Annotated in this window: 48 protein-coding genes, 3 tRNA genes and 1 pseudogene (1 of these 52 cut by a window edge); 27 read left to right on the top strand and 25 right to left on the bottom strand. The window is 67.8% G+C overall.

Features of this window, described 5'->3' with window-relative positions:
• The 7 genes in view from IEX93_RS01340 to IEX93_RS01310 are tightly spaced (at most 56 nt apart) and all read left to right on the top strand, a layout consistent with a single transcriptional unit that may run on beyond the window.
• On the top strand, nt 1-736 hold the 3' portion of the coding sequence (locus tag IEX93_RS01340) for a PstS family phosphate ABC transporter substrate-binding protein (protein WP_188845631.1). It extends 230 nt beyond the left edge of the window; 736 of the gene's 966 nt are visible here — the last part of the coding sequence; its start codon lies off the left edge, out of view; the stop codon is at nt 734-736.
• A 56-nt stretch (nt 737-792) separates the two neighbouring features.
• Nucleotides 793-1,695, top strand: coding sequence for a phosphate ABC transporter permease subunit PstC (gene pstC / locus IEX93_RS01335; RefSeq protein WP_188845629.1), 903 nt, complete (start codon nt 793-795; stop codon nt 1,693-1,695).
• Entirely contained in the window at nt 1,688-2,899 is a 1,212-nt protein-coding gene (gene pstA, locus IEX93_RS01330; RefSeq protein ID WP_188845627.1) for a phosphate ABC transporter permease PstA, read from the top strand. Before pstC ends, pstA begins: the two co-directional genes overlap by 8 nt.
• Nucleotides 2,893-3,708 (top strand): phosphate ABC transporter ATP-binding protein PstB, encoded by an 816-nt coding sequence (pstB, locus tag IEX93_RS01325; protein ID WP_188845625.1) that lies wholly within the window; start codon nt 2,893-2,895, stop codon nt 3,706-3,708. The genes pstA and pstB overlap by 7 nt, the downstream gene beginning before the upstream one ends.
• A 9-nt stretch (nt 3,709-3,717) precedes the next feature.
• The gene (locus IEX93_RS01320) at nt 3,718-4,890 is read left to right on the top strand and encodes an MFS transporter (RefSeq protein WP_188845623.1); all 1,173 of its coding nucleotides are present in this window, start codon (nt 3,718-3,720) and stop codon (nt 4,888-4,890) included.
• Nucleotides 4,890-5,921: a DNA replication/repair protein RecF gene (recF, locus tag IEX93_RS01315; RefSeq protein ID WP_188845622.1), complete on the top strand. Its 1,032-nt coding sequence runs from the start codon at nt 4,890-4,892 to the stop codon at nt 5,919-5,921. The genes IEX93_RS01320 and recF overlap by 1 nt, the downstream gene beginning before the upstream one ends.
• On the top strand, nt 5,879-6,664 hold the full coding sequence (locus IEX93_RS01310; protein WP_371863140.1) for a DciA family protein: 786 nt from the start codon (nt 5,879-5,881) through the stop codon (nt 6,662-6,664). The genes recF and IEX93_RS01310 overlap by 43 nt, the downstream gene beginning before the upstream one ends.
• 27 nt (nt 6,665-6,691) lie before the next feature.
• Here IEX93_RS01310 and IEX93_RS01305 read toward each other — a convergent pair.
• From IEX93_RS01305 to pgi, 10 genes and pseudogenes are all read right to left on the bottom strand, one after another.
• Nucleotides 6,692-6,768 (bottom strand) — tRNA-Val (locus tag IEX93_RS01305).
• A 1-nt stretch (nt 6,769) separates the two neighbouring features.
• A tRNA-Glu gene (locus IEX93_RS01300) sits at nt 6,770-6,844 on the bottom strand.
• A 104-nt stretch (nt 6,845-6,948) separates the two neighbouring features.
• Nucleotides 6,949-8,376, bottom strand: coding sequence for an NAD-dependent succinate-semialdehyde dehydrogenase (locus IEX93_RS01295; protein ID WP_188845620.1), 1,428 nt, complete (start codon nt 8,374-8,376; stop codon nt 6,949-6,951).
• Between the two features lie 70 nt (nt 8,377-8,446).
• Nucleotides 8,447-8,522, bottom strand: a tRNA-Lys gene (locus IEX93_RS01290).
• 46 nt (nt 8,523-8,568) lie between these two features.
• A pseudogene (locus tag IEX93_RS01285) lies at nt 8,569-9,272 on the bottom strand (hypothetical protein).
• Between the two features lie 144 nt (nt 9,273-9,416).
• The gene (ctaD, locus tag IEX93_RS01280; protein ID WP_188845619.1) at nt 9,417-11,792 is read right to left on the bottom strand and encodes a cytochrome c oxidase subunit I; all 2,376 of its coding nucleotides are present in this window, start codon (nt 11,790-11,792) and stop codon (nt 9,417-9,419) included.
• 12 nt (nt 11,793-11,804) lie between these two features.
• On the bottom strand, nt 11,805-12,815 hold the full coding sequence (gene coxB, locus IEX93_RS01275) for a cytochrome c oxidase subunit II (RefSeq protein WP_188845618.1): 1,011 nt from the start codon (nt 12,813-12,815) through the stop codon (nt 11,805-11,807).
• A gap of 11 nt (nt 12,816-12,826) precedes the next feature.
• Nucleotides 12,827-14,644 carry a heme o synthase gene (locus IEX93_RS01270; protein WP_188845617.1) on the bottom strand — a complete coding sequence of 606 codons (1,818 nt, stop codon included), beginning with the start codon at nt 14,642-14,644 and terminating at the stop codon, nt 12,827-12,829.
• Nucleotides 14,645-14,767: 123 nt separating this feature from the next.
• Nucleotides 14,768-16,357, bottom strand: a complete 1,590-nt coding sequence (gene pckA / locus IEX93_RS01265) for a phosphoenolpyruvate carboxykinase (ATP) (protein ID WP_188845616.1) — start codon at nt 16,355-16,357, stop codon at nt 14,768-14,770.
• A gap of 24 nt (nt 16,358-16,381) precedes the next feature.
• On the bottom strand, nt 16,382-17,674 hold the full coding sequence (gene pgi / locus IEX93_RS01260; RefSeq protein WP_188845615.1) for a glucose-6-phosphate isomerase: 1,293 nt from the start codon (nt 17,672-17,674) through the stop codon (nt 16,382-16,384).
• Between the two features lie 30 nt (nt 17,675-17,704).
• Between pgi and IEX93_RS01255 the strand changes: the two genes are divergently transcribed.
• From IEX93_RS01255 to groL, 4 genes are all read left to right on the top strand, one after another.
• Nucleotides 17,705-19,939, top strand: coding sequence for a GNAT family N-acetyltransferase (locus tag IEX93_RS01255; protein WP_188845614.1), 2,235 nt, complete (start codon nt 17,705-17,707; stop codon nt 19,937-19,939).
• On the top strand, nt 19,926-20,693 hold the full coding sequence (locus tag IEX93_RS01250; RefSeq protein WP_188845611.1) for a TrmH family RNA methyltransferase: 768 nt from the start codon (nt 19,926-19,928) through the stop codon (nt 20,691-20,693). The genes IEX93_RS01255 and IEX93_RS01250 overlap by 14 nt, the downstream gene beginning before the upstream one ends.
• A 111-nt stretch (nt 20,694-20,804) precedes the next feature.
• On the top strand, nt 20,805-21,110 hold the full coding sequence (gene groES / locus IEX93_RS01245) for a co-chaperone GroES (RefSeq protein WP_011174076.1): 306 nt from the start codon (nt 20,805-20,807) through the stop codon (nt 21,108-21,110).
• Nucleotides 21,111-21,122: 12 nt separating this feature from the next.
• Nucleotides 21,123-22,751 (top strand): chaperonin GroEL, encoded by a 1,629-nt coding sequence (groL, locus tag IEX93_RS01240; RefSeq protein WP_188845609.1) that lies wholly within the window; start codon nt 21,123-21,125, stop codon nt 22,749-22,751.
• Nucleotides 22,752-22,973: 222 nt separating this feature from the next.
• On the opposite strand, the gene dnaE is transcribed toward groL, so the two are convergent.
• Nucleotides 22,974-27,914 carry a DNA polymerase III subunit alpha gene (gene dnaE, locus IEX93_RS01235; protein ID WP_188845607.1) on the bottom strand — a complete coding sequence of 1,647 codons (4,941 nt, stop codon included), beginning with the start codon at nt 27,912-27,914 and terminating at the stop codon, nt 22,974-22,976.
• 49 nt (nt 27,915-27,963) lie between these two features.
• Here dnaE and IEX93_RS01230 point away from each other — a divergent pair, with 49 nt between their 5' ends.
• A complete protein-coding gene (locus tag IEX93_RS01230) occupies nt 27,964-28,119 on the top strand; it encodes a hypothetical protein (protein ID WP_188845605.1) in 156 nt (51 codons plus the stop codon).
• Nucleotides 28,116-28,676 carry a 5-formyltetrahydrofolate cyclo-ligase gene (locus IEX93_RS01225; RefSeq protein WP_188845603.1) on the top strand — a complete coding sequence of 187 codons (561 nt, stop codon included), beginning with the start codon at nt 28,116-28,118 and terminating at the stop codon, nt 28,674-28,676. Before IEX93_RS01230 ends, IEX93_RS01225 begins: the two co-directional genes overlap by 4 nt.
• Here IEX93_RS01225 and IEX93_RS01220 read toward each other — a convergent pair.
• Together IEX93_RS01220 and IEX93_RS01215 are read right to left on the bottom strand one after the other, a co-directional pair.
• Nucleotides 28,663-28,983 (bottom strand): FUN14 domain-containing protein, encoded by a 321-nt coding sequence (locus IEX93_RS01220; RefSeq protein WP_188845601.1) that lies wholly within the window; start codon nt 28,981-28,983, stop codon nt 28,663-28,665. The genes IEX93_RS01225 and IEX93_RS01220 overlap by 14 nt on opposite strands.
• Nucleotides 28,984-29,041: 58 nt before the next feature.
• On the bottom strand, nt 29,042-29,599 hold the full coding sequence (locus tag IEX93_RS01215) for an HD domain-containing protein (protein WP_188845599.1): 558 nt from the start codon (nt 29,597-29,599) through the stop codon (nt 29,042-29,044).
• A gap of 16 nt (nt 29,600-29,615) precedes the next feature.
• Here IEX93_RS01215 and ispF point away from each other — a divergent pair, with 16 nt between their 5' ends.
• Both ispF and IEX93_RS01205 read left to right on the top strand, forming a co-directional pair.
• Nucleotides 29,616-30,074, top strand: coding sequence for a 2-C-methyl-D-erythritol 2,4-cyclodiphosphate synthase (gene ispF, locus IEX93_RS01210; protein WP_188845597.1), 459 nt, complete (start codon nt 29,616-29,618; stop codon nt 30,072-30,074).
• Nucleotides 30,067-30,663: a trimeric intracellular cation channel family protein gene (locus tag IEX93_RS01205; protein WP_188845595.1), complete on the top strand. Its 597-nt coding sequence runs from the start codon at nt 30,067-30,069 to the stop codon at nt 30,661-30,663. Before ispF ends, IEX93_RS01205 begins: the two co-directional genes overlap by 8 nt.
• Nucleotides 30,664-30,668: 5 nt before the next feature.
• Here IEX93_RS01205 and IEX93_RS01200 read toward each other — a convergent pair whose 3' ends face one another.
• On the bottom strand, nt 30,669-31,367 hold the full coding sequence (locus IEX93_RS01200; RefSeq protein ID WP_188845700.1) for a tetratricopeptide repeat protein: 699 nt from the start codon (nt 31,365-31,367) through the stop codon (nt 30,669-30,671).
• A gap of 83 nt (nt 31,368-31,450) precedes the next feature.
• On the opposite strand from IEX93_RS01200, the gene IEX93_RS01195 reads away from it, so the two are divergent.
• Both IEX93_RS01195 and IEX93_RS01190 read left to right on the top strand, forming a co-directional pair.
• Nucleotides 31,451-32,878, top strand: coding sequence for a tetratricopeptide repeat protein (locus IEX93_RS01195; protein ID WP_229906067.1), 1,428 nt, complete (start codon nt 31,451-31,453; stop codon nt 32,876-32,878).
• Nucleotides 32,878-33,690 (top strand): (R)-S-adenosyl-L-methionine hydrolase, encoded by an 813-nt coding sequence (locus IEX93_RS01190; protein ID WP_188845591.1) that lies wholly within the window; start codon nt 32,878-32,880, stop codon nt 33,688-33,690. Before IEX93_RS01195 ends, IEX93_RS01190 begins: the two co-directional genes overlap by 1 nt.
• Here the strand turns inward: IEX93_RS01190 and surE are convergent.
• From surE to IEX93_RS01175, 3 genes are all read right to left on the bottom strand, one after another.
• Nucleotides 33,647-34,387 carry a 5'/3'-nucleotidase SurE gene (gene surE, locus IEX93_RS01185; protein ID WP_188845589.1) on the bottom strand — a complete coding sequence of 247 codons (741 nt, stop codon included), beginning with the start codon at nt 34,385-34,387 and terminating at the stop codon, nt 33,647-33,649. The genes IEX93_RS01190 and surE overlap by 44 nt on opposite strands.
• 55 nt (nt 34,388-34,442) lie before the next feature.
• Complete coding sequence (locus tag IEX93_RS01180; protein ID WP_188845587.1) at nt 34,443-34,649, bottom strand: cold-shock protein; 207 nt, start codon at nt 34,647-34,649, stop codon at nt 34,443-34,445.
• Between the two features lie 113 nt (nt 34,650-34,762).
• Entirely contained in the window at nt 34,763-35,230 is a 468-nt protein-coding gene (locus IEX93_RS01175; protein ID WP_188845585.1) for an FKBP-type peptidyl-prolyl cis-trans isomerase, read from the bottom strand.
• 90 nt (nt 35,231-35,320) lie between these two features.
• Here IEX93_RS01175 and cysK point away from each other — a divergent pair, with 90 nt between their 5' ends.
• Complete coding sequence (gene cysK / locus IEX93_RS01170; protein ID WP_188845583.1) at nt 35,321-36,235, top strand: cysteine synthase A; 915 nt, start codon at nt 35,321-35,323, stop codon at nt 36,233-36,235.
• Here cysK and IEX93_RS01165 read toward each other — a convergent pair.
• Both IEX93_RS01165 and IEX93_RS01160 read right to left on the bottom strand, forming a co-directional pair.
• Nucleotides 36,232-36,876: an outer membrane lipoprotein carrier protein LolA gene (locus IEX93_RS01165; RefSeq protein WP_188845581.1), complete on the bottom strand. Its 645-nt coding sequence runs from the start codon at nt 36,874-36,876 to the stop codon at nt 36,232-36,234. The genes cysK and IEX93_RS01165 overlap by 4 nt on opposite strands.
• On the bottom strand, nt 36,873-37,661 hold the full coding sequence (locus IEX93_RS01160; RefSeq protein WP_188845579.1) for a hypothetical protein: 789 nt from the start codon (nt 37,659-37,661) through the stop codon (nt 36,873-36,875). Before IEX93_RS01160 ends, IEX93_RS01165 begins: the two co-directional genes overlap by 4 nt.
• Before the next feature lie 62 nt (nt 37,662-37,723).
• Between IEX93_RS01160 and IEX93_RS01155 the strand changes: the two genes are divergently transcribed.
• From IEX93_RS01155 to IEX93_RS01135, 5 genes are read left to right on the top strand one after another with little or no spacing between them, the layout of a single operon-like run.
• Nucleotides 37,724-38,380, top strand: coding sequence for a PspA/IM30 family protein (locus IEX93_RS01155; RefSeq protein ID WP_188845577.1), 657 nt, complete (start codon nt 37,724-37,726; stop codon nt 38,378-38,380).
• Between the two features lie 43 nt (nt 38,381-38,423).
• Nucleotides 38,424-39,068 (top strand): hypothetical protein, encoded by a 645-nt coding sequence (locus IEX93_RS01150; RefSeq protein ID WP_188845575.1) that lies wholly within the window; start codon nt 38,424-38,426, stop codon nt 39,066-39,068.
• 7 nt (nt 39,069-39,075) lie between these two features.
• Nucleotides 39,076-40,923 carry a 1-deoxy-D-xylulose-5-phosphate synthase gene (gene dxs, locus IEX93_RS01145; protein ID WP_188845573.1) on the top strand — a complete coding sequence of 616 codons (1,848 nt, stop codon included), beginning with the start codon at nt 39,076-39,078 and terminating at the stop codon, nt 40,921-40,923.
• Nucleotides 40,910-41,524, top strand: a complete 615-nt coding sequence (locus IEX93_RS01140; protein WP_188845571.1) for an MBL fold metallo-hydrolase — start codon at nt 40,910-40,912, stop codon at nt 41,522-41,524. The genes dxs and IEX93_RS01140 overlap by 14 nt, the downstream gene beginning before the upstream one ends.
• The gene (locus tag IEX93_RS01135; RefSeq protein WP_188845569.1) at nt 41,521-42,501 is read left to right on the top strand and encodes a hypothetical protein; all 981 of its coding nucleotides are present in this window, start codon (nt 41,521-41,523) and stop codon (nt 42,499-42,501) included. Before IEX93_RS01140 ends, IEX93_RS01135 begins: the two co-directional genes overlap by 4 nt.
• Before the next feature lie 129 nt (nt 42,502-42,630).
• On the opposite strand, the gene pyk is transcribed toward IEX93_RS01135, so the two are convergent.
• The 4 genes from pyk to dnaA all read right to left on the bottom strand — a co-directional run bounded on the left by pyk (nt 42,631) and on the right by dnaA (nt 48,091).
• A complete protein-coding gene (gene pyk, locus IEX93_RS01130) occupies nt 42,631-44,055 on the bottom strand; it encodes a pyruvate kinase (RefSeq protein ID WP_188845567.1) in 1,425 nt (474 codons plus the stop codon).
• Nucleotides 44,042-45,310, bottom strand: coding sequence for a phosphopyruvate hydratase (eno, locus tag IEX93_RS01125; protein ID WP_188845565.1), 1,269 nt, complete (start codon nt 45,308-45,310; stop codon nt 44,042-44,044). Before eno ends, pyk begins: the two co-directional genes overlap by 14 nt.
• Nucleotides 45,311-45,354: 44 nt before the next feature.
• Nucleotides 45,355-46,473, bottom strand: coding sequence for a DNA polymerase III subunit beta (gene dnaN, locus IEX93_RS01120; protein ID WP_188845563.1), 1,119 nt, complete (start codon nt 46,471-46,473; stop codon nt 45,355-45,357).
• 304 nt (nt 46,474-46,777) lie between these two features.
• A complete protein-coding gene (gene dnaA, locus IEX93_RS01115; RefSeq protein WP_188845561.1) occupies nt 46,778-48,091 on the bottom strand; it encodes a chromosomal replication initiator protein DnaA in 1,314 nt (437 codons plus the stop codon).
• Here dnaA and mnmG point away from each other — a divergent pair.
• The 4 genes from mnmG to IEX93_RS01095 are packed head-to-tail and all read left to right on the top strand — an operon-like array spanning nt 48,020 to nt 52,223.
• Nucleotides 48,020-49,945, top strand: coding sequence for a tRNA uridine-5-carboxymethylaminomethyl(34) synthesis enzyme MnmG (mnmG, locus tag IEX93_RS01110; RefSeq protein WP_308789418.1), 1,926 nt, complete (start codon nt 48,020-48,022; stop codon nt 49,943-49,945). The genes dnaA and mnmG overlap by 72 nt on opposite strands.
• Nucleotides 49,945-50,691: a 16S rRNA (guanine(527)-N(7))-methyltransferase RsmG gene (rsmG, locus tag IEX93_RS01105; protein WP_188845558.1), complete on the top strand. Its 747-nt coding sequence runs from the start codon at nt 49,945-49,947 to the stop codon at nt 50,689-50,691. The genes mnmG and rsmG overlap by 1 nt, the downstream gene beginning before the upstream one ends.
• Entirely contained in the window at nt 50,678-51,433 is a 756-nt protein-coding gene (soj, locus tag IEX93_RS01100) for a chromosome-partitioning ATPase Soj (RefSeq protein ID WP_188845698.1), read from the top strand. Before rsmG ends, soj begins: the two co-directional genes overlap by 14 nt.
• Nucleotides 51,417-52,223, top strand: coding sequence for a ParB/RepB/Spo0J family partition protein (locus IEX93_RS01095; protein WP_188845556.1), 807 nt, complete (start codon nt 51,417-51,419; stop codon nt 52,221-52,223). Before soj ends, IEX93_RS01095 begins: the two co-directional genes overlap by 17 nt.
• Here the strand turns inward: IEX93_RS01095 and IEX93_RS01090 are convergent.
• Entirely contained in the window at nt 52,211-54,235 is a 2,025-nt protein-coding gene (locus IEX93_RS01090) for a DNA internalization-related competence protein ComEC/Rec2 (protein WP_188845554.1), read from the bottom strand. The genes IEX93_RS01095 and IEX93_RS01090 overlap by 13 nt on opposite strands.
• Nucleotides 54,232-54,540 (bottom strand): ComEA family DNA-binding protein, encoded by a 309-nt coding sequence (locus tag IEX93_RS01085; protein WP_188845552.1) that lies wholly within the window; start codon nt 54,538-54,540, stop codon nt 54,232-54,234. The genes IEX93_RS01090 and IEX93_RS01085 overlap by 4 nt, the downstream gene beginning before the upstream one ends.
• Between the last annotated feature and the right edge of the window lie 256 nt (nt 54,541-54,796).

Below are 54,796 nucleotides of genomic sequence, written 5' to 3'. Positions count from 1 at the left end.
GCCCGAGGAGCTCAAGGTCTGCCAGAAAAACGGGGTGGCCTTCGTTGAGATCCCCGTGGCCTACGACGCCCTCACGGTCATCGTGAACCCCAGGAACACCTGGGCCACCTGCCTGAAGACCCAGGAGCTCAAGGCCATCTGGGAGCCTAACTCCAAGATCCAGCGCTGGAGCCAGATCCGCCAGGGCTGGCCCAACCAGCCCCTGAGGCTCTACGGGGCGGGGGCGGACTCCGGCACCTTTGACTACTTCACCGAGGCCATCGTGGGCAAGGCCAAGGCCATCCGCACCGACTACCAGCCCACGGAGGACGACAACGTCACCATCCGGGGGGTGGCGGGGGACACCTACGCCATGGGCTTTTTGGGCTACGCCTACTACGAGGAGAACAAGGACAAGGTGAAGGCGGTGGCGGTGGACGACGGCAAGGGGTGCGTCCTTCCCACCCGGGAAAACGTCCTCAACGGCACCTACCAGCCCCTCGCCCGGCCCCTCTTCATCTACGTGAACGTCAAGAGCCTGGAGCGGCCGGAGGTGAAGGCCTTCGTGGACTTCTACCTCTCCCCCGCCGCCCGGAGGGCCATCCGCTCCACCGGGTACATTGAGCTCCCCGCCGAGGCCTACGCCATCGGCCAGGAGCTCGTGAAGCGGAAGAAGACCGGCACCTTCTTCATGGAGTTGCCGGCGGGCACGCCCCTTTCCAGGTTCGTGGAAGAGCTCAGGAAGGAACTCAGGTAAACCCGTCCCTGCCCGGGGGTGGGGGCAAGCCCCACCCCCTTTAGAATGGGAAAGGCATGGAGATCCTGAAGCAAAAGCCCTCGAGGCACCCCTTGGAGGTCCTCACCTTCCTCCTTCTCCTCCTCCTTTCCTGCGTCACCCTCCTCACCACCTTGGGGGTCATCCTGAGCCTCTTGGGGGACGTGGTGGAGTTCTTCCGCCGGGTGCCCTTAAGGGAATTCCTCTTCGCCCCCGAGTGGACCCCCCTCTTCGCCAACCCCCGCTACGGCATCGCCCCCTTGGTCCTGGGCACCTTCCTGGTCACCGCCATCGCCCTTTTGGTGGCTATTCCCCTGGGCCTAAGCCTGGCCGTCTACATCTCGGAGTACCTCACCCCGGGAAGGCGCGCCCGGATCCTGGGGGTCCTGGAGCTTTTCGGGGGTATCCCCACGGTGGTCTTCGGCTACTTCGCCCTCCTCTTCGTCACCCCGCTTTTGCAGAAGGTGATCCCCGGTCTAAGCCTCTTTAACCCCCTTTCCGCCGGCCTGGTGATGGGCTTCGCCATCCTCCCCTACGTCTCCAACGTGGCCGCCGACGCCATGCAGTCCGTGCCCCGCTCCATCCGGGAAGCGGCCTACGCCCTGGGGGCGAGGCCCTACGAGGTGGCCCTAAAGGTGGTCTTCCCCGCCGCCCTCTCCGGCATCATCGCCGCCATCATCCTGGCGGCAAGCCGGGCCATCGGGGAGACCATGATCGTGGCCATCGCCGCAGGCCAGCGCCCCGCCCTCACCCTGGACCCCCGGGAGACCATCGCCACCATGACCAGCTACATCGTCCAGGCGGCCACCGGGGACCAGCCCGTGGGCAGCACCGCCTACTACGCCCTCTTCGCCGTGGGCTTCACCCTCTTTCTCCTCACCCTCCTCCTCAACATCCTGGCCCAGTGGGTGGTGGAACGCTACCGGGAGCGGTATGAATAGGACCCTCACCCCTTCTCCAGAGTCCTTCGCCCAAGACCCCTGGAAGGCCCGCATTGACCGGGTCTTCGCCCGGGCCCTGGTCCTCCCCCTCCTTCTCGCCTTGGGCCTCCTCGCCCTCCTCCTGGGGGACACCCTCTACCGGAGCGTCTCCGTCCAGGTGGTGCGAGCCGACATGGGCCCCGGGCACACCTACCCCTTCGGCCTTTCGGCGGAGGCCATCCTAAGGCAGGAGCTCCTGGCCCAAGGCTACACCGAGGAGGAGGCGGACTTCATGCTCCAAGACCCCAAGGAGCGGAGCGCCCTCTTCCTGCAAAACCGGGTGGAGCTCATGTGGAACACCCACGAGGGCCCCTTCCGCTACGTGGTCACCAACGTCTACGACAAGCGGGTGGCGGACTTCTCCTTGGCGGAAGGGCTTCGGCGCTGGAACGAGCTTAAGGCCAACCTTCAGGAAGGGGAGCGCCTGGTCTTAAACCCCTGGCTGGACCAGACCTTCCTCACCCGCCCCCCTTCCCGCTCCCCCCTCACAGCGGGGATCGGGGTGGCCGTCTGGGGCACGGTCTGGGTCCTCTCCTTGGCCCTCCTCCTGGCCATCCCCGTGGGCGTGGGCACCGCCATCCTCCTGGAGGAGTACCTGCGGGAGGGGCGGCTTTCCCGCCTCCTGGAGGTCAACCTCCGCAACCTGGCCGGGGTGCCCTCCATCGTCTACGGGCTTTTGGGCCTGGCCCTCTTCGTGCGGGGGATGGGGCTTGGGCCCAGCGTCCTGGCCGCCGCCCTCACCCTGGGGCTTTTGGGCATCCCGGTCATCGTGGTCACCGCCCGGGAGGCCTTGAGGGCGGTCCCCGAGTCCATGCGTTTGGCAGCCTTCGCCCTGGGGGCCACCCGCAGGCAGGTGGTCTTCCGGGTGGTGGTCCCCGCCGCCCTGCCCGGGATGGTCACCGGGGTGATCCTCTCCGCCGCCCGGCTCATCGGGGAGGCGGCCCCCCTCCTCCTGGTAGGGGCGGCGGCCTACGTGCCCTTCGCCCCCACGGGCCCCCTTTCCCAGTACACGGTGATCCCGGTGCAAATCTACCTCTGGATCAGCCAGAACCAGCCCGAGTTCGCCCGGGTGGCGGCGGCGGGCATCCTGGTGATGCTCCTCCTCCTTTCCGTGCTTTACCTGCTGGCCCTTTACCTCAGGAACCGCTTCAGGAGGGAATGGTGAGCCTGGAACAGCTGAAAGAGCACCAGACCGTGCGCACCGAGCCGGTGCCGGAAAGCCAAGCCCTGGTGGACGTGCGCCACCTCAACCTCTGGTACGGGCCGAAGCAGGCCCTTTACGGCATCTCCGTGCGCTTTCCCAAAAACCAGGTCACGGCCATCATCGGCCCCTCGGGGTGCGGGAAGAGCACCCTCCTCCGCTCCCTCAACCGCATGAACGACCTGGTGCCCGGGGTGCGGGTGGAGGGCGAGGTCCTTTATGAAGGGGTGAACATCTACGATCCCCGGGTGGACCCGGTGGCGGTGCGCCGCCACATCGGCATGGTCTTCCAAAAGCCCAACCCCTTCCCCAAGACCATCTTTGAGAACGTGGCCTTCGGCCTAAGGCTCATGGGGGTGAAGGGAAGCGAGCTGGAGGACCGGGTGGTGGAGGCCTTGAAGCGGGCCGCCCTCTGGGAAGAGGTCAAGGACCGCTTCAAGAAGGAAAGCGGCCTAAGGCTTTCCGGCGGGCAGCAGCAAAGGCTTTGCATCGCCCGGGCCATCGCCGTGGAGCCGCCCCTCCTCCTCATGGACGAGCCCACCAGCGCCCTGGACCCCATCGCCACCCAGGCCATAGAGGACCTGATCCTGGAGCTCAAAAAACGCTACACCGTGGTCATCGTCACCCACAACATGCAGCAGGCGGCCCGGGTTTCCGACCGCACCCTTTTCATGCACCTGGGGGTTCTGGTGGAGGAGGGCCCCACGGAGGTCCTCTTCACCAAGCCCAAGCACCCCTACACCGAGGCCTACATCACCGGGCGCTTCGGCTAAAATCGGCCCATGTCCGCCCTCGGCCTCCTCTTCCTCACCCTCTTTAACAGCGTCCTGGGGCTTTCCATCCTGTTTCCCATCCTGGGCCCCTTGGGCCGGGAGCTGGGCCTAAGCGAGGTCCAGGTGGGGCTTTTCTCCACGGGCTACGCCCTGATGCAGTTCCTCCTTTCCCCCTACTGGGGTAGGCGGAGCGAACGGGGCCGGAAGCCCGTCCTCCTTTTGGGCATCCTGGGCTTCGCGGCGAGCTTTTTCCTCTTCGGCCTCTTCGCCCTCCTGGGGCAAAAGGGCGTTCTTTCGGGAGGCCTCCTTTTCCCCCTCCTCCTTCTGGCGAGGCTTCTGGGCGGGGCCTTTAGCTCCGCCACCCTGCCCACGGCCCAGGCCTACGTGGCCGACGTCACCGGGCGGGAAAACCGCACCACAGGCATGGCCCTTTTGGGAGCGGCCTTTGGCCTGGCGGTGATCCTGGGGCCCGCCCTGGGAGCGGGGCTTGCCGCCCTTTTTGGCCTCCTCGCCCCCGTCTTCTTCTCGGCGGGGATCGCCCTCCTAAACGCCCTTTTCGTCCACCTGGTCCTCCCCGAGTCCAAACCCCGAGGGACCGAAGCCGGGGCGCGGCTTTCCCCCTTTGACCCCAGGGTCTTCCCCCTCCTCCTCTTGGGCTTCGCCCTGAACCTCTCCAGCGTGGCCCTGGAGCAGACCATCGCCTTTTACTTCCAGGACCGGCTTCTCCTAAGCGGGGTGGAGACGGCCCAGAAGGTGGGCCTGGCCCTGGTCCTCTATGGGATCGTGGCCGTCTTCGTCCAGGGTGTCCTGGTGCGCAAGACCGGATGGCCCCCGAAGGTCCTCCTCTCCTTAGGCCTTCCCCTGGGGATCCTGGGCTTCGTCCTCCTGGTCTACGCCAAGACCTTCTGGGTTTTGGCCTTGGGCCTCGCCCTCCAGGGGGCGGGCCAAGGCTTAGCCCTCCCCGGGGTCACGGCGGCCCTTTCCCTGGCCGTGGGCGAGGGGGAGCAGGGCCTGGTGGCGGGGCTTAATAGCTCCGCCCAGGCTCTGGGGAGGATGCTCGGGCCCATGGTGGGCACGGGGCTCTACCGCCTGGCCCCCGAGGGGCCCTACGTCCTTGGAGCCTCCCTCCTCCTCCTCGCCCTCCTCTTCCTCCCCGTCCTCTTCCGCAGGGTGAAGCTCTGATGCGGTTGCTCCTCTTCCGGCAGCGGAACTTTCGCAACCTGGTCCTCGCCGAGTTCCGGCCCCCCTCGGGCCTTTTCGCCGTGGTGGGGGGGAACGGGCAGGGAAAGACGAGCCTCCTCCTCGCCTTCCACCTAGCCCTGGGGGGGGAGGTAAGGGGGGGGCTCGCCGACCTGGTCCGCTTCGGGGAGGCCGAGGCCTGGCTTTTCGCTGAGGTGGAAACCCTCCTCGGCACCTACCGGGTGGAGCAGCGCCTGGGGAACGGGGGGCGGGAGGTGCGCCTTAACGAGAAACCCGTTCCCCTAAGGGGCCTTTGGGAGCTACCGGGATCGGTCCTGGTGCTCCCCGAGGACGTGGAGGTGGTCTTGGGAAGCAAGGAGGAGCGGCGGGCCTTCCTGGACCGGCTCATCGCCCGCTTCTCCCGGCGTTACGCCGCCCTTCTTTCCGCCTACGAGAAGGCCCTGCGCCAGCGCAACGCCCTCCTCAAGGCCGGGGAAGGGGAGCTTGGGGTCTGGGACCGGGAGCTCGCCCGCTACGGGGAGGAGATCCGCACCCTCAGGCGGCGCTTCCTCAAGCGCTTCCTTCCCCTTTTCCAAGAAGCCCACCGGGCCCTGGCCCCGGGGGAGGCCGGGCTTCTTTTGGAGGAGACAGCCCCCGAGGGGCTCCTCGAGGCCCTAAAGGCCCGTCGGGAAGAGGAGCGCCTAAGGGGGCAGACCCTGGTGGGCCCTCACCGGGACGAGCTGGTCTTTCTCCTCGAGGGCAGGCCCGCCCACCGCTTCGCCAGCCGGGGCGAGGCCAAGGCTTTGGCCCTGGCCCTCCGCCTGGCGGAACACCGCCTCCTTTGGGAGCACCACGGGGAAGCCCCCCTCCTCCTGGTGGACGAGTGGGGGGAGGAGCTGGACGAGGCCCGCAGGCAAGCCCTCCTCGCCTACGCCAAGGCCCTGCCCCAGGCGGTCCTGGCCGGGCTTTCCGCCCCCGAAGGGGCCCTGGTATGCTCCATGCAAGGGGGGGTGGTCCTCTGCCCTGGCGGCTAAAGGAGGTGATCCCCGAGGCCCTAAAGCGGGCGGGGGGAAAGGAGCGGCTTAAGCGGGGCATGGTCCTCGCCTTCTGGAAGGAGGTGGCGGGCCCCGGACTTGCCCGCTTCACCGAGGCGGTGGCCCTGGAGGAGGGGACTTTGGTGGTGGTGGTGCCCGACCCCGTGGCGGCCCACCAGCTCACCTACGCCCGCCTGGCCCTCCTCAAGCGCTACGAGGAGCGCTTCCCCGGGATGGTGCGGGAGATCCGCTTCCAGGTGGGCAGGGTAGAACCGCCCCCACCCGAGCCCGTCCCGGAGGACAAGGAGAAGGCCTTGGAAGCGAGCCGCAAGGCGCTCCTTCTGGCGGAGGCGGCCCCCCCCGCCCTCAAGGAGCGGGTGGCCCGGGCGGCCCGGGCCCTTTTTCTCCACCAGCGGGGAAGCCCCTGCCCCATCTGCGAGGCCCCAAGCCCCACCCACCCCTGCCCCACCTGCCGCCGCCTCCTCCAAGACCCCGCCGTCCGGAAGGAGGCGGAGCGCCTCTACAGGGGTAGGCCCTCGAGGCTTTCCGGCGAGCCCCTGGCCGCCGCCCGGCACCTGGCCCGGGAAAAGCTCCTCACCGAGATGCGGGAGCTTTACCCCGAGGCCTTGCGGGAACCAAGCCTTATACCCCTCCTCAAGGACCTGGCCCAGCGCTTTCAAAAGCTCTTCCCCCAGGAAGCCCTACCTGAAGGGGTGCGAAGCCTCCTCTCCCGGGAAGGGTGAAGCCCCGGCCTTTAGGCCGGGGCCTTATGGTGGGCGGCAGAGGACTTGAACCTCTGGCCTCTCGCTTGTAAGGCGAGCGCTCTGACCAGCTGAGCTAGCCGCCCGTGGTGACCCCAGGGGGAGTCGAACCCCCGCTTCGGCCTTGAGAGGGCCGCGTCCTAACCGCTAGACGATGGGGCCCCGAAAGGCACGCACGGGCCGCCCATAGGGGATTCTACCCTCACCCCTCCCCACGAGGCAAGGCGCCCACCGCCTAAGGACCCTTTCCTCGCCCCCAAGGGGCCTCAAAGCCCCAAGGAGACGTACTTCACCTCTAGGTACTCCTCTAGGCCCCACTTCCCCCCTTCCCGGCCAAGCCCCGAGCGCTTCACCCCGCCGAAGGGAGCCTGGGGCGTGGAAGGGACCCCGTCGTTCACCCCCACGATCCCGTAGGCCAGGGCCTCGGAAACCCGGAAGGCCCGGGAGAGGTCCCGGGTAAAGACGTAGGCCGCAAGCCCCACCGGGAAGGCGTTGGCCCAGGAAACCGCCTCCTCTTCTTCACGGAACACGGTGATGGGCGCCACCGGCCCAAAGGTCTCCTCCCGGAAAAGGAGGCTTTCTCGCTTCACGTCCAAAAGCACCGTGGGCGCGAAGAAAAGCCCCTTGGCCTCACCCCCCACCACGAGCCTTGCCCCCAGGGCCAGGGCGTCCTCCACGTGGGCCTGGACCTTCCTGAGGGCCGCCTCGTTCACCAGGGGGCCGATGTCCGTCTCCTCGGAAAGGGGATCCCCCACCTTGAGGGCCCGGACCCTTTCGGCGTAGGCCTGGGCAAAGGCCTCGGCAATGGGGGCCTCCACGAAGATCCGGTTGGCCGCCACGCAAGACTCCCCGGCGTTGCGGAACTTGGCCCGAAGCGTCTCCTCCACCGCCCTTTCCAGATCGGCGTCGGCGAAAACCAGCACGGGCGCCCCGCCCCCTAGCTCCAGGGAAACCCGCTTCAAGGTTCTAGCCGCCCTCTCGTAAAGACGGACCCCCACCTCCGTGCTCCCCGTGAAGGTGAGCTTGCGGATCCTTTCGTCCTCCAAGAAGGGCCGGGAAACCCCCTCGGGGTCCGAGGTGGGCAGGACCTGGAAAACCCCGGGAGGCCCCCCCGCCTCCTGAAAAAGCCGGGCCAGGTAGAGGGCCGTGAGGGGGCTTTCCTCCGCCGGCTTGAGCACAAAGGTGCACCCCGCCGCCAGGGCCGGGGCCGCTTTCCGGGTCACCATGGCCGCAGGGAAGTTCCAGGGGGTGATCCCGTAAACCGGGCCCACGGGCTCGTAGCGCACCAGGATCCGCTTGTGGGGGAACTGGGAGGGCACGGTCTCCCCATAGATCCGCTTGGCCTCCTCGGCGTACCACTCCACGAACCCCGCGGCGTAGGCCACCTCGGCCCGGCCCTCCTTGAGGGGCTTGCCCATCTCCAGAGCCATGAGCTGGGCCAGGGGCTCCTGGTGCTTTAGGATGAGCTCGTACCAGCGCCGAAGCACCCCCGCCCGTTCGTAGGCCGTGGCCCTGCTCCAGGCGGGAAAGGCCCGCACCGCCGCCTCCAAGGCCTCCTTGGCCTCCTCCTCGCCGCAGTCCGCCACCTCGGCCACCACCTCCCCCGTGGCCGGGCTGACCACAGAAAAGCGGCGGGGAAGAGAACGCCAAGCCCCGTCCAGAAAAGCCTCCTTGGGAAACTCCAGGCGCTCCATGGACCCACGCTCCTTCCCCTCAAGCCTACCACTTAGGGGGCCGCGCCCCGGGGACCTTTTTATGGGAAAATGGTGGGCCGTGCAGGATTCGAACCTGCGACCTACCGATTAAAAGTCGGTTGCTCTGCCAGCTGAGCTAACGGCCCAATAGCCTATGTGATTATAGGCCAAGGGGAGAGGGTTGTCCACCGCTTATCTGACCCCGCCTTTAAGGCGCTCCATGAAGCGCAGGCCAAACCCCTCCTCCACCACCCGCCGTTTCAGGGCCTCCAGGAAGAAGGGCCGGGGGTGGACCGCCTCGAGGGCCACCTTAGGCAAGGGGGCTTCCCCCAGGAAGGCGAAGAAGTCCCCGTCCGCCCAGGGAGGCACCCAAGCCCCGCTCCGGCAGAGGAAAACCCGGTGGAAGACCCCTTCCACCCGCCCCCCCGGGTCCAGCGCCCGCGCCACCGGGACCCGGGGCTCGGGCTCCAAGGAGGGGTCCCGCCAGGGAGGGTAATAGACCCGAAGCCTTGCCCCCAGGCGGTGGTAGAAGACCATCCAGTCGTCGCAGGCGGGCTCCTCCCCCAAGGGGCGGTAGCCGGCGTCGTGGTGGGCGTCAAAGAGGACCACCTCCTCCACCCCTTGGCGCACCTTGGGGTGAAAGGCTAAAGCGTTGGTGTCGGCGTAGTAAAGCACCGCCCCGGGGGCGAAGGCGAAGCGCCCCCAAAAGCCCTCCCACCCCGGGCCCCGGGCAGGGGAAGCCCCCGGAGGAGGAAGGCCAAGGCCCGCTCCTCCCACACCTCCTCCCGGTAATAGGGCGTCTCAAAGTGGGCCCAGGCAAAGAGGGGGGCCAGGGGGTCCTTGGGGACTTGGGGCACGGGGAAGAAGTAGTCAAAGTCCACCACGAGAAGGCGCATCCATAACCCCTAGATAAGGGGCCGCGCGGTGGTTTCGCAACAGGCTTGGAAAGCCCCCTTTGGGGCCCCCACCGCGGCGAAAGCCGCCAGGGGCCACTTAGAAAGCCCCCGCCTAAAAGGCGGGGGCCCTTCGCGCCCAAGGGGCTACCAGATGTAGAAGATGGTGACGATGACCAGCCAGACGGCGTCCACCAGGTGCCAGTACATGCTGGCGGCCTCGAGGGTGCCGTGGTGGTGCAGGGTGATCTTGCCCCTCAGGGCCTGCAGGTAGGCCAGGACCAGGCCGAAGCCCCCGATCACCACGTGCAGGCCGTGGAGGCCCACAATGGTGAAGAAGGCCGCCGTCCAGAGGTTCTCCTGCCAGCTGGAGTGGCTGTGGAACTGGTAGAACTCCCAGGACTGCACCAGGAAGAAGAGGACGCCCAGGATGATGGTGATGAGAAGCCCGAAGCGGAAGGGGTTGAACCGGCCCCGCCTGAGGTCGTGGTGGGCGAAGTGCACGGTGAAGGAGGAGCTCACCAGGAAGAAGGTGTTGAGGAGGGCAAGCCAAAGGGCGGGCCTTTCCTCAGGGGGCACCGCCGCCCCGGAAAGCCGCAGGTAGAGGTAGCCGGCGATGAGGATGGCGAAGAGGCCCACCTCCGAGACGATGAACCAGGCCATCCCCATCCAGGCGTTGGACTTGCCGGAGAGGGTGTGGTGCTCCACCGGGTGGCTGTACTCGTCCTCGAGGGCCCAGCGCACGAGGCCGTAGGCGAAGAGGGCCAGGAAGACCCACATCCAGACGTTGGGCACGGGGAGGGCCGCCACCGCTACGAAGAAGGCGAAGAGGGTGGCCGCGGAGTAGAAGGGCCAGAAGGAGCTATTGGGCAGGTGGATGTGGCTGGGGTCCTCGGGCTCGAGCTTGACCCCCTTCTTGGCCCAGTCGTAAAGGGGCCTCTCGGAGGGGAACTCCGTGGGGAGCTTCACGTCAAAGTTATGGGCCTTGGGAGGCGAGGCGGTGAGCCACTCCAGGGTGTAGCCACCCCAGGGGTTCTCGGGGGCCTTGGGACCGGAGCGGAGGCTTTTCAGCATGTTGTAAACCCAGACCAGGCCGCCCAGGCCCAGGATGAAGGCCCCGACGGTGGAAATGAAGTTGAGCTCGGGCCAGCCGGCGATGTCGGCGTTGTAGGTGTAGTAGCGCCGGGGCATGCCCAGGTAGCCCAGGGCATACTGGGGCAGGAAGGTGACCAGGTAGCCCACCAAAAAGAGCCAGAAGTGGAGCTTGCCGAGCCTTTCGTCGTACATCCGGCCCGTCATCTTAGGCCACCAGTAGTAAAGCCCGGCAAAGGCCCCGAAGGCACTCCCCGCCATGAGCACGTTGTGGAAGTGGGCCACCACGAAGTAGGAGTCGTGGAACTGGTAGTCCAAGGGAGTCATGGAGAGCATGACCCCGGTGATCCCCCCAAGGAGGAAGTTGAAGATGAAGCCCAGGACCCAGTAGAGGGGGGTCTTCATCTGCAGCTTCCCGCCCCAAAGGGTGCCGATGAGGTTAAAGAGCTTCACCCCCGTGGGCACGGCGATGAGGGCGGTGAAGAAGGCGAAGGCAATCTGGAAGAGGGTGGACTCGCCCACGGTGAACATGTGGTGGGCCCAGACCATGGTCCCCAGGACCACGATCCCCATCTGGGCCCAGACCATCTGCTTGTAGCCGAAAAGGGGCTTGCGGGCGAAGGTGGAGGCCACCTCGGCCAGGATGCCCAGGTAGGGGAGGAGCATCACGTAGACCGTGGGGTGGGAGTAGAACCAGAAGAATTGCTGGAAGAGAACGGGATCACCCCCGATGGCCGGGTTGAACCAGGTGAGGCCGATCTTGCGGTCCAAGAGGACGAGGAGCGTGGCGGCGGTGAGGCCCGCCAGGGAGAAGAGGTTGAGGACGCTGGCGGCGAAGACGCTCCACACGTACATGGGCATCTTCCAGAGGCTCATCCCCTGAGCCCGGAGGTTATAGATGGTGGCCACGAAGTTGGCGTTACCGAGGAGGCTGGAGAAGCCCAGAAGGAGGATGGCCGCCAGGTAGAAGTCCACCCCGCTCCCCGACTGGGCGGAGAAGGGGTAGTAGAAGGTCCAGCCTACGCTAGGGGCCCCGCCCGGGAAGAAGTAGCTCATGAGGGCGAGGATAATGGCCCCCAGGAAGGCCCAGTAGCTGAAGGCGTTGATCCGGGGAAGGGCCACGTCCCTTGCCCCCAGCATCAGGGGCACCACGAAGTTGCCGAAGCCGGTGAGCCCGGCCTGGATGATGAAGAAGAAGAGCATGGTGGCCCCGTGCAGGGTGAGGATCTGGTTGTACTGCTCCCCGGTGAGGAAGGTGTTGTTGGGCACGGCCAGCTGGGCGCGGATGAGGAGGGAGAAGACCCCAGCCAGGGCGAAGGCGAAGAAGGCGGTGGCCGTGTACATGAGGCCGATCTTCTTGTGGTCCACGGTGGTGAGCAGGTCCCAAAGGACCGCCCACACTCCGGCTTTGGGTTTTGCGGTGATGGCCATCCCTAACCTCCCTTAGAACTTGGGCAAGGCCTTGAAGTCAAACCCTTCCACCTTTAGGCCCTCCAGGTAGCGGACCAAGGCCTCCAGGTCCTCCTCGGAAAGCTGGGGGAAGCCGGGCATCTTGGACCCAGGCTTCATGGCGAGGGGGTCCTTGATCCAGGCCTTGAGGTTTTCCGGGGTGTTCTCCACGATCCCCGCCGCCAGGCTGGTGCGGTTGCCCATAAGCCCAAGGTCGGGCCCGATGACCGCGGGGGGCATGCTCCGGGCCACGCCGTGGCAGGCGGCGCAGTTCTGCTGGAAGACCTGCTGGCCCCGCTCATCGGCCACGGGGGGGGCCGCCTTGGCCTGCTCCACGAAGCGGTCAAACTCCTCCTTGGGAAGGACCACCACGCGGAAGAGCATCCGGGCGTGGCTCGCCCCGCAGAGCTCGGCGCAGAAGCCGTAGTAGAGGCCAGGCTCCTTGGGTTCAAAGGAAAGCCGGGTCGTTTGTCCCGGAATGGCGTCCCGCTTGCCGGCAAGCCCCGGCACCCAGAAGGAGTGGATCACGTCCTTGGAGGTGATCTCCAGCTCCACGGGAACCCCGGCGGGGAGGATGAGCTCGTTGGAGTTCCTGAGGCCCAGGCTCGGGTAGTGGAAGTCCCACCAGAACTGGTAGCCCGTGACCTCCACCTTGAGGGCCCCGGGGATGGGGCGGTTCACCTGGATGAGGGCCTTGGCCGTGAGGCCGAAGAGGACGAAGACGATGGCCAAGGGGATGAGGGTCCAGACCACCTCGAGGCGGTCGTTCCCGTGGATCTGGGGAGGCTCCCCCTCGTCCCCGGGCCTGGCCCTGAACTTCCAGGTGACGTAGGCCAAGGCCCCCGCCACCACGGCGAAGATGACCACGGAGAAGAAGTAGACCCAGGGCCAGAGGAAGGCCACCTCCTGGTTGTAGGAGCCCCCAGGGTGGGTGATGGCCACCCGGTGGGCTTCCTGGGCTAAGCCTAGACCCAAAAGACTGAGCGCCGCGATACCTTTTCTCATCCACTCCCTCCCTAAAGCGCCCGATCCACCGCCATGGCCACGAACAAGAGGGCCAGGTAGAGCATGGAGTATTTATACAGCGAAACCGCCGTCCCCCGCTCGGGCTGGCGGTAGAGGGCCAGGCTCTTAAGGATCAGCAACCCGTTTAGGAGGAGGCTCGAGGCCAGGTAGAAGAGGCCGAGCTCCCCCATGGCCAAAGGCATCACCGAGATGAGGGCGGTGAGGAGGGCGTAGAGGGCGATCTGGATCACCGTGGCCCGCTCCCCCAGGACCACGGGGAGCATGGGCACCCCCACCGCCCGGTAATCGTCCTGGATCATGAGGGCCAGGGCCCAGAAGTGGACCGGGGTCCAGAAGAAGATGAGGGCGAAGAGGTACCAGGCGAAAAGGCTCAGCTCCCCGCTGACCGCGGCCCACCCCACCAGGGGCGGGAAGGCCCCGGCCGCTCCCCCGATGACGATGTTCTGCCAGGTGCGCCGCTTGAGGTAAAGGGTGTAGACCAAAACGTACCAGAGGAGGCCCATGAGGGCCAGGGTGGCGGCGAGGAGGTTCGCCCCCCACCAGAGGACGGCGAACCCCAAGACGGCGAGGGCGAAGGCGAAGAGGAGGGCGTCCCGGCTGGAAATCCTTTGGGTCACGGTGGGCCGCCTGGCGGTGCGCCGCATCCTGGCGTCAATGTCCCGGTCCACCACCATGTTGAGGGCGTTGGCCGCCCCGGCCATCATGTAGCCGCCCAGGGCCACGGCCAGGAAAACCTTAAGGCCGGGCCAGCCCTTGGCGGCGATGAAGGAGGCGAGGAGGGCGGTGAAAAGGAGAAGGCTGATCACCCGGGGCTTGGTGAGGGCCAGGTAGTCCTTCCAGGTGGCCCCGCCCGTCCCCCGGTGGACCTCATCCCCGCCCTCCCCCAGCTCCACCCGCCTCGCCCCTTGGGCCAGGGCCGCGGCCCCCAGGAGGACGAAGAGGAGCCAGACGGCGTAGGCCAGAAGCAGGTGGAGAAGCTGCATCCACACCGGAGCCTTGAGCCAAACGTTCACAAGGCCCGCCAGGAGCTGCACCCCGTAGAGGTAGGCGAGAAGGCGGGCGAGCCCCTGGGCCGTGGGGGAAGGCCTCAGGTGGGCCACCAGAAAGCCGGCGAAGACCACGTAAAGCCCCACGCTCACGGCGATGAGGGGGTGGAGGATGCGGAGGCGCACCAGGAAGTGCTCCCCTGGGGTCAAGGAGCGCTCCAGGGCCTCGAGGCTACTCCGCACGGGGAAAAGCAGGTCCCCCAAGGCGGTCACCGCCCCGCTCATCCCCAGGAAAAGGAGAGCGAGAAGCCCGAGGGCCAGGGCGAACCCCACCGCCCCCTGTCCCCGAAGGCGCAAGGGGCTTCCCCCGGAGGCCCACCAGGCGGTGAGGGCCAAGGCAGCGAGGAGGAAGTAGGTGTTGGCCAGGTGGACCATCTGGACCACGGCCCTTTCCGGGCTCACGTTATCGGCCACCCAGCCGAAGAGGACCAGGGAGGCCCCCACCAGGCTCTCCGCGACCATGAAGAAAAGGGATAGCCCCGCCCCAAACCGGGCCGGGTGCCCCTTGGGGAAGGCGCGCCAGACCCAAAGGAAGAGGAAAAGAACGGAGAGGAAGGCCAGGCCCGAGGTGGCCCGGTGGGTGAACTCAATGAGGGTTTCCACCTGGGGCGCGCGGGGGATCACCTCCCCGTTGCAGGTGGGCCAGTGGGCCCCGCACCCCGCCCCCGAGCCCGTGGCCCGCACGTAGGCGCCCCACAAGGCCACCAGGACGTTCCAGAGGAGAACTGCCCAGGCGTAGCGGCTCAAGCGTGCTCGGTTCATAAAAACCCCGTCCCCCTCCGGGGGCACCCCCATTTTGCCAGAAGGCCCGGGGAAGGGAGGAAGGTACATTTGTCCCTTCCCGCGCCTCGAGCCTAATACCCCACACCCCTATGGCGCAAGCCCCTATTCCACCCGGGGACCGGCGGCCCGCACCTCGGGGGGAACGCCCTCGGCGTACTTCTGGAAATTCTCCTGGAAAAGGCGGGCGAGCTTCCGGGCCTGCCGGTCGTAGGCCTCCTTATCCTCCCAGGTACCCCGGGGGTCCAGAAGCTCCTTGGGCACGCCCGGGACCTCCTCCGGCACCGCAAAGCCGAAGATGGGATCCTTCCGGTAGGGCACCTTCTCCAAGGCCCCGGAAAGGGCGGCGTGGAGGAGGGCCCGGGTGATGGGCAAGGGAAAGCGGCGCCCCACCCCGTAGGGCCCCCCCGTCCAGCCGGTGTTCAGCAGGTAGACCCGGGGGCCGTGCTTTTGGATCTTCTCCCCCAGCATCCGGGCGTAGACCCCGGGGTGCATGGGGAGGAAAGGCGCACCGAAACAGGCGGAGAAGGTGGCCCTAGGCTCGGTGATGCCCCTTTCCGTCCCCGCCACCCGGGCGGTGTAGCCGGAGAGGAAGTAGTACATGGCCTCTTCCGGGGTGAGGCGGGCGATGGGGGGAAGGACCCCGTAGGCGTCGGCGGAGAGGAAGAAGATGGCCTTAGGGTGGCCCGCCATCCCCGACTCCACCACGTTCTCCAGGTGGGCGATGGGGTAGGAGGAGCGGGTGTTTTCCGTCTTGGTGTCGTCGTCCCACTCCACCCGGCGGCTTTCCGGGTTCACCACCACGTTTTCCAGGATGGCCTCAAACTGGTTGGAGGCCTTGTAGATAAGGGGCTCGTTCTCCGGGGAGAGGCGGATGACCTTGGCGTAGCACCCCCCCTCAAAGTTGAAGACCCCCTCCTCGCTCCAGCCGTGCTCGTCGTCCCCGATCAAGGGGCGCTCGGGGTCGGTGGAGAGGGTGGTCTTGCCGGTGCCGGAAAGCCCGAAGAAGACCGCCACGTCCCCCTCCCGCCCCACGTTGGCCGAGGCGTGCATGGGGAAGACCCCCTGCTTGGGCATGAGGTAGTTCATGACGGTGAAGATGCTCTTCTTGATCTCCCCGGCGTACTTGGTGCCCACGATGAGGACGAGGCGCCTTTGGAAGCTAATGCCCACAAAGACCTCGCTCCTGGTCCCGTCCCGCTCGGGCACCGCCTGGAAGTAGGGGGCGTGGACCACGGTGAAGCCGGGCTGGAAGCGCTCCACCTCGTCGTCGTTGCCGAAGCGGCGGGGCAGGAGAAACATGTTGCGGGCGAAGAGGGCGTGCCAGGGGCTTTCCGTGATCACCCGCACCGCCAGGCGGTAGCGCCGGTCGGCCCCGGCGTAGAGGTCCTGCACGTAGAGGTCGCGCTCGGAGAGGTACTGGGCCACCCGCTCCAGAAGGGCCTGAAAGGCCTCGGGGGGAAAGGGCTGGTTCACCTCCCCCCACCAGATCTCCCCCTCCACCTCGGGCTCCCGCACCACGAACTTGTCCTTGGGGCTTCTCCCCGTGTAGGGGGTGGTGTCCACCACCAAAGGCCCCTTGTGGGCTAAGAAGCCTTCCCCCCGCGAAAGGGTGTGCTCCACCAGGATGGGGGAAACCGTGTTCCAAAAGACCCGCCTTTTCGGTTGAATACCTATATATTGCAGGTCGGCCATGGACGCCTCCTTATGTTCAATCTATCACATTTGCTTTTCCATGCTTCCATCCGCAAGCCCCTCGTACCCCGGCCGGCCTAAAAGGGCGAAGGTGAGCCGCTTGCCCAGCTCCACCCCCGGCTGGTCAAAGGCGTTCACCCCCCAAAGCTCCCCCAAGAAGGCGGTCTGCCACATGAGGTGCTGCAGGAGCCAGCCCACGGCGTAGGGGGAAACCTCCGAGAGGTAAAGGGCGTAGACCTTCTGCCCCGCCTCGGCCAGGGCCCGGTAGGTGGCCTCGGCCTCGGCCTTTAGGAGCTGGAACATCCCCTTGCCGAAGAGGTATTCCGCCTCCTCAAGGCCTTCCACCTCCGGCAGGAGGAGGTCCTCCGTGGGGGCCTCGGGCACCACCAGGGTGAGGAGCTTGTCCAAGGGGCCCTCCCGGAAGAGCTGCACCTGGGCGTGCTGGTCCTTGGGGCCCAGGGCGGGGAGGGCGGTGGTCCCCACCCGCCTGCCCTCCCGGTCCACCTTGCCCAAGGACTCGTCGTGGAGCTGGACGAACCAGGCGGGAAGGTGCTTTAAGCGCTCGGAGTAGACCATGAAGACGTGCACGGGCAGGTGGCGGTGGAGGTGGTGAAGGAAGGCGGTCTTCAGGGGCAGGTTGGCCTCCAGGGGGCTTAGGGCCTGCTCGTTGGCCTTCCTGGCCCCCATGAGGAGGGCCTCGAGGTCGGCGTCGGCGAAGGCCAGGGGCAGAAGCCCCACGGGGGAGAGGACGGAAAACCGCCCCCCCACGTTCTCGGGGATGGCGAAGGCCCTTATCCCTTCCCGCTCGGCGAAGGCCCGCAAGGGGCCCTTCTTGGGGTCGGTGGTCAGGACCAGGTGGCGCCGCCACCCCTCGCCCAGGTGGGCCTTAAGCCAGTCCAAAAAGACCAGAAGCCCCGCCAGGGTCTCGGCGGTGCTCCCCGACTTGGAGGCGGCGTGGACCAGGGTCTTCCGGGGGTCCAGGGTGCGGAGAAGGGCGAGGATGGGCTCGGGCTCCACGTGGTCCACGTAGTGGAAGCGCACCCCGCTTTGGCGGAAGGCGGCCTCCAGGGCCATGGCCCCCAGGGAACTCCCCCCGATCCCGATGTGGACGAAGTCCTCCACCCAAGGGTTCGCCTCCCGGAAGCGGCGGATTTCCCTCAGGGTCTCCGTGTCCTCGGGGAGGTCTATCCAGCCCAGCATGTTCTGAGGGTCCCGCCGCTTGGCCAAAAGGGCCTCCTGGGCGGCCTTTAGGGCCTCGGCGTGGGCCTTTAGGGTCTCGGGGAAGCCGGGGAGGAAGCGGGTGTCCAACCGGAGCATGGGTCTATGCTAGCGCGGTACCCTTAGGGTATGGGCTACGTGCCCGCCCCCACCCCTCAGCACGGCCTGGAGGAAGGCCCCGTCCTCCTCAAGGACGGGCGCACCGCCTTTTTGCGCCGGGCCACCCCCAAGGACCTCCCCCTCTTCGTGGAGTTCTTACGGCGCCTCTCCCCCGCCTCCTTGCGGCTCCGCTTCTTCTCCCCCATCTCCCCCGAGAAGGCGGCGGAGCTTCTCCTCTCCGCCAAGCCGGACGAGGAAAAGGTGAACCTCATCGTCCTGACCGGGGACCCGCCCCGCATCGTGGCCACGGGGGAGTACGTGCGGGGCCGGGGAGAGGACACCGCCGAGGTGGCCTTCCTGGTGGACGACGCCTTCCAGGGGAAAGGCCTGGGCACCCTTCTTCTGGAGCGCCTGGCCCTCATCGCCGCCAAGCGGGGGGTAAGGCGGTTCCAGGCCTTCGTCCTGCCGGAGAACCGGCAGATGCTCTCGGTTTTCATGGAAAGCGGCTTCCAGGTGAAGGCCCACCGGGAAGGGGGGGAGGTGGAGGTGGAGTTTGAGATCGTCCTCACCGAGAAGGCCGCCGAGCGCTTTGAGTGGCGGGAGAAGGTCTCCACCCTGGCGAGCCTCCACCCCTTCTTCTTCCCCCGGGGGGTGGCGGTGGTGGGGGCGAGCCGGGACCCGGAGAGCATCGGCTACCGGGTCCTGGAAAACCTCATCTTCGGCCGCTTCCAGGGGCCGGTCTTCCCCGTGAACGAGGCCATCGGCAAGGAGGGGGGCACGGTGGGGCCCCTTCTCGCCTACCCGAGCCTGGAAAGCGTCCCGGGACCGGTGGACCTGGCGGTGATCGTCGTGCCCAAGGAAAGGGTTTTGGAGGCCCTCGAGGCCTGCGGGCGGCGGGGGGTGCGGGCGGCCGTCGTCCTCACCACGGGCTTTTCCCCTAAGGAGGGCCAAAGGCTTGCGGAGAAGGCCCGGCGGTACGGGATGCGCCTTTTGGGCCCGGGCTCCTTGGGGCTTTTCCACACCCATCCCCAGGTACGCCTGGCGGCGGGGCTCGCCCCCCTGCCGAAGGAGGGGCCCCTGGCCATCTCCAGCCAGTCGGGCACCCTGGGCCGGGCGGTCATGGCCTACGCCGAGGGGTTCGGCCTGGGCATAAGCGCCTTCGTCTCCTTGGGGGGCAAGGCGGACGTCTCCTCCAACGACCTCCTCCAGTTCTGGGAGGAGGACGAGCGCACGCGGGTTATCCTCCTCTATTTGGAAAGCTTCGGCAACCCCAGGCGCTTTTCCCGCCTGGCCCGGAGGATCGGCAAGAAAAAGCCCATCCTGGCGGTCCACCCCTCCCGCGACCCCCTGGTGCGGGCCCTTTTCGCCCAGGCGGGGGTGGTCCGGGCCAACAGCCTGGAGGAGGCCTTTGACGTGGCGGCCCTCTTGGCCTTGGGGCGCCTTCCGCAAAACCCCCGGGTGCGCCTGGTCTCCAACGCCTCCGGGCCTTCCAACCTGGCCCTGGAGGCCCTCAAGGAGGGAGGCCTCGAGGTGGAGCACACCGACCTGGGCTCCACCGCCACCCTAAAGGCCTTCCAAGAGGCCTTGGAGGAAGCCCTTAAAAGCGAGGCGGGAAGCGTCTTCCTCCTCTTCGTCCCCATGGGCTTCGCCGAGGAAGAGGCGGTCCTTAAGCTTTTGGCCGAGGCCCGCACGGAAAAGCCCCTCCTGGCCTGCTTCATGGCCCGAAACGCCCCCCGGGTCCAGCTTTTGGGGCAGGCCGCCGTCTACCGCTTCCCGGAATCGGCGGCCATCGCCCTGGCCCGGGCCTGGGCCTACCGGGTCTTTCGGGAAAAGCCCCTGGTCTTCCCCGATTTCCCCGACCTCCGGGTGGAAGAGGCGAGGCGCCTCCTGGAGGGCAAGAAGGCCCTTGGCCTTCAAGAGGCCCTTGCCCTCCTGAAGGCCTTCGGCGTGCCGGTGGGCGAGGGAGAGGGCATCCTCCTGAGACTGGAGATCCTTCCCCACCCCCTCTTCGGCCCCTTCTTCCGCCTCCTTCTCCCCACCCCCCTAGGGGACCAGGTCCTGGGGGAAAGGCTTTCCCCCCTTACCCAGGAGGACGCCGAGGAACTCCTCAAACCCTTACAGGGCCACGCCGACTTGGCCCCTTACCGGGAAATCCTCTTAAGGCTTTCCCGCTTGCTGGAGGAGCTTCCCCAGGTGGAGGCTCTAAAGCTCGTCCTAAAGGGCCCCTGGGTGGCCCAGGCGGAGGTGACCCTTGCGGATCGCTAGCCGGCAAAACCCCCGGGTGAAGGCCCTCGCCGCCCTCAAGGAGCGCAAGGAGCGGGAAAGGACAGGCCTTTTCCTGGTGGAGGGCAGGCGCGAGGTGGAAAGGGCCCTCAAGGCGGGCCTAAAGCCCGAGGCCTTCCTCCTAGGCCCCAAGGCGGGGGAGGCCGAGCGAGACCTAGCCCAGGGGGCCGAGGTCTTGGAGCTTTCCCAGGAGGCCATGGAAAGAGTCTCCGTCCGGGAAAACCCCCCCTCCCTCATCGGGGTCTTCCGCATCCCGGAAAAGCGGCTGGAAGCCCTCGCCCTTCCGGAAAACCCCCTGGTCCTCGTCCTCTTGGGCCTGGAGAAGCCCGGAAACCTGGGGGCCATCCTGCGGGCGGCGGACGGGGCGGGGGCGGACCTCGTTTTGGTGGCGGAAGGGGTGGACCTCTATAGCCCCCAGGTGATCCGCAACTCCACGGGGGCGGTCTTCGCCCTTCCCGTCTATCCCCTTTCGGAAGGGGAAGCGGCCCGCTTTTTGGAGAAAACGGGGCTCCCCCTGGTGGCCGCCACCCCGGAAGGGGAAAGGCTCTACTGGGAGGAGGACTACCGGAAGGGCGTGGCCTTCCTCCTCGGGGCCGAGGACGAGGGCCTTTCCGAGGCTTGGAAGAGGCGGGCCCAGGCCCGGGTACGAATTCCCATGCGGGGGGTGGCGGACAGCCTCAACGTGGCCGTCACCGCCGCCCTCCTCCTCTACGAGGCCCTGCGCCAGCGGTCCTGACCCAGCGTTTATAAGCCCCCCCTCAACCCCCTTGACAAAAAGGATGGGGCGGGAAATAATGACCCTTGGTTTGACACTCCAAACCCTTGAGCGTCAAAGGGGGGAGTGGATATGGCCGCGGAGGTGAAGACGGTGATCAAGCCCCTAGGCGATCGAGTTGTGGTGAAGCGGATTGAGGAGGAGCCCAAGACCAAAGGTGGCATCGTGCTTCCCGACACCGCCAAGGAGAAGCCCCAGAAGGGCAAGGTGATCGCGGTGGGCACGGGCCGCGTCTTGGAGAACGGCCAGCGGGTGCCCCTCGAGGTCAAGGAGGGGGACATCGTGGTCTTCGCCAAGTACGGCGGCACCGAGATTGAGATTGACGGCGAGGAGTACGTGATCCTCTCCGAGCGCGACCTGCTTGCGGTCCTGCAGTAAAGGAGGTGAGCTATGGCGAAGATCCTGGTGTTTGACGAGGCGGCTCGCCGGGCGCTGGAGCGCGGCGTGAACGCCGTGGCCGATGCGGTGAAGGTGACCCTTGGCCCCAGGGGCCGGAACGTGGTCCTGGAGAAGAAGTTCGGCTCCCCCACCATCACCAAAGACGGGGTGACGGTGGCCAAGGAGATTGAGCTGGAGAACCACCTGGAGAACATCGGGGCCCAGCTTCTGAAGGAGGTGGCCTCCAAGACCAACGACGTGGCGGGCGACGGGACCACCACCGCCACCGTCTTGGCCCAGGCCATCGTGCGGGAGGGCCTGAAGAACGTGGCCGCCGGGGCCAACCCCCTCGCCCTCAAGCGGGGCATTGAGAAGGCGGTGGAGGCCGCCGTGGAGAAGATCCGCTCCTTGGCCATCCCGGTGGAGGACCGGAAGGCCATTGAGGAGGTGGCCACCATCTCCGCCAACGACCCCGAGGTCGGCAAGCTGATTGCCGACGCCATGGAGAAGGTGGGGAAGGAGGGGATCATCACCGTTGAGGAGTCCAAGAGCCTGGAGACCGAGCTGAAGTTCGTGGAGGGGTACCAGTTTGACAAGGGGTACATCTCCCCCTACTTCGTCACCAACCCCGAGACGATGGAGGCGGTCCTCGAGGACGCCTTCATCCTCATCGTGGAGAAGAAGGTCTCCAACGTCCGTGAGCTCCTCCCCATCCTGGAGCAGGTGGCCCAGACCGGCAAGCCCCTCCTGATCATCGCCGAGGACGTGGAGGGCGAGGCCCTCGCCACCCTGGTGGTGAACAAGCTCCGGGGCACCCTGAGCGTGGCCGCGGTGAAGGCCCCCGGCTTCGGTGACCGCAGGAAGGAGATGCTCAAGGACATCGCCGCGGTCACCGGCGGCACGGTGATCAGCGAGGAGCTCGGCTTCAAGCTGGAGAACGCCACCCTCTCCATGCTGGGCCGGGCCGAACGGGTGCGGATCACCAAGGACGAGACCACCATCGTGGGCGGCAAGGGCAAGAAGGAGGACATTGAGGCCCGGATCAACGGCATCAAGAAGGAGCTGGAGACCACCGACAGCGAGTACGCCCGGGAGAAGCTCCAGGAGCGCCTGGCGAAGCTGGCGGGCGGTGTGGCCGTGATCCGGGTGGGCGCCGCCACCGAGACCGAGCTCAAGGAGAAGAAGCACCGCTTTGAGGACGCCCTGAACGCCACCCGGGCGGCGGTGGAGGAGGGCATCGTGCCCGGCGGCGGCGTGACCCTCCTCAGGGCCATCAGCGCCGTGGAGGAGCTCATCAAGAAGCTGGAGGGCGACGAGGCCACGGGCGCCAAGATCGTCCGCCGCGCCCTGGAGGAGCCCGCCCGCCAGATCGCCGAGAACGCCGGGTACGAGGGCTCGGTGATCGTCCAGAAGATCCTCTCCGAGACCAAGAACCTCCGCTACGGCTTCAACGCCGCCACCGGGGAGTTTGTGGACATGGTGGAGGCCGGGATCGTGGACCCCGCCAAGGTGACCCGCTCCGCCCTGCAGAACGCCGCCTCCATCGGCTCCCTCATCCTCACCACCGAGGCGGTGGTGGCGGAGAAGCCCGAGAAGAAGGAGTCCACGCCCGCGCCCGCTGGCGGCGACATGGACTTCTAGGCCTTAGGGCCTAAGAGGGGGGGCTGGGATGCCAGCCCCCCCTTTTGGTTTCGGCGCCCATCTCTTGGGCCAGGGGCGTAGGAAGCGGCCACAAGGTGGCCTTTGGGGAGCCCCAAAGCACCTAAGGAGCCGCACGGTGGTTTCGCAACATGGGATGCCCGGGATGAGGCTTGGGAAGCTCCCTTTGGGGCCCCCACCGCAGCTTTAGCTGCGGTGGGGTACTTAGAAGGGGACCACCTCCTCCTGGACCCCCCCGTTTTCCCCTTGGAGGAAGACCTCCCGGTCGGGGACCAGGTAGGCGCGGAAGCCCTCCCGCTCCAGGGCCTCGAGGGCCTCTTCCGAGACCCGCACCTCCCGCAAGGCGAAGAGGGCCTCGCCGAAGGGCCCCTGGACCTTGAGGTAGAGGGGAAGCGTCCCCGGGTGCTCGTCCAAAAGGCTTTTGAGGAGGGCGATCCCCTTCTCGTCTAGAAGGGCGTGGTCCACCTCCACCTCCAGGGCCTTGGCCGCTTCCGCCACCTCCTCGTGGGTCCAGGCCGCTTGGGCCAAAACCCTTAGGCCCCCTTCCTCCCGCTCCACCTCCGCCAAGACCAGAAGGGGCGTGTCCTCCCTTAGCTTGGGGGAGACCGCCTCGTAGGCCCGGCCGAAGACCACCGCCTCCAAGGCCCCCGTCTCATCGGAAAGGACGAAGCGGGCCATCATGCCGCCGCTTCGGGTGGGCTTGCGCACCACCTCCTCCACCATCCCCGCCAAAAGGACCCGGGGGCGGGGGGGAAGCCCCCGGATGAAGTCCTCTAGCTCATCCAAAGGGCAGCTCGCCGCCTCCCTAAGCCCGGGGTAGCGGAGCACCGGGTGGCCGGAGACGTAGATGCCCAAAGCCTCCTTCTCGTAGCGGAGCCTCGTGATCTCGTCCAGGGGCGGGGCCTCGAGGAGGGGAGGCTCCTCCACCTCGGCGAAGAGGCCCAGCATGCCCGAGCGCGCCTTCTCCCGGGCCTCCGCCGCCCACCGGAGGAGGGCCTCCAAGGAGGCGAGGAGGCGGGCCCGGTCCCCGAAGGTGTCCAAGGCCCCCGCCTTGATGAGGGACTCCAGGGTGCGCTTGTTCAGGACCTTTTCGTCCAGGCGGCGGAGGAGGTCGCCCAGGCTCCTAAAGGGCCCACCCCGCTCCCTTTCCCGGAGGATGGCCTCCGCCGCCCCCTCCCCCACGTTCTTCACCGCCGAGAGGCCGAAGAGGATCTCCTTCCCCACCACCTTGAAGTCAAACCCCGAGCGGTTGATGTCCGGGGGAAGGACGGCGATGCCCATGGAGCGGGCGTCGCGGATGTACTCCGCCACCTTGTCCGAGTCGTGCCGCTCCACGGAGAGGAGGGCGGCCATGAACTCCACCGGGTAGTGGGCCTTCACGTAGGCGGTCTGGTAGGAGAGAAGGCTGTAGGCGGCGGCGTGGGAGTTGTGAACGATGACGTCCTCGGCCACGAAGGTGTGGGTGCCCTCCACCGTGAGGTCAAAGACCTCCTCCTCCCCCAGAGGCTCCAGGGCCTCCACCCGGTCCCAGTACACCTCGGCCCCGGCCAGGCGGAGAAGGTCCAGGCTTTGGGTAAGGGTGGCCAGGCGCAAGACCGTGGCGCGGGCCAGGCCCTTCCGTCCTTTCCCGGGGCGCAGGAGGCCCTGGGCGAAGCCGTGGGCCTCGAGGAAAGCGGCAGGCGCACCCATGGCGGCCTCCGCCACCGCCCGGCGCACCAAGGGAAGGAAGTCCAGGGGTAGGACGTCCTTGGTGCTCCTCCCGGCCTCTTCCCAGCCCGAAAGGAGCCGCCTCAGGTCCTCGGCCCGCTTGCCCACAAGGTAAGGCCCCACCCACTCGGCGAAACGGCGGGCGGCCTCGAGGCCACCCAGGAGGTAAACGACCCACCCCTTGCGCCCCTCCTTGTAGGGGAACTCCTTGGCCACCAATCGGCTTTGCAGGCCCAAGCGCAAAAGAAGGTGCTGCACGTCCCGGGCCAGGGCCTCCGAGGCGGTGGCGTAGTGGACGAGCCGCCCCTCCGGGTCTATGCCCCCATCCCCCACCCAAAGCCGCCCCAGGAAGCGGGCCACCTCCTCGGGCGGAAGCCGGAAGACCACCTCGGGAAGGCGCTTCTCCCAGGCGGATAGGCCCAAAAGGCCGAGCTCCCTTAAAAACTCCACCGCCCCGGCGGGTTGCCGGCGGTCCTCCCGGCCCACGTACACGTGGGCCACCCCCCGGCGCCAGACCACCTTGGCCCGGGTGTTGGGAAAGCCCCCCAAGGCCTCCAGCATGGCGGCAAGCTCCTCCTCCGAGGAGGTGTAGAGGTAAAACCCCGAAGGGTGGCGAAGGTTCCCCTCGGCCAACGCGAAGCCCAGAAGGTCCAGCTCGTGAGGTTTAAGGCTGGCGGAGGGGAGGTAGGGAAGGTGGCGGGGCAAGGCCACGAAGTCCCCGGGCCTGAGGGCCCCCAGAGGACACCAGCCCTCCGGGGTGTAAAGGGGATGGTTTGCGGTGGCCTCCAAGGTTCTCCCGGTGGCGGTGCGGAGGCGGTAAACCCGGGCCCTGCCGCTGGAAAAGGCCGCCACCACGGGGCGGGGCACCAGGCGAAGGGTCTTCTCGTCCAGGGAGGGCACCCACACCCCCTTCACCTCCCCCCGGGCGAGGGCCCCCACGGAAACCCGCCTCCCCGTGCGGTAATCCACCACCTGGGCGCGGCCCGGGAGGCACTTGTTGAAGCCATAGTTGGCGAAGGCCTCCAGCATGTCAAAGAGGCGGTTGGCCTCCTCCTCGGGCACGCCCCGCTCCTTGGCCCCCCGCAGGAAGCGCTCCCGGTGCTTTTGCATCTCCTCCACCTTCTTCTTGCCCATGGTCCGCCTAAGGAGGTCCGCCTCCCCCAGGGAGTACCCCGCCACGGCCGAGGCGATCTGCATGATCTGCTCCTGGTAGACGGGGATGCCGTAGGTCTCGTCCAGGATGGGCCTCAGGTACTTCTCCGCGTGGGGGAACTCGCTGTAGCTCACGGGCTCCTGGCTGTGGTGGCGGCGAATGTAGGTGGGAATGTGCTCCATGGGCCCCGGGCGGTAGAGGGAAAGGATGGCGATGAGGTCCTCAAAGCGCCGGGGCTTGAGGCCGCGAAGCGTGGCGGTCATCCCCCCCGATTCCAGCTGGAAGACCCCCTTGGTCTCCCCCCGGGAGAGGAGGGCGAAGGTCTCGGGGTCATCCAGGGGCAGCCGGTCGTAGTCCAGCTCCACCCCCTTGGACTCCTTCACGATGCGCTTGGCCTCGTCCAGGAAGGTGAGGGTGCGCAGGCCCAAAAAGTCCATCTTTAAAAGCCCCAGGGCCTCCACCGCCCCCATGTCGTACTGGGTAACGGGTCGCCCCTCCTGGTCCCGCATGAGGGGCACCAGGTCCGTGAGGGGCTCGGCGGCGATCACCACCCCGGCGGCGTGGACCGAGGCGTGGCGGTTTAGGCCCTCGAGGCGCATGGCCACCTCCAGGACCTCCCGCACCTTGGGGTCCTTCTCCATCTCCGCCTTCAGCTCCGGCACCACCTGGATGGCCTCCTGCAGGGGCTTGGGCCGGCCGAACTGCACGGGGATCAGCTTGGCCAGCTCCTCCGCCTTCTTGTGGGGGATGCCGTAAACCCGGGCCACGTCCTTGAGGGCGGCCTTGGGGGCCAGGCTCCCCAGGGTGCCGATCTGGGCCACCTTGTCCTCCCCGTAGCGCTCCCGCACGTAGGCGATCACCCGGTCCCGCTCCCGATCGGAAAAGTCCGTGTCAATGTCCGGCATGGAGACCCTCTCCGGGTTCAGGAAGCGCTCAAAGAGGAGGCCGAAGCGCAAGGGGTCTATGTTGGTGATGCCCACGGCGTAGGCCACCAGGCTTCCCGCCGCGCTCCCCCGACCGGGGCCCACGGAGATCCCGTTGCGCCTCGCCCAGTTGATGTAGTCCTGGACGATGAGGAAGTACCCGGGGAAGCCCATGCGCTCAATCACCCAAAGCTCGTAAAGGGCCCGGTGGAGGATGGCCTCCGCCGTCCACTCCTTAACCCCCTCCAGGGGGGGGAGCTCCTTCACAAGCCCTTCCCAGGCCTCCCGCTCCACCTGGGCCAAGGCCTCGGCCAAAGCCTCCCCGTCCCCGTGGGGGGGAAGCTTCCCCAGGCGGCGGAAGACCTCCCGGTAAAAGGCCTCGGTGATCCGGTCCGGGTAGCGGCGAAGAAGCCCCTTTAGGGTGAGCTCCATCAGGTACTGGGCCTCGGTGCGCCCCCCGGGCAGGGGAAACCGGGGGATGCGGTAGACCATCTTGTCCCCGATGGGCAGGTCCACGTTGCACATGCGGGCGATCTCCACCGTGTTGTCAAAGGGCTCGTCCCCCCACTCCGCCTCGGGGAGCATGGCCCGCATCTCCTCCGGGGTTTTCACGTAGAACTCGTCGCAGGGAAAACGCCAGCGCCCGGGGTCGTCCAGGGTGCTCTTGGACTGGATGGCCAGGAGAACCTCGTGGGCCCGGGCATCCTCCTTGCGCACGTAGTGGCCGTCGTTGGTGGCCACCATCCCCAGGCCGTACTTCCGGGCGAACTCCTTCAGGACCTCGTTGACCTTCCTCTGCTCGGGGAGGCCGTGGTTTTGGATCTCAATGAAGAAACGATCGCCGAAGATGGAGAGGTACTCGTTGAGCCGGGCCTCCGCCAGGTCCAGGCGGTCTTGGAGGATGAACTGGGGGATCTCCGCCCCCAGGCACCCCGAGAGGGCGATGAGGCCCTCGCTGTGTTCCCTCAGGATCTCCCGGTCAATCCGGGGCTTCTCGTAAAAGCCCTCCAAATAGGCCCGGCTCGCCAGGCGCACCAGGTTCTGGTAGCCCTTGAAGTCCTGAGCAAGGAGGGTGAGGTGGAAGTAGCCCCCGTCCAGGCCCTTGCCCCGCTTGCGGTCAAAGCGGCTTTCCGCCGCCACGTAGGCCTCGTAGCCCAGGATGGGCTTGATGCCCATCTCGGTGGCCTTTTTGTAAAACTCCACCGCCCCGAAGAGGTTCCCGTGGTCCGTCATGGCCAAGGCGGGGTCCTCGGGAGTGGTCTCCTTGACCCACTTAAGGAGGTCGGAAAGCTTCGCCGCCCCGTCCAGGAGGGAGAACTGGGTGTGCTGGTGGAGGTGGGCGAAGCGGAGCTTGCGGCCCATGCCCTCCAGTCTACCTTGCGGGAACCAGGGGGGCGGCTAAACTAAGGCGATGACGCATGGCGAATCCCTGAACCGGGCCATCCGGGAGCGGCTGGCAAGCCACCCACGCCGCCTGAGGGGGCGCGGGAGGAGGGAAGTGGGCTGGGTGGTGCTGGACGCTAGCTTTCTCCTCCCCGGGGTCTCCCTCCGCTTTCTGGAAGCATGACCCTGGGCGAGCTTAGGGAAGAGGTCTGGAACGCCCTGGCCCGCTTCGGCCTCGCCCTCCACCCCACGCCCCCCCACGGCCACCACCCCAACTTCCTGGGGGCGAAAAGGGCGGCGGAGCGTCTCCTAAAGACCCCCGAGTTCCAGGGGGCGAGGCGGATCCTTTCTGGGATGGACGCCGTGCTAAAGCCCTTAAGGGACGAGGCCCTGCGCCAGGGGAAGGAACTCCTCCTCCCCCACCCCGACCGGCCGGGGGAGTTTTTGCTCCTCAAGGACCTGGATCCCAGGAAACTCAGGCGGGTGCGGGAGGCCTACCGCTTCGGGGTGCGGGTGGACCTGGGGGCGGCGCCCATAGACCTGGTCCTCATCGGGGCGGTGGCGGTGGACGAGGAAGGGGGTTGGGTGGGCAAGGGCTACGGCTTCCCCCAGGCCTGGCTCCAGGTAGAAGCCCCCTTCGCCACCCTGGCCCACCCGGTGATGGTCTACCCCAGGCTTCCCGTGCCCCCCGAGCGCCGGGTGGACCTGATCGCCACCCCCCAGAGGCTCATCCGGCCCTGAGGCCGAGGACAAGCCCCCCCACGAAGCTGGCCCCGAAAGGGAGGTTGTAGGTGAGGGTGGCCACAAGCCTTTCCCAGAGGCTTTTGAGGCCGGGTTGCTGCAAAAGGGGCTCCACGTCCCGCTGGATCCGGGTCCAGTCCACCTCCACGTAGCCCGCTTGGGCCAGAAGCTGGAGGGCCACGAAGAGGAGGCCGAGGGCGATGGCCAAAAGCCGCCCCACCTTCTTCAGGGCGTAGCCCACGGCGTAGCCCGCGAGGCCGCCGAAGGTGATCTGGCCCAGGTAGGGGGTGAGGTCGGGTAGCTCCACGGTTTCCACCCTAGCGTGGGGAGGGCGGCGGGGCAAGCGCTCTTGGGCACCTGGGCCGTTAGGCGCCCTCCAGGCCGAGAAGCCGGGCCTCCCCCTTCATGGCCTCGAGGACGAAGGCCAGGTGCTCGTCCAAAGGCACCCCCAGCTCCTCGGCCCCAAGGCGGATCTCCTCCCGGTTCACCCCCTTGGCGAAGGCCTTGTCCTTGAACTTCTTCTTGAGGCTCGGGAGCTCGAGGCCCAGGATGGACCGGTCCGGCCGCACGTAGACCGCGGCGGCGATGAGGCCCGTGAGCTCGTCCACGGCGAAGAGGGCCTTGGCCATGAGGCTTTCCCGGGGCACCCCCGTATAGCTGGCGTGGCCCAGGATGGCCTTTAGGACCTCCTCGGGGTAGCCCAAGCGCCTTAGCTCCTCCACGGCCCTATAGGGGTGCTCCTCGGGGTACTTCTCGTAGTCCAGGTCGTGGAGCACCCCGGCCATGGCCCAAAGCTCCTCGTCCTCCCCAAAGCGGCGGGCGTAGGCCCGCATGGCCACCTCCACCGCCCGCATGTGCCGCCTTAGGGAAGGGCTTTCCGTCCAGGCCTCCATGAGGGCCAGGGCTTCCGCGAAGCTCGGCATGCCCTAAAGTATAGCCATGCGCATCGGCTACGGGGAGGATAGCCACCGCCTGGCCGAGGGAAAGCCCCTTTACCTCTGCGGCCTCCCCATCCCAAGCCCCCTGGGGGCCCTGGCCCACTCCGACGGGGACGCCGCCCTCCACGCCCTCACCGACGCCCTCCTTTCCGCCTACGGCCTCGGGGACATCGGCCTCCTCTTCCCCGACACCGACCCCCGCTGGCAAGGGGCTAGGAGCGAGGTGTTTCTGCGGGAGGCCCTCCGCCTCGTGGAAGCCCGGGGGGGGAGGCTGCTTCAGGCAAGCCTCGTCCTCACCCTGGACCGGCCCAAGCTGGGCCCCCACCGGGAGGCCATGGTGGAAAACCTGGCCCGCCTTCTAGGCCTTCCCCAGGACCGCATCGGCCTTACCTTCAAGACCTCAGAGGGCCTGGCGCCCGAGCATGTCCAGGCCCGGGCAGTGGTGCTCCTGGATGGTTGAGGTCCTGGTCTGGCTCGGCACCCTGGTCTTCGCCGCCACCGGGGCCCTCAAGGGGGTGGAGAAGGGGTTTGACCTCCTCGGGGTCCTGGTCCTGGCCACGGTGACGGCGGTGGGGGGCGGGTCCATCCGGGACGTCCTGGTGGGCACCCTGCCCCCCACCGCCCTCCACAACGAGCCCCTCCTCTGGAGCGTGGTGGGGGTGGGGCTTCTCGTCTTCCGCTTCCACCCCCGAGTCCAGGCCTTGGAGAAGCCCATCTACTACCTGGACACCCTGGGCCTTGGCCTCTTCGCCGCCTTGGGGGCGGAGCGGGGCCTTTCCGCGGGCCTCGGGCCCTTCGGCGTGGCCCTGGCGGGGATGCTCTCCGGGGTGGGGGGCGGGGTGCTTCGGGACGTGCTCTCCGGGGAGGTGCCCGTGATCCTCTACCGGGCGGGGGACCTCTACGCCTCCGCCGCCTTGGTGGGGGCCCTGGTGGTCTACGCCCTCTACGGAAGCCACCCCGAGGCCGCCCTTTTCGCCGGGGCCCTGGCCACGGTGCTCCTAAGGGTCTTCGGCCGGAGGCTTGGGCTTAAGCTGCCCACCCCCCGCTAATCCCCTCACTTAAGCTTCGCCAGCTCCTGGCGGGCCCTTTCCTGGTCGTAGCGGTCGGCGGCGGTCCGGGCGGGCAGGGAGAGGGCGGTCTCCAGCTGCCGCCTGGCCTCCTCCTTTCTTCCCCAGGCGGCCAGGACCCGGGCGTACTCCACCCGGTGGATGATCCCCTCGGGCTCCAGCTCAATGGCCTTCTTCATGAGGGGCTCCACCTTCCCCCCGTCGGCCCCTTGGGTGGCGGCCACCAGCCAGCCCTTCTGCACCAGCTCAAAGTGCCAAAGGGCCAGGGCCACCATGGCCCCGGCGTGGTCCGGCTTGAGCTTCAGGGTCTTTTCCAGGTCGTTCCGGATCCTGGGGGCAAGGCCTTCCGTAAGGGCCTCGAGGATCCCCTTGTACTGGGAAAGCCGGCCCAAGGCCCTCGCCCGCTCAAAATACCCCTCCGGGTAGTCCGGGTCCTTGGCGATGGCCTGGGAAGCCGCCTTCTCCGCCCGTTCAAACCAGGCGCGCTTCTCCTCGGGCTTGGCCTCGTACATGGCGTAGAAGCTGACCGCCTTGGCGGCCAGGGCCAAGGCCTCGGGGGTGGAAAGCTTCAAGCCCAGCTCGTAGGCCTCCCGGAAGCGCCCCGCATCCAAAAGGGCTTCCACCTGGGAAACCTGCGCCCAAGCCCAGCCGATGCCCACAACCAAAAGCAAAAGCCACCGTCCCATGGGGTTCACCGCTAGGATTATACCAAGTCTAAGGTCAAGTGGGTAAACTGGAAGCCACTATGAACCGGATAATCCTTCTTCTAATGGGTGTCCTCCTCGGAGGCCCGTTGGCCTCGGCCCAGGAGGCCCAAACCTATTACCTCCGCTGCCTTCGCTTCTACCAGCAAGGCGCTCTAGAAAGCGCCCAGACCACCTGCGAGCTGGCCCTGGTGAGCGATCCCAACCACGCCCCAAGCCTCCGCCTCCTCGCCCGCATCGCCCTGGAAGGAAAGGACCCCAAGCAGGCCGAAGCCTTCCTGGAACGCTTAGGGAAAGACCCTGAAGCCCCCCTTCTCCAAGCCCGCCTTCTCCTCCTAAAAGGCCGCCCCGAGGAGGTCCTTAAGCTAGACCTCCCCTCAGGGCCCGAGGCCCGGCTCCTCAAAGCCCTGGCGCTAGAGGGCCTCAAGCGCTACGAGGAGGCCCTGGCCCTGGCCCAAGGCCTTCCCCCCACCCTCGAGGCCCGCCTCCTTCTGGCCCGCCTCTACCTGGCCCTAGGAAAGCCCCAGGAGGGGCTCGCCTTCTTGGGCTCCACGCCGGAAGAGCGCCTCATGGAGGGAAGGCTCCTCTTCCTTTCGGGAAGGCCCGGGGAGGCCATCTCCCTTCTGGAAAGCCTCCTTCCCGTCCTCCCTCCAGAAGGACGCAAGGAAGCCCTACGCACCCTCACCCTGGCCTACCTGGGGCAAGGGGACCTGGCCCGGGGAAGCGCCGCCCTTTCCCAGCTAGCCCAGGTGGAGAACCTTCCCGGCCGCTTTCTGGAAAGGACCTGGCCTTGGCTTCTGACCTTTCTGGTCTTTTTGGGCCTGGTCCTCCTGGGGGAAAGCCGCATTGAGCCCCTGCGCACGGTGGAGGTGGTGGAAGATCCCCTGCCCGGCCCGGGAAGCCTCTACCTTTACCTTCTCCTAAGCCTTTTCCTGGCCCTGGCCTTCGCCCTCTTCCTGGGGAAAGCCCTCTTCGCCAACGCCCTGGCCCTTTTCACCCCTTACCAGCAGGACCAAGTCCTTCCCAGCTTCTACCTGGTCTACGGCCTCGCCCTCTTCACCGCCCTCCTCCTGGGGCAGAGGCGGCGCCTTCCCGGGCTTTTAGGGGACGGGCGCACCTGGGTGGAGGGGTTCTGGGTGGGGCCCGCCCTCCTCCTTTGCCTCTTCCTCTACGGTCTCCTGAGGCCCTTTTTGGGGCTTTCCACCCTGCCCCTAAATCTCCTGGTCTTCCTGGGCCTCGCCCTCATGGAGCCCTTCTTCCGGGGGCTTGCGCCCTTGGTCTACAAGGAGCGGTACCGGGACCTGGCCCCGGCCCTGGCCGCCCTCCTCTTCGCCCTGGCGGTCCCCGGCCCCACCCTCCTTCTCCTCCTCCTGGGGGCGGGGCTTCTTTGGGCCAAGGAGCGGGCGGGAAGCGTCTTGGGGATGGCCACGGGCTGGGTGGTGGCGGGGGTGGTCCTCGCCCTCTTCCCGGTCCCTTGGTTGAGGAGGTTCTGATGCGGCCCGTCTTCTTTCTCTCGGACTTCGGCCTCGAGGACCCCTACGTGGGGGTGGTGAAGGCGGTCCTCGGGCAGAAGGCCCCCGGGACCAAGGTGGTGGACCTGGCCCACGCCCTCCCCCCCCAGGACCTGCGCCGGGCGGCCTACGCCCTCTTTGAGGCGGTGCCTTATCTGCCCGAGGAAAGCGTGGTCCTGGCGGTGGTGGACCCCGGGGTGGGGACCGGGAGGCGGGCCATCGCCGCCTGGGGCAAGCGCTTCTACGTGGGGCCGGACAACGGCCTCTTCACCCTGGCCTGGCTCTTAGACCCCCCCCAAAGGGCCTTCCTCCTGGAACGGGTGGCTCCGCCTGGGCCCCAGGGCATCGGGCCCCTTCCCGGCTGGCGGCCTGGGGAGGCCACCTTCCACGGCCGCGACCGCTTCGCCCCCGCCGCCGCCCACCTGGCCCTGGGCCTTCCCCCGGAGGCCCTGGGGCCGGAAATCCCCCCCCAGGACCTCGTCCGCCTTTCCCTCCGCTTAAGCCCTGGGCCCGAAGGGGAGATCCTCACCTTTGACCGCTTCGGCAACGCCATCACCACCCTCCTGGAAGCCCCTTTGGGCGGGGTGGTGGCGGTGGCGGGGCGGGAAGTCCCCATCCGCCGCACCTTCGGGGAGGTGGGGGTGGGGGAGGCGGTGGCCTACCGGGGAAGCGCCGGGCTTTTGGAGATCGCCCTGAACCAGGGAAACGCCCGGGAGGCCCTGGGCCTAAAAGAGGGCCTCCCCGTGCGCCTCAAAACCAAGAGCGAAGCTCCTCCAGAAACTCCCGGGCGGTGAAGTCCAGGCTCACAGGGGTGATGGAGACGTACCCCTGGCGCACCGCCCAAAGGTCCGTGCCCTCCTCTTCCTCCCCCACGGGGGTGCCGGCGATCCAGTAGTAGGGCTTGCCCTCGGGGTCCAGGCGCTCCACCACCCGGTCCTCAATGCGGTGGGTGGAAAGCCGGGTCACCCGCACTCCCTTGGGCCGGCCCGCAGGGAAGTTCACGTTCAACAGAATTCCCTGGGGAAGCCCCCTTTCCGCCACCCGCCGGGCCAGGTCCACCGCCAGGCGGGCGGCCTCGGCGAAGTCCAGCTCCTCCCCCGAGGTGTCCAGGCTGAAGGCCAGGGAGGGGATGCCCAGGGAGGTCCCCTCCAGGGCGGCGGCCACGGTGCCCGAGTGGGTGAGGTCCAGCCCCAGGTTCACCCCGATGTTGATCCCCGAGACCAAAAGGTCCGGCCGCCCCAAGAGGTGCACCCCCAAGACCACGCAGTCCGCCGGGGTGCCGTCCACCCGGTAGGCGGGGATCTCCCCGAAGCCGGCGCTGGCCGTGTGCTTGAAGCGCAAGGGGCGGCGCACGGTGATGCCGTGCCCCACCGCCGACTGCTCCACGTCGGGGGCCACCACGTAGACCTCGCCCAAAGCCCGCATGGCAAGCCCCAAGGCCTTGATCCCCGGGGAGAAGATGCCGTCGTCGTTGGTGACCAGGATGCGCATGCCCTAAGCCTAAAGCAAAAGGAGCCCCTTCCGGGGCTCCCCTGAAAGCCAGCCTTTAGAGGCGGTGGACCTTCTTGGCCTGGGGGCCCTTGCCGTTCCGGCCGGGCTCCACCTCAAACTCCACCCGCTCCCCCTCGTTCAGGGTGCGGAAGCCCTCGGCCTCAATGGCCGTGAAGTGCACGAACACGTCCGGACCCTCTTCCTGCTGGATGAACCCGTAGCCTTTTTCCGCGTTAAACCACTTGACGGTACCCTTCTTCATGCTTCTCCTTCATCCCGAAAACCCACTTGGCTTTCCCGGGACTCCCCACTATCCCACGCCCTCTAAAAAAAGTCAAGCCCCCCCTTAACCAGGGGGGGCAAGGCCCTAGGGGATTAGTGGGCGTGGCCGCCCTCGTGCACGTGGCCGTGGAGGAGTTCTTCCGGCGTGGCCTCCCGGACCCGCACCACCTCCACCTGGAAGTCCAGGTCCTTCCCGGCCAAGGGGTGGTTGAAGTCAACGGTGACCTCCTCCCCCTGGACCTCCACCACCGTGAGGGGCATGGGGTTCCCCTCCATGTCCTGGGCGTAGAACTGGGCCCCCGGCACCACCTCGGCGTCCTCGGGGAAGGCGGCGAGGGGCACCACCTGCACCCCCTCGGGGTCGTGGGGGCCGTAGGCCTTCTCCGCGGGCACGTGGGCCTGGAAGACCTCCCCCTCCTCCCGGCCTTCAAGCTCCTCCTCGAGGCCCCGGATCAGGTTGCCGTGGCCGTGCAAGTAGGCGAGCTCCCCTTGGTCCAAAACCTCCCCCTCCACCTGGAGGGTGTAGCGGATGGTGACTACCTTGTCCTGTCCAACCTTCATGTCTACCCTTCCGCAAGCTTGGGGCTTGCAAAGTTTAGGGTACCAAAACCCAGGGAGGAAGAAAAGCCCCAACCCCCCTATAGTGGGGGTATGCGGGTGGAGCAAGTGATCGGCAAAACCCCGGTGGTCCGGCTCACCAAGGTGGTGGAGCCGGGCATGGCCGAGGTCTGGGTCAAGCTGGAGGGGCTTAACCCCGGGGGCTCCATCAAGGACCGCCCCGCCTGGTACATGATCAAGGACGCGGAAGAAAGGGGCCTCCTAAGGCCCGGCTCGGGGCAGGTGATCGTGGAGCCCACGAGCGGCAACACCGGCATCGGCCTCGCCATGATCGCCGCAAGCCGGGGCTACCGCCTCATCCTCACCATGCCCGCCCAGATGTCCGAGGAGAGGAAGCGGGTCCTTAAGGCCTTTGGCGCCGAGCTCGTCCTCACGGACCCGGAGAGGCGGATGCTTGCGGCCAGGGAAGAGGCGCTAAGGCTTAAGGAGGAGCTTGGGGCCTTCATGCCGGACCAGTTCGCCAACCCCGCCAACGTGCGGGCCCACTACGAGACCACGGGCCCCGAGCTCTACGAGGCCCTGGAAGGCCGCGTAGACGCCTTCGTCTACGGCTCGGGCACCGGGGGGACGATCACCGGGGTGGGGCGCTACCTCAAGGAAAGGATCCCCCACGTGAAGGTCTTCGCCGTGGAGCCCGCCCGCTCCAACGTCCTCTCCGGGGGGAAGATGGGCCAGCACCAGTTCCAGGGCATGGGCCCGGGCTTCATCCCCGAGAACCTGGACCTAAGCCTTTTGGACGGGGTGATCCAGGTCTGGGAGGAGGACGCCTTTCCCCTGGCCCGAAGGCTTGCCCGGGAGGAGGGGCTTTTCCTGGGGATGAGCTCCGGGGGAATCGTCTGGGCGGCGCTCCAGGTGGCCAAAGCGCTCGGCCCCGGCAAGCGGGTGGCCTGCATCAGCCCCGACGGCGGCTGGAAGTACCTCTCCACCCCCCTTTACGCCGAGGGCTAGCGGCGCACCACCTGGGCGTCCTTGGGGTAGCGCTTGAGCCGGGCTTCCGTCAGGTTGGCCCGCTTGAACTCCACCACCTTGAGGTCGGCCAGGACCTTCCCCCCCTCGTCCAGGAAGAGGAAGCGAAGGGGCCTGGGGTCCGCCTTGAGGACGTAAAGCTCCATCCGGGCGAAGCCCTGGCCCTCCTTGGCCTGGCCCGAAAGCTTCCAGGCCACCCCCTCGGGGAGGCGCACCTCCCCCTCGAGGCGAAGGCTCACCCACTTGGCAAGGGAGCGGATATCCCCAAGGCCCTGGGGGCTAAAGCCCAGGCCTTGGACCTGGGCCTTTTCCTTGGGGCTTATGACCAGCTGGTTGGTGAGGTAGAGGTAGTTCCAGACCTCCTTCTCGGTGATCACCGTGAAGTTCCCCTCCAAGGAGCCCGGCTTCAAAAACTCCACCCGGAAGAGCCGGGCCTGGGGCAGGGCGTAGACCCGGGCGAGGAGCTCCTCCTCCCCGGCGGGGCCTTGGATCCGGCCTTGGACCGTGGCCTGCCAGGGGGTGGAGAGGTTCTTCTCCACCCGGTCCAGGATCTCCTGCACCGACTGCGCCAGGCCCAAGGAGAGCCACGCCACAAAACCCAAAACCATCACCAGCCTTCTCATGGCCACCTCCAGGCGTAGCGGACCCAGGCGTAAGGGGCGCCTTCGTACCCCATTTCCAGGCCCAGGTCCCCAAGCCACGCCTCCACGCTACCCGCCCACGGGTAGGCGAGGGTGAGGAAAAGGCTAGCCTCCCCTAAGTAAAGGCCGGCCTCGAGGCGGTTTAGCCCCCCGAGGCGGAGGAGAAGGTCCAAGACCTCCCCCTCCTCCCCCACCTCCCCCTTCCAGCCCAAAAGGGCGTAGGGCCTCGGGGCGAGGCCCGCCCCCAGGGTGTAGGTGGCCTCCTCCCGCAGGGCGTAGCTTCCCTCAAGAAGCCATGGGGGAAAGCCGGGCTGGAGGCTGGAAGAAGGCCCTAGTGGGGTGCGGTAGGCCAAGGCCAGGCCCACCACCTCCTTGGGGGCCAGGCGGTAGCGGAGGGCAAGCCGCCCAAACCCTCCCGCCTCGGGAAAGAGGGGCGGGGCCGCCTGGGGCCGGTAGCCGAGCCGTCCCTCCAGGGCCACGGGCCCCACCCCCCCTTCCCCGTAGACCACCCCGCCCAAGCCCCCCTCCCCCAGCTCCGCCTGGCGGCCGAAGGCCAAGAAGCCCAAGGGCCCCAGGGAAAGGCTTCCTGAATAGCCCAGGGCGCCTCGAGGGGGAGCCAGGCGGGCGAAAACCTCACCCTCTTCCAAGGAAAGGCCCAATTCCATGGCGAAAACCGGCCCCGAAGGGTCCCCGTACACCCCCGCCTCCAACCGCCCCTGGGCCAGGGAAAGGCCCAGGAGGATCCCCAGCCAAAGGAACCGGCCCATAAGGCCACCTTACCGCCAAGCCGCTTCGAGGGCTATGGCATACTGGACCTGGAGGCCATACCATGACCCTCTTAGACCGCATCGGACGCCTGATCCGGGCTAACCTGAACGAGCTTTTGCGCCGGGCCGAGGACCCGGAGAAGATCCTGGAGCAGGCCCTTTTGGACATGAAGGAGGCCCTCAAGGAGGCCCGGGAGAGGACAGCAGAGGCCCTGGCCGAGGGCAAGCGCCTGGAAAGGGAGGTGGAAAGCCACGAGAAGGAGGCCGCCCTTTGGGAGGAAAAGGCCAAGGAGGCCCTGAAGGCGGGCCGCGAGGACCTGGCCCGGGAGGCGCTAAAACGGCGGAAGCGAGCCTTGGACCTGGCGGAGGGCTTCAAGGCCCAGCTTTCCGAGCAGAAAGCGCTCACCGAGCGCCTCATGACCCAGCTCAAGGCCCTGGAGGCCAAGATAGACGAGGCCGAGGCCCGGAGGAAACTCCTCCTCGCCCGGAAGAAGGGGGTGGAGGCCGCCGAGGCGGTGCGGCGGATGGAGTCCCGCCTAGACCCCCACCCGGCCCTGGAGGCCTTTGAGGAGATGGAGGCCCGGATCCTGGCGCAAGAGGACCGCCTCGAGGCCATGAAGGAGCTAGAGAAGGACCTGGAGGCGGAGCTTGCCGCCCTTTCGGGAGACAAAGAGGTGGAGGAGGAGCTTTTGCGCCTGAAGCGGGAGCTGGGCCAATAGAGTGTGGGCCATAGCCCAGTGGGCCAGGGGTAAACTGCCTAGCATGAAGCGGTACCTCATGGCCCTCGCCCTCCTCGCCACCGCTTGCGCCCCCCAGGTGACCCAGGCCCCGCCGGCGCGGCCCGAACTCCAGGTGGAGGCCTTCTACCCGGTGGCCACGGGGCTTGAATGGGTCTACCTCCCGGAAGGCGAGCCCCTCTCCAACCCCCCCTACCGGGTCCGGGTGGAGGGCCCCGCCTTCTTCCAAGGAAAGGAGGTCATCCGGTTCCGCAGCCTGGGCCGGGGGGAGAACCGCCTCTACTACCGGGAGGTGGGGGGCTTTGGCGTGCGTCTCCTGGGCTTTGAGGATCCCTCGGCCCGGGTGGTCTTCGCCCCGGCCATCCCCGAGTACCCCCCGGAGGGGCTCCTCGCCCCGGGGTACCGCTGGGGTGGGGAAAGCCAGGTCCAGGTCACCCTCCTCACCCCCCAAGGGGAAAAGCCCCTGGTCTCGGGGCGGCTGGCCTACGCCTTTGAGGTGCTGGAGACCAAGGAAGTGCGGGTGCCCGCCGGCACCTTCCGGGTCTTCCGTATCCAGCAACGCTACCGAGACGAGAAGGGAGAGACCCTTTACGAGGTCTGGTTCGCCCCCCGGGTGGGGGAGGTGCGGACCCGGGAGGGAAGGCTTCTTGTGGACCGCAACTTCCGGTGAGGTGGGTATGGTTCTGGAAAGGGTGAACAGTCCCGAGGACCTCAAGGGCCTAAGCCTCGAGGAACTCCAGGCCCTGGCCGAGGAGATCCGCAGCGAGATCATCCGGGTCACGGCGCAAAACGGCGGCCACCTGGCGAGCTCCTTGGGGGCGGTGGAGCTCATCCTGGCCTTGCACCGGGTCTTTGACTCCCCAAGGGATCGGATCCTCTTTGACGTGGGCCACCAGGCCTACGCCCACAAGCTCATCACGGGCCGCAAGGACCGCTTCCACACCCTAAGGCAGGAAGGGGGGATCTCGGGCTTCACCAAGGTCTCCGAGTCCCCCCACGACGCCATCACCGCAGGCCACGCCTCCACCTCCTTGGCCAACGCCTTGGGGATGGCCCTCGCCCGGGACCTCAAGGGGGAGGACTACCACGTGGTGGCGGTGATCGGGGACGGGGCCCTGACGGGGGGGATGGCCCTCGCCGCCCTCAACAAGATCGGGGAGCTCCAGAAGCGGATGCTCATCGTCCTCAACGACAACGAGATGAGCATCTCCGAGAACGTGGGGGCCCTCAACAAGTACTTCAAGGAGCTCCAGATCAGGAAGTGGGTCCAGGACGCCGAGAAGCTGGGCAAGCAGATCCTGGAGCGGATCTCCCCCCAGCTCTTCGGCCTCGTGGACCGGGCCAAGGAGGCGGCGAAGCTCCTTTTGCACCAGGAAAACCCCTTCTACGCCTGGGGCATCCGCTACGTGGGCCCGGTGGACGGGCATGACCTCAAAACCCTGATCCACATCCTGGAACACCTAAAGGCCCTGGAAGGCCCCACCCTCCTCCACGTGGTCACGAAGAAGGGAAAGGGCTACAAGGTGGCCGAGGCCGACCCCATCTACTGGCACGGCCCCCCGGGCTTTGACCCCAAGAAGCCGGAGAAGGTCTCCAAGGGCTACACCTGGAGCCAGGCCTTTGGCGACGCCGTCACGGAGCTCGCCCACCTGGAGCCCCGGCTTTTCGTGATCACCCCCGCCATGCGGGAGGGCTCGGGCCTGGTGCGCTACTCCCTGGAGCACCCGGAGCGCTACCTGGACGTGGGGATCTGCGAGGACGTGGCGGTGACCACGGCGGCGGGGCTTGCGCTACGGGGGATGAAGCCCATCGTGGCCATCTACTCCACCTTCCTGCAACGGGCCTACGACCAGGTGATCCACGACGTGGCCATAGAAAACCTCCCCGTGGTCTTCGCCGTTGACCGGGCGGGGATCGTGGGGGCGGACGGGGCCACCCACCACGGGGTCTTTGACATCGCCTACCTGCGCACCATCCCTAACCTCCAGATCGCCGCCCCCAAGGACGCCCTGGAGCTAAGGGCCATGCTGAAAAAGGCCCTGGAGCTTGGCGGCCCCATCGCCATCCGCTACCCCAGGGACAACGTGGAGCGGGCCCCGGAAGGCGCCTGGCCCGAGATCCCCTGGGGCAAGTGGGAGGTCTTGAAGGAGGGCACCGAGGCCTACATCCTGGCCTTTGGCAAGACGCTAAGGTACGCCCTCGAGGCCGCCGGGGACGACCCCAGGGTGGGGGTGGTGAACGCCCGCTTCCTCAAGCCCCTGGACCGGGAGATGCTGAGGGCGCTTGCCCGCTACAAGCTCCTCACCGTGGAGGACCACCAGAAGATGGGCGGCTTCGGGAGCGCCGTGCTGGAGGCCCTAAACGAACTGGGCCTGAAACCCGAAGTCCGGATCCTCGGCCTTCCCGACCGCTTCTTTGAGCACGGCCCCATCCCGGGCCTCCACCGCCAGGCGGGCATTGACGCCCAAGGGATCCGCCAGGCCCTGGCGGAAATGGGCCTGGTTCCCATCCATGAACGGGCCTGAGGTCCTCCCCTTCGCCGCCAACCTCTACCGCGTCCCCCTGGAGGAAGGCTACTTCCTGGTGGACGCCGGGCTCCCCTGGGAGGCAAGGAAGCTCCTTTCCCTCCTCCAAGAGCCCCCCAGGCTCCTCTTCCTCACCCACCACCACCTGGACCACGCCGGGGGGGCGAGGGCCCTTTGGGAGCGCTTCGGCCTTCCCGTCCTGGCCCACCCCCAGGAGTGGCCCTACCTCACCGGGGAGAAGCCCCGCCCTCCCCTGCCCATCCCCCTTTTGGGGAGGCGGCTTGCCAACCTGGCCCCGCCCCTCCCCAAGGAGGCCCTGGCGCCGGCGGAGGAGGGGATGGAGGTCTCGGGCTGGCGGGTGGTCCACCTCCCGGGGCACACCTTGGGCCAGGTGGGGCTTTTCCGGGAAGGCCTCCTCCTGGCCGGGGACGCCTTAAGGGGAAAGGGCCTTCCCCCAAGGTTCATCAACGAGGACCACGCCCTGGCCCAAAGGACGGTGCGGAAGATCCTGGAGCTGGGGGCGGAAAGGGTCTACCTGGGCCACGGGGGCCCCCTAAGCCGGGCCGAGGTGGAGGCCCTGGCCCGTAGAATGGGGGTATGAGAAAAGCCCTCGCCCTCCTTTGGCTCGGACTTGGGGCCTTGGCCCAGGAGGTGGTGGTCTACCCCGGGTTCGCCGAGGTGAAGGAGCCCGTCCACCTTCCCCCCTCCACCTGGGTCTATCTGGCCGGGGAGAAGCTCGCCCGCATCGTCCCGGGCTCCCTCAGGCTCCTCGGGGTGGAGGAGGAGGAACGGCTTTACCAAGGGGGCGCCGTCCTCTTCCGCTACCGGGGGGAAGGGGAGGCCTGGCTCCGCTACCTCTACACCGGCCTTACCGGGGAGGTCTTCTACACCCTGGAGGAGGGACGGCTTTGGGCCTGGGCCCGGCTCAGGCTGGAGGGAGAGGCCCTTTCCCCCAAACGCCTCACCCTCCTGGTGGGGGAGGTGCGGGCACCGGAGGCTTTCGGCGTGGCCCTCAAGGCCCTGGAAGGGCCCACGGAAAACCCCTACGGCCTCTTCCGCTACGAGCTAGCCCCAAGAAGGCTCCTTCCCGGGACCACCGAGGTGCCCTTCCAGAAGGCGGTCCTAGCCCCCGAGCGCCTCCTCCGCTACCGGGGGGCCTTCCGCCCCGGGCCCGTGCTCCCCTTGGAGCGGGGCTACCGTTTCCCAGCGCCCTTTCCCCTGGCCCCAGGGAGCCTCGAGGTGGTGGAGGAAGGGCTTTTCCTGGGCCAGGCCTTCCTTCCCGCCACCCCCGAGGGCCAGGTGGCCGAGGTCTGGCTTGGCCGGGACCTCAAGGCCAGGCTAACGCGCGCGGTAAGCCTTCTCTCCCAGGAGGAGAAGGAGGCCACCTACCGGGTGGAAACCCGCCTGGAAAACCCCTACCCCTACCCCATCGTCCTCCTCCTGGAGGAGGCCTTCCCCAAGCCCTTCCGCCTGGACTTCCCGGGCGCCACCCTCCTGCCCGAGGGCTACCGCTTTGAAGGCCGCCTGAACCCCGGGGCAACCCTCACCCTCACCTACCGCCTCACCCTCCCCCGCTGAGGGACAAACGCCCCTGGACTTTAGGGCCTTCCTTCCCTACCCTAAGGGCTAAGCCGGACGCAACTCCCTCCCACCAGGGCCCCTAGGGGCCCTGGGTTTTAAGTGGCCGGGCGGCGCAACACGGAGCGCTTAACTCACCCGCTCCACCCGGATCAGGTTGGTGGTCCCCCGGACGCCGAAGGGCACCCCGGCGGCGATCACCACCCGCTCCCCCACCTGGGCGAGGCCTAAGGCCTTGACCTCCCGGAGGGCGATGCGCACCATGTCGTCGGTGTCCTGGGGGTCGGGGGCCAGGTGGGGCAAGACCCCCCAGACCAAGGCCAGCTGCCGCTTCACCTCGGGGTTCGGGGTGAGGGCCAGGATGGGCACCTGGGGCCGCGTGCGGGCGATGCGCCGGGCCGAGCCCCCGGTGGCGGTGAAGACCACGATGGCCCTCGCCCCCACCGCCTCCACGATGTCGTCCGCTGCCTGGGCGATGGCGTCCTGGGTGGTGGGGGTGGGGGCGGGCCGGAGGACGTTGAGCTTCTGCAAGAACTCCGGGGAGGACTCCACCGCCCTGGCGATCCTGCTCATCATGGCCACCGCCTCCACGGGGTAGGCCCCGGCGGCGGTCTCCGCGGAGAGCATCACCGCGTCGGTGCCGTCAAAGATGGCGTTGGCCACGTCGGAGGCCTCGGCCCGGGTGGGGCTCGGGTTTTGCACCATGGACTCCAGCATCTGGGTGGCGGTGATCACCGGCTTCCCCGCGGCGATGCACCGGAGGATGAGGCGCTTTTGCACGATGGGCACCTCCTCCAGGGGCATCTCCACCCCCAGGTCCCCCCGGGCCACCATGATGCCGTCGGCCTCCTCGAGGATCTCCTCAAAGCGGGCCACCGCCGAGGGCTTCTCAATCTTGGCCATGAGCTTGGCCCGGGAACCGTAGCGGGAAAGGTAGTGGCGGGCGAGAAGGAGGTCGTCCCGGGTGCGCACGAAGGAGACCGCCACCCAGTCCACCCCAAGCTCGGCCCCCAGGGCCAGGTCCTGGATGTCCTTCTCCGAGAGGGCGGGGATGGAGAGGTCCGCCCCGGGGACGTTGATCCCCTTGTGGTCCGAGAGAACCCCCCCCACCTCCACCCGGGTGTGGATCTCCCCGCCCTGGACCCGCTCCACCCGCAGGCGGATCTTGCCGTCGTCCAAAAGGAGGATTTGGCCCGGGCTCACGTCCTCCGGGAGGTTGGGGTAGGTGAGGGAGACCCTGTGGGCATCCCCCTCCACGGGCTCGCGGGTGAGGACGAAGGCCTGGCCCGCCTTAAGCTCCACCCGGCCCCCCTGGAAGCGGCCGATGCGGATCTTGGGGCCTTGCAAGTCCTGAAGGACGCTTAGGGTCTTGCCCAGCTCCGCCTCCACCTCCCGCACCAAGGCCACCCGCTCCCGGTGCTCCTCGGGGGTGCCGTGGCTGAAGTTGAGGCGGAAGACGTCGGCCCCCGCCTCCGCCAGGGCCCGGATGGTCTCCTTGGTGCTGGAGGCGGGCCCCAGGGTGGCCACGATCTTGGTGCGCTTAAAAGGCCCCATAGCCAAGGTACCGGGCCGCCCCGCCCAGGGCCTCCTCAATGCGCAGAAGCTGGTTGTACTTGGCCAGGCGGTCGGAGCGGGAGAGGGAGCCGGTCTTGATCTGGCCGGCGTTCACCGCCACGGCGAGGTCGGCGATGAAGCTGTCCTCCGTCTCCCCGGAGCGGTGGCTGATCACCGCCTTGTACCCCGAGCGCTGGGCCAGGCGGATGGCCTCGAGGGTCTCCGAGAGGGTCCCGATCTGGTTCACCTTGACCAGGATGGCGTTGGCCACGCCCCGCTCTATGCCCATCCGGAGGCGCTCGGGGTTGGTGACGAAGAGGTCGTCCCCCACGAGCTGTACCTTCTTCCCCAGGCGCTCGGTGAGGAGGCGCCACCCCTCCCAGTCGTCCTCGGCGAGGCCGTCCTCAATGGAGAGGATGGGGTACTTTTCCACCCAGGCCTCCCAGAAGGCCACCATCTCCTCGGAGGAGAGGACCTTGCCCTCCCCCTCCAGGTGGTACCTCCCCTCCCGGTAGAGCTCGCTCGCCGCCGGGTCCAGGGCCAAGGAGACCTCCTTGCCCGGCGTGTACCCCGCCCGCTCAATGGCGAGGAGCAAAAGCTCCACCGCCTCCTCGTTGCTCCTTAGGTCCGGGGCGAAGCCCCCCTCGTCCCCCACGTTGGTGCTGTAGCCCTTTTCCTTGAGGACCCCTTTTAGGGTGTGGAAGACCTCGGCCCCCATCCTCAAGGCCTCGGAAAAGCGCTCCGCCCCGGCGGGCACCAGCATGAACTCCTGGAAGTCCACCCGGTTGTCGGCGTGCTTCCCCCCGTTGATGACGTTCATGAGGGGGACGGGTAGGACCACCCCCTGGACCCCCCCCAGGTACCGGTAAAGAGGAAGCCCCAAAGCCTCCGCCGCCGCCCGGGCCACGGCCAGAGAGACGGCGAGGATGGCGTTCGCCCCCAGGTTGGCCTTGTTGGGGGTGCCGTCCAGCGCCAGCATGGCCCGGTCCACCCCCTCCTGGTCCAGGGCGTCCATGCCGATGAGCTCGGGGGCGATGCGCTCCAGGATGTTCTCCACCGCCCGGCGCACCCCCTTGCCCAGGTAGCGCCTGCCCCCGTCCCGAAGCTCCAAGGCCTCGTGGGTCCCCGTGGAAGCCCCGGAGGGCACCATGGCCCGGCCCCTGGCGCCCCCCTCCAGCTCCACCTCGGCCTCCACCGTGGGGAACCCCCTGGAGTCCAGAACCTCTCTTGCGGTCACGGCGACAATCGTGGTCATACACCCTCCTATTGGAAACGCTTCAGCGCCATCTGCCCCTTAGCTTACACCCTAAGGGGCACCACCACCGCCTGGTACCCCTCCCCTTCCAAGGGGCGGACCAGGCTTGGGCTTGCAGCCCCGGAAAGGTAGAGCACCGCCTGGCCCGAGAGGGGGGAGAGGGCCTCTAGAAGGTAGCGGGCGTTGTAGGCCACGGCCAAGGGGGACCCTTCCAGGGCCACGGGCAGCTCCTCCTGCCCCTTGCCGTAGTCCCCTTCCGCCGAGAGGAGGACCTTGCCCTCCTGGAAGAGGAGGTCCACCCGGTGGTTCTGCCGGTCCGCCAGGACGCTCACCCGCTTCAAGGCCTCCCGGAAGGGTTCCACCTCGAGGGTGGCCCGCAAGGGAAACTCCTTGGGGATGACCCGCTCGTAGTCGGGGAACTCCCCCTCCATGAGCTTCACCGCCATGCGGAGAACCCCCCCGGCGAAGGGCACCACGAGCCCCAGGGTGGCGGGTCCTAGGGCGAGCTCCACATCCCCCGGGTCAAGCCCTTTTAGAACCCGCACGATCTCGTCCACGCTCCTTGCGGGCACCACCGCCTTTTTGGCAAAGGGCTGGGGCCTTTCCAGGTCATAGAGGGCCAGGCGGTACCCGTCCGAGGCCACCGCCCGCAGGCGGGCCTCGGAGAACTCCAGCTGGACCCCCCGGAAGATGGCCCGGTACTCCTCGTTGCTGGCGGCGTAGCGCACGTGGGTGAAGGCCTTAAGGAGGTCCTCCGCCCCAAGGGGCGCCAACAAGGGGTAGGCCTCCGAGGGGCTTCCCGGCTCGGGGAAAAGAAGCTCGGGGTACCCTTCCTCCGGGGCCAGGGCGAGACGGGTGCGGAAAGCGCCGGAGGCGAGCTCCAACTCCCGCCCCAAGGAGAGCTCCACCACCTCGCCCGGGAGGCTCCGCACCAGTTGGAAGAAGGGCTGGGCGGGAACCAGGAAACGGCCTTCATCTTGGACCTCAGCCTCTAGGCGGACCTCCAGGTCCACCTCTCCGTTGCTCCCGAAAAGGACAAGACCCTTGGGGGAAAGGCTAAGGCCTAGATGAGTGTAAAGGGGGTTGGCGCTTCTAGAGGGCACCACTCGCTCCAGAAGGGGAAGGACCTCCGACAACTGGCCTTTATTCAGGATCACGCTCATCTTTAAGCTCGCCTCCTTTTTACTGCTACTACTAAGGTCTTTTTAAAACTTTTAAAAGCTCCGTAGTCGTAGTAGTAGGGCCTGTGGAAATGTGGATAAAGGGGGGAAAAAGCCCTCCTGGACGGAAAAGAGCCTGTGGATAAAACCTGTGGATAACCGGACCTTTCTTGTGGATAAGGTGTGGAAAACCGGCGGGTTATCCACAGGCCTCGGTAGGGGGGTAGTTTTCCACAGGTTTTCCCCAGGGTTATCCACAGGTTGGGCCGGGTTTTCCACAGGGTTATCCACAGGTTATCCACAGGCCTCATGCCAGCTCCTCCCGGAGCGCCCGAAGGACCTTTTGCACCTCCCGGTCGCTCTCCGCAAGCTCCTGGATCTTCTGGATGGCGTAGAGCACGGTGGTGTGGTCCCGCCCGCCGAAGAGCTGGCCGATCTCCGGGAGGGAGGCCCGGGTGAGCTCCCGCACCAGGAACATGGCGATCTGCCGGGGCAGGACCACCTCCTTGCGCCGCCCTCCTCCCGTGAGGTCCTCGGGGCGGAGGCCGTAGCGCTCCGCCACCTTGCGGATGATCTCCTCGGGCTCCACCGCCACCTCCCGGGCGGCGAAGATCTCGGAAAGGGCCTTGGCCGCCACCTGCTTGGTGAGCTCCACGCCGTTTAGGGAGGCGTAGGCGATGGTGCGCATGAGGGCCCCTTCCAACTCACGGATGTTGGAGGTGACCTGCCGGGCGATGTATTCCAAGACCTCCTCGCTGATCCTTAGGCCCCGCTGCTCGGCGTTCATCTTCAGGATGGCGATGCGGGTTTCCAGGTCGGGGGGCTGGATGTCGGTGATGAGCCCCCACTCAAAGCGGCTCCGGAGGCGGGCCTCGAGGGTGGGGATATCCTTGGGGGGCCGGTCCGAGGAGAGGATGATCTGCTTGTGCGCCTCGTAGAGGGCGTTGAAGGTGTGGAAGAACTCCTCCTGGGTGCGCTCCTTGCCGGCGATGAACTGGATATCGTCCACCAGGAGGAGGTCCACGGAGCGGTAGCGCTCCCGGAACTCCGCCATCCGGTCCTCCCGGATGGCGTTGATGAGCTCGTTGGTGAAGGTCTCCGTGGAGACGTACTCAATCTTGAGGTGAGGGAAGCGCTTGGCCACGGAATGGCCCACGGCGTGCATGAGGTGGGTTTTGCCGAGGCCCACCCCCCCGTAGATGAAAAGGGGGTTGTAGGCCCGGCCCGGGGACTCGGCCACGGCCACGGCGGCGGCGTGGGCCATGGAGTTGTTGGGGCCCACCACGAAGTTCTCAAAGGTGTACTTGGGGTTGAGCTTGGGTTTTTCCGCCTCCTGCTTGGCCGAGGCGTGGAAGATGTCCTCCTGGACGGCGGTTCCCGGGACCACCTTGAGCTCAAACCGGGGGGCTTGGGCCCCGAGAAGGCTTAGGGCTTCCTGGATGAGCTCGGCGTAGTGCTTCCGGATCCAGTCCAGGGCGAAGGAGGTGGGCACGGCGAGCTCCAAGACCCCGTCCCGGATCCCGAGGGGGCGGATCCTCTCAAACCAGGTGTGGTACTCCACCTCGGTGATGTTGCGGCGGATGTGCTCCAGGACGTGGTGCCATACGGCCTCGTGGGTCAAGGCTACCCCCTACGTTCCAGGGGAACATTCTACGCCACCCCCTCGGGTAGAGTAAGGGGTGGGATGGGGTACGACGTGGTGGTGGTGGGCGGGGGCCATGCGGGCCTCGAGGCCGCCTGGGCGGCGGCAGCCCTTGGGGTCAAGGTGGCCCTCGTCACCGTGAACCCGGAGAGGATCGGCATGATGCCCTGCAACCCCGCCGTGGGGGGGCCGGGGAAGAGCCAGCTCGTAGCGGAGGTAGTGGCCCTGGGCGGCCTCATGGGCCGGGCGGCGGACGCCGCCGCCATCCACACCCGCGTTCTTAACCGGTCCAAGGGGCCTGCGGTGCAAAGCCTGAGGGTCCAGGTGGACCGGGACCTCTACGCTCTAAAGGCCCAGGAGATCCTTTCGGAGAGGCCTGTAGAGGTGCTAAGGGGCGAGGTGACGGCTATCCTCGTGGAGGGGGGAAGGCTCGTGGGGGTGCGCACCGTGGACGGGCGGACGATCCCCGCCAAGGCGGTGGTGGTGGCGGGGGGGACCTTCCTTTCCGGGATGGTCTGGTACGGAAGGAAAAGCCGCCCCGCCGGGCGCCAGGGGGAGCCCCCGGCCCGCTTCCTCTCCCAAAGCCTTAAGGCGGTGGGGCACACCCTGAGGCGCTTCAAGACCGGGACCCCTCCCAGGATCCGCGCGGACAGCGTGGACTTTGGTGGGCTGGAGGTGGTCCCCCCCGAGGTGCCCCCCGGGAGTTTCACGGGAAACCCGGGGCCCTACGCCACGAGGCTTCCCACCTGGCAGACCCGGACCACGGAGGAGACCCACCGCCTCATCCGGGAGAACCTCCACCTCTCCCCCCTCTACGCCGGGGACATCCAGGGCATCGGGCCCCGGTACTGCCCCTCCATAGAGGACAAGGTGGTGCGCTTCGCCGACAAGGAGAGCCACCTCCTCTTCGTGGAGCCGGACGGGCTTGCCACCAGCGAGGTCTACCTCCAGGGCTTTTCCTCAAGCCTACCCCCGGAGCTCCAGGAGAGGATGGTGCGCTCCCTCCCCGGCTTTGAGCGGGCGGTGATCCAGCGCTACGCCTACGCCGTGGAGTACGACAGCCTGGACCCCACCGAGCTCACCCGGGGCCTCCAGTCCCGCTTCCTTCCCGGGCTGTTTAGCGCCGGGCAGGTGAACGGCACCTCCGGCTACGAGGAGGCGGCGGCCCAAGGGGTGCTGGCGGGGCTCAACGCCGCCCGCTTCGCCTTGGGGCTTCCCGAGGTCCACCTCCCCCGGGAAAGCGGCTACATCGGGGTTCTGGTGGACGACCTGGTGGGCCGGGGCACCGACGAGCCCTACCGGATGATGACCTCGAGGGTGGAACTCCGCCTCCTCTGCCGGGCGGACAACGCCGACGAGCGCCTCGTCCCCTTGGCGGTGGCCTGGGGCTTAAGGCCCAAGGAGGACCTAGAGCGGGTGGAGGCCAAGTACCGCAGGGTGGCGGAGGAGCTTAGGCGCCTCGAGGCCCTAAGGGTGGAGGGGGTCTCCGGCCTCCAGTGGCTCCGGCGCCCCGAGAACACCTACCAGGCCCTGGCCGAGCGCTTCCCCCCGCCCGTGCCCCTCTCCCCCGAGGAGGCCTACCAGGTGGAGGTGCGGGCCAAGTACGCCGGGTACATTGAGCGGCAGGAGAAGCTTCGGGAAAAGCTCAAGGACCTGGAGGCCTTCCGCATCCCCGAGGGCCTGGACTACCCCAAGGTCCCCGGGCTTTCCCGGGAGGCGGTGGAGAAGCTTTCCCGCCTCCGCCCCCGCACCGTGGCCGAGGCGGCCCGGGTGCCGGGGATCCGGGACTCGGACCTCACCGCCCTTCTGGTCCACCTGCGGAGGCGGGCCTGATGTTTCACGGGAAACAGGGGGGCTTGAGCCCCGAAGGGGAGCGCCTCCTCCTGGAAGGGGGAAGAGCCTTGGGCCTGGACCTCTCCCCCCACCTCCCCGCCTTTTCCCGCCTCTACGGGCTCTTGATGGAGGCCAACCGCCGGGTGAACCTCACCGCCTTGCGCACCGAGGAGGAGGTGGTGGTCAAGCACTTCCTGGACTCCCTCACCCTCCTCGCCCTGCCTCTTTGGGACGGGCCTTGGCGGGTTTTGGACCTGGGCACGGGGGCGGGGTTTCCCGGCTTGCCCCTGAAGATCGTGCGCCCCGAGCTGGAGATCACCCTTCTGGACGCCACCCGGAAGAAGGTGGATTTTGTGGCCCAGGCCATTGAGGCCCTGGGGCTTAAGGGGGCGAAGGCCCTTTGGGGCCGGGCGGAGGAGGTGGCCCGCCTTCCTGAGCACCGGGAGGCCTACCACCGGGTGGTGGCCCGGGCGGTGGCCCCCCTTTGCGTTCTGGCGGAACTATCCCTCCCCTTTTTGGCCTTGGGGGGAAGGATGGTGGCCCTAAAGGGGCCCCGGGCGGAGGAGGAGCTGGCCTCCCTGCCCCAGGCCCTTGCCCTCCTCGGGGGGAGGCTTGCGGAGGTCCGCGCCCTCGCCCTCCCCTTCCTGGGGGAGGGGCGGAGCCTGGTGGTGCTGGAGAAGGGGGCGCCTACCCCTGGGCGCTTTCCCCGTAGGGCCGGGGTCCCAGCCAAGCATCCCTTATGCTAAGGGCGAGGTGCGGCGCATCGCCTTGGTGAACCAGAAGGGGGGCGTGGGCAAGACCACCACCGCCGTGAACCTGGCCGCCTACCTGGCCCGCCTGGGCAAGCGGGTCCTCCTGGTGGACCTAGACCCCCAGGCCAACGCCACGGGCGGCCTCGGGGTGCGGGCGGAAAGGGGGGTTTACCACCTCCTCCAGGGGGAGGCCTTGGAGGGGCTTGTCTTGGAGGTGGACGGCTTCCACCTTCTTCCCGCCACCCCCGACCTGGTGGGGGCCACGGTGGAGCTGGCCGAGGCCCCCCTGGCCCTGCGGGAGGCCCTGAGGGACGAGGCCTACGACTTCACCCTCCTGGACGTGCCCCCAAGCCTCTCCCCCCTTACCCTGAACGCCCTGGCCGCCGCCCAGGGGGTGGTGGTGCCGGTGCAGGCGGAGTACTACGGCCTCGAGGGGGTGGCGGGGCTCCTTGCCACCCTGGAGGAGGTGCGCGCCCGGCTCAACCCCGCCTTGAGGCTTCTCGGCATCCTCATCACCATGTACGACGGCCGCACCCTCCTTTCCCAGCAGGTGGAGGCCGAGCTGAGGGCCCACTTCGGGGAGAAGGTCTTCTGGACGGTGATTCCCAGGAACGTGCGCCTGGCCGAGGCCCCGGGCTTCGGGCGCACCATCGCCCAGCACGCCCCCACCTCCCCCGGGGCCCACGCCTACCGCCGCCTGGCCGAGGAGGTGATCGCCCGTGTCCAAGAAGCCTAGCGGGCTCGGGAAGGGCCTGGACGCCCTCCTGCCCAAGACGCCTGGGGGGGTGGTGCGCCTCCCCCTCGCCGCCATCAGGCCGAACCCCCACCAGCCCCGCAAAAGGTTCTCCCCCGAGGCCTTGGAGGAGCTCGCCCAGTCCATCCGGGAAAAGGGCCTCCTCCAGCCCCTTTTGGTGCGCCCCAAGGGCGAGGGGTACGAGCTCGTGGCCGGGGAAAGGCGGTACCGCGCCGCCCAGATGGCGGGGCTTCAGGAGGTGCCGGCCTTGGTCCGGGACTTAAGCGACCGGGAGGCGCTGGAGCTGGCCTTGGTGGAGAACCTTCAGCGGGAGGACCTCTCCCCCCTGGAGGAGGCCCGGGGCTACCAGGCCCTTTTGGAGATGGGCCTCACCCAGGAGGAGGTGGCCAAGCGGGTGGGGAAGGCCCGCTCCACGGTGGCCAACGCCTTAAGGCTCCTCCAGCTTCCCCTCGAGGTCCAGGAGGCCCTGGAGGCCGGGGCCATCACCGCCGGGCACGCCCGGGCCCTCCTCATGCTGGAGCCCGAGGACCGGCTCTGGGGGCTTCGGGAGATCCTGGAGAAAGGGCTTTCCGTGCGCCAGGCGGAGGCCCTGAAGGAGCGGCTTCCCGGGCGGAAACGGGAAAGGGAGCCTTCCCCTCTTTCCGAGGCCCTTTCCCGCCACCTGGGCCTGCCCGTGCGGGTGGTGGGGGAGGCCCGGGGCAGGGTGGTGATCCACTACCGCTCCCCCGAGGAGCTTCAGGCCCTTCTGGAGCGGCTCGGTTACCAGGCGTAGCCGAAGGCCACCCGGATCGCTCCCACCCGGTCCGTGCGCAGGACCCGGATCCCCCTGGCCTCCAGGCGCTTTAGGACCTCGGGGTGGGGGTGGCCGTAGGGGTTTTTCCCCACGCCGATGAGGGCCACCTGGGGCCTGGCCCTTTCCAAAAGGGTTTCCGAGGTGCCCGTGCGGGCGCCGTGATGGCTTATCTGGATGGCTTCCACCCTTCCTGGGTGAAGTTGGGCCTCCACCGCCTGGGGCAGGTCGGCGAGGAGGAGGGCCTTTCCCCGGCCGAAGTCCAGGAGGAGGGCGAGGCCGTCCCGGTTGTCCTCGCCGGAAAGGTGGCGGGGCCAGAGGACCCGGACCTCGCCCCGGCCTACCCGGAAGCGGCTGCCCGCCCCCGGGTAGAGGACGGGCACCCCCTTGGCCCGCAGGGCCTGGACCAAGGGATGGTCCTGGGGGAAGGCGGGGGAGAGGAGGGCGAGGCCGATGGGCACCTCGGCCACCACGGAAAGAAGCCCTCCCACGTGGTCGGCGTCGGGATGGGTGGCCACCAGGACCTCGAGGGCCTCCACCCCCAAGGCCTTTAGGGCCCGGAGCACCTTTTCCCCTTGCTCGGGCCGCCCCCCGTCCACTAAGACCTCGGCCCCGCCCAGGCGGGCCAGGAGGGCGTGCCCCTGGCCCACGTCCAGGAGGTAGAGGTCCAGGGGCTTGGGCCGGGCGGCGAGGAGGCTCACCAGGGCGGGCAAGGAGGCGAGGAGGAGGGCGCGCCGCCAGGGGAGCTTGCGGTGGAGGGCGAGGAGAGGGGGAAGAAGGGCCAGGTAGTAGAGGGCGAAACCCAGGGGGGTGGGCTCCCCCAGGCGGAGGAGGGGGCCTTGCGCGCCCAATTGGGCGAGGCGTAGGAGGGCCTGGCCTAGGGCTTCCACGGGGCCTGCCAGAACCCCGCCCAGGAGGAGCTTGGCGAGGCCTAGGGGTAGGAGGAGGGCCACCAGGGGCAGGGCCAGGAGGTTGGCGAGAGGGGAAAGGAGGGGAAAGAAGCCGAAGCGGGCGAGGAGAAGGGGGACCAGGGGGGCTTGGGCGGCCAGGGGGGTGGCCAGGCCCAGGAGGAGGTGCCCCTTGAGGCCCCTGGGCCTGGGCAGGGGGGAAAGGAAGAGGGCCAGGCCCAGGACCGCCAGGTGGGAAAGCTGGAACCCGAGGCTTAAGAGGGCGTGGGGGTTGAGGAGGAGTTGCAGGAAAAGGGCGAGGCCCAGGGCCTGGAGGACCCCGGCGCTTCCTAAGCCTAAGAGGAGGCCCAAAAGGGAGAGGCCCGCCATGAGGCTTGCCCGGAGGAGGGAGGGGCTTGGCCCGGCGAGCCAGAGGTAGAGGGGGAGGACCCCCAGGGCCAGGAGGTAGCGGAAGCGGCCCAGGGGGAGGAGAAGGAAGGCCCCCACCAAAAGGCCTACGTGGAGCCCGGAAAGGGCCAGGAGGTGGGCCAGGCCCGCCTTTTGGAACCCGCTGTAGGCCTCCTCGAGGCCCGCCTTGTCCCCCAGGACGAGGCCCTCTAAAAGCTCCGCCACGGGCGGGGAAAGGCCCTGCCGGAGCCGTTCCCTAAAGGGCCTCCGGGGGTCCTCGAGAGGGGATAGGGCCTCCCGGTGTTCCACGTGAAACACCCCCCGCACCCCTAGGGAGAGGAGCCAGGCCTTCTGGTCAAACCCCCCGGGGTTCCGCCTCCCTTGGGGCGGGGCGATGTGGCCCCGGAGGCGGTAGACCCCGTCTTCCAAAGGGGGATAGTGGGCCGCGAAGAGCCGGTGCCCCTCCCAGACCAAAAACCCCTGGCGCACGGCGAAGACCCCTTCCACCCGCGCCCCGTAGGGGGGTTCCGGCACGGGCCAGAGGAGGCCCCGGGCCAGGACGCAAAGGGCCCCCAGGAGGGCGGGAAGCCGGAGCCAAAGCCCAAAGGGGAGGAGGGCGAGGAGGGCCCAGGGGTGAAGGAGGGAAAGGGCCCCAAGGAGCCCTCCGAGGCCAAGCCCTAAGCCCAGGGGGGGTCTCATGGCCGGACCAGGGGGCGGAGCCTTTCCAGGGTGGCGGGGCCGATCCCCGGGACCTCGAGGAGGTCCTCCACCCGGGTGTAGGGCCTTCCCTCCACGATCCTCCGGGCGAGGACCGGGCCGATGCCCGGGAGGGCCTCCAGCTCCTCCAGGCTCGCCGCGTTCAGGCTTATGGGCTCGGGGTCGGGGGGGCGGGGAAGGGGGGCCTCCAGGGCCAGGACCTCCACCTCGAGGGGCTTGGGGAAGACCTTGGGCCAGAGGGCGAGGACCCCGAGAAGGGCTACGAGGAGGAGGTAGCCAAGGACCACTCCGTCAAGGCCAGGCCGATCCCGCCCAGGACCACCCCCCCGAGGACCCAGGGGTCCGCCCCGGGGTTCAAGGCCACGAAGGCCCCCGTGTACCCCAGGGTGAGGAGGGCGAGGAGCTTGAGGGGAAGGGCCAAAGGGCGCCTCTTGGGGGTGAGCCCAGGGGTTTCTTGGGTTTGGGCCCTCGGGGGTTCTGCGGGAGGCGGGGGCGGCTCGGGGGGTTCGGGGGCGAGTTCCACCGAGTCCTGGGGGGGCTTGG

The organism is Thermus composti (genome assembly GCF_014647535.1).
In the GTDB taxonomy this organism is placed as follows: Bacteria; Deinococcota; Deinococci; order Deinococcales; family Thermaceae; genus Thermus; species Thermus composti.
Note: the sequence above shows the minus strand (reverse complement) of the source record. Positions and strands in the feature narration are given on the sequence as shown.

What these genes read in the sequence shown, in the direction of transcription:
- pstC (WP_188845629.1), top strand. Translation starts at nt 793, where the DNA reads ATGGAGATCCTGAAGCAAAAGCCCTCGAGGCACCCCTTGGAGGTCCTC.
- pstA (WP_188845627.1), top strand. Translation starts at nt 1,688, where the DNA reads ATGAATAGGACCCTCACCCCTTCTCCAGAGTCCTTCGCCCAAGACCCC.
- pstB (WP_188845625.1), top strand. Translation starts at nt 2,893, where the DNA reads ATGGTGAGCCTGGAACAGCTGAAAGAGCACCAGACCGTGCGCACCGAG.
- IEX93_RS01320 (WP_188845623.1), top strand. Translation starts at nt 3,718, where the DNA reads ATGTCCGCCCTCGGCCTCCTCTTCCTCACCCTCTTTAACAGCGTCCTG.
- recF (WP_188845622.1), top strand. Translation starts at nt 4,890, where the DNA reads ATGCGGTTGCTCCTCTTCCGGCAGCGGAACTTTCGCAACCTGGTCCTC.
- IEX93_RS01310 (WP_371863140.1), top strand. Translation starts at nt 5,879, where the DNA reads ATGCTCCATGCAAGGGGGGGTGGTCCTCTGCCCTGGCGGCTAAAGGAG.
- IEX93_RS01295 (WP_188845620.1), bottom strand. Translation starts at nt 8,376, where the DNA reads ATGGAGCGCCTGGAGTTTCCCAAGGAGGCTTTTCTGGACGGGGCTTGG.
- ctaD (WP_188845619.1), bottom strand. Translation starts at nt 11,792, where the DNA reads ATGGCCATCACCGCAAAACCCAAAGCCGGAGTGTGGGCGGTCCTTTGG.
- coxB (WP_188845618.1), bottom strand. Translation starts at nt 12,815, where the DNA reads ATGAGAAAAGGTATCGCGGCGCTCAGTCTTTTGGGTCTAGGCTTAGCC.
- IEX93_RS01270 (WP_188845617.1), bottom strand. Translation starts at nt 14,644, where the DNA reads ATGAACCGAGCACGCTTGAGCCGCTACGCCTGGGCAGTTCTCCTCTGG.
- pckA (WP_188845616.1), bottom strand. Translation starts at nt 16,357, where the DNA reads ATGGCCGACCTGCAATATATAGGTATTCAACCGAAAAGGCGGGTCTTT.
- pgi (WP_188845615.1), bottom strand. Translation starts at nt 17,674, where the DNA reads ATGCTCCGGTTGGACACCCGCTTCCTCCCCGGCTTCCCCGAGACCCTA.
- IEX93_RS01255 (WP_188845614.1), top strand. Translation starts at nt 17,705, where the DNA reads ATGGGCTACGTGCCCGCCCCCACCCCTCAGCACGGCCTGGAGGAAGGC.
- groES (WP_011174076.1), top strand. Translation starts at nt 20,805, where the DNA reads ATGGCCGCGGAGGTGAAGACGGTGATCAAGCCCCTAGGCGATCGAGTT.
- groL (WP_188845609.1), top strand. Translation starts at nt 21,123, where the DNA reads ATGGCGAAGATCCTGGTGTTTGACGAGGCGGCTCGCCGGGCGCTGGAG.
- dnaE (WP_188845607.1), bottom strand. Translation starts at nt 27,914, where the DNA reads ATGGGCCGCAAGCTCCGCTTCGCCCACCTCCACCAGCACACCCAGTTC.
- IEX93_RS01230 (WP_188845605.1), top strand. Translation starts at nt 27,964, where the DNA reads ATGACGCATGGCGAATCCCTGAACCGGGCCATCCGGGAGCGGCTGGCA.
- IEX93_RS01225 (WP_188845603.1), top strand. Translation starts at nt 28,116, where the DNA reads ATGACCCTGGGCGAGCTTAGGGAAGAGGTCTGGAACGCCCTGGCCCGC.
- IEX93_RS01215 (WP_188845599.1), bottom strand. Translation starts at nt 29,599, where the DNA reads ATGCCGAGCTTCGCGGAAGCCCTGGCCCTCATGGAGGCCTGGACGGAA.
- ispF (WP_188845597.1), top strand. Translation starts at nt 29,616, where the DNA reads ATGCGCATCGGCTACGGGGAGGATAGCCACCGCCTGGCCGAGGGAAAG.
- IEX93_RS01205 (WP_188845595.1), top strand. Translation starts at nt 30,067, where the DNA reads ATGGTTGAGGTCCTGGTCTGGCTCGGCACCCTGGTCTTCGCCGCCACC.
- IEX93_RS01200 (WP_188845700.1), bottom strand. Translation starts at nt 31,367, where the DNA reads ATGGGACGGTGGCTTTTGCTTTTGGTTGTGGGCATCGGCTGGGCTTGG.
- IEX93_RS01195 (WP_229906067.1), top strand. Translation starts at nt 31,451, where the DNA reads ATGGGTGTCCTCCTCGGAGGCCCGTTGGCCTCGGCCCAGGAGGCCCAA.
- IEX93_RS01190 (WP_188845591.1), top strand. Translation starts at nt 32,878, where the DNA reads ATGCGGCCCGTCTTCTTTCTCTCGGACTTCGGCCTCGAGGACCCCTAC.
- surE (WP_188845589.1), bottom strand. Translation starts at nt 34,387, where the DNA reads ATGCGCATCCTGGTCACCAACGACGACGGCATCTTCTCCCCGGGGATC.
- IEX93_RS01180 (WP_188845587.1), bottom strand. Translation starts at nt 34,649, where the DNA reads ATGAAGAAGGGTACCGTCAAGTGGTTTAACGCGGAAAAAGGCTACGGG.
- IEX93_RS01175 (WP_188845585.1), bottom strand. Translation starts at nt 35,230, where the DNA reads ATGAAGGTTGGACAGGACAAGGTAGTCACCATCCGCTACACCCTCCAG.
- cysK (WP_188845583.1), top strand. Translation starts at nt 35,321, where the DNA reads ATGCGGGTGGAGCAAGTGATCGGCAAAACCCCGGTGGTCCGGCTCACC.
- IEX93_RS01165 (WP_188845581.1), bottom strand. Translation starts at nt 36,876, where the DNA reads ATGAGAAGGCTGGTGATGGTTTTGGGTTTTGTGGCGTGGCTCTCCTTG.
- IEX93_RS01160 (WP_188845579.1), bottom strand. Translation starts at nt 37,661, where the DNA reads ATGGGCCGGTTCCTTTGGCTGGGGATCCTCCTGGGCCTTTCCCTGGCC.
- IEX93_RS01155 (WP_188845577.1), top strand. Translation starts at nt 37,724, where the DNA reads ATGACCCTCTTAGACCGCATCGGACGCCTGATCCGGGCTAACCTGAAC.
- IEX93_RS01150 (WP_188845575.1), top strand. Translation starts at nt 38,424, where the DNA reads ATGAAGCGGTACCTCATGGCCCTCGCCCTCCTCGCCACCGCTTGCGCC.
- dxs (WP_188845573.1), top strand. Translation starts at nt 39,076, where the DNA reads ATGGTTCTGGAAAGGGTGAACAGTCCCGAGGACCTCAAGGGCCTAAGC.
- IEX93_RS01140 (WP_188845571.1), top strand. Translation starts at nt 40,910, where the DNA reads ATGAACGGGCCTGAGGTCCTCCCCTTCGCCGCCAACCTCTACCGCGTC.
- IEX93_RS01135 (WP_188845569.1), top strand. Translation starts at nt 41,521, where the DNA reads ATGAGAAAAGCCCTCGCCCTCCTTTGGCTCGGACTTGGGGCCTTGGCC.
- pyk (WP_188845567.1), bottom strand. Translation starts at nt 44,055, where the DNA reads ATGGGGCCTTTTAAGCGCACCAAGATCGTGGCCACCCTGGGGCCCGCC.
- eno (WP_188845565.1), bottom strand. Translation starts at nt 45,310, where the DNA reads ATGACCACGATTGTCGCCGTGACCGCAAGAGAGGTTCTGGACTCCAGG.
- dnaN (WP_188845563.1), bottom strand. Translation starts at nt 46,473, where the DNA reads ATGAGCGTGATCCTGAATAAAGGCCAGTTGTCGGAGGTCCTTCCCCTT.
- rsmG (WP_188845558.1), top strand. Translation starts at nt 49,945, where the DNA reads ATGTTTCACGGGAAACAGGGGGGCTTGAGCCCCGAAGGGGAGCGCCTC.
- IEX93_RS01090 (WP_188845554.1), bottom strand. Translation starts at nt 54,235, where the DNA reads ATGAGACCCCCCCTGGGCTTAGGGCTTGGCCTCGGAGGGCTCCTTGGG.